At 43.3% G+C, this 57,671-nt stretch carries 51 protein-coding genes and 1 pseudogene (2 of these 52 running past the window's edge); 22 read left to right on the top strand and 30 right to left on the bottom strand.

Annotation, left to right across the window (positions count from 1 at the left end; all coding sequences use genetic code 11):
• Both AXF12_RS07295 and AXF12_RS07290 read right to left on the bottom strand, forming a co-directional pair.
• A protein-coding gene (locus AXF12_RS07295) for a hypothetical protein (protein WP_066429753.1) crosses the window boundary here: on the bottom strand, positions 1-254 show its beginning. It extends 385 nt beyond the left edge of the window; the window shows 254 of its 639 coding nt (coding positions 1-254); its start codon is at positions 252-254; its stop codon lies off the left edge, out of view.
• 398 nt (positions 255-652) lie between these two features.
• The gene (locus AXF12_RS07290) at positions 653-1,183 is read right to left on the bottom strand and encodes a Crp/Fnr family transcriptional regulator (RefSeq protein WP_066429750.1); all 531 of its coding nucleotides are present in this window, start codon (positions 1,181-1,183) and stop codon (positions 653-655) included.
• A gap of 479 nt (positions 1,184-1,662) precedes the next feature.
• Between AXF12_RS07290 and AXF12_RS07285 the strand changes: the two genes are divergently transcribed.
• The 8 genes from AXF12_RS07285 (at position 1,663) to ettA (ending at position 10,028) form a co-directional block, all read left to right on the top strand.
• On the top strand, positions 1,663-3,012 hold the full coding sequence (locus AXF12_RS07285) for a tetratricopeptide repeat protein (RefSeq protein WP_066429747.1): 1,350 nt from the start codon (positions 1,663-1,665) through the stop codon (positions 3,010-3,012).
• Complete coding sequence (locus AXF12_RS07280) at positions 3,013-4,464, top strand: lipopolysaccharide biosynthesis protein (protein WP_066429744.1); 1,452 nt, start codon at positions 3,013-3,015, stop codon at positions 4,462-4,464.
• 40 nt (positions 4,465-4,504) lie between these two features.
• The gene (locus AXF12_RS07275; protein ID WP_066429740.1) at positions 4,505-4,846 is read left to right on the top strand and encodes a hypothetical protein; all 342 of its coding nucleotides are present in this window, start codon (positions 4,505-4,507) and stop codon (positions 4,844-4,846) included.
• Positions 4,847-5,162: 316 nt separating this feature from the next.
• Complete coding sequence (locus tag AXF12_RS07270; protein ID WP_066429737.1) at positions 5,163-5,843, top strand: SDR family NAD(P)-dependent oxidoreductase; 681 nt, start codon at positions 5,163-5,165, stop codon at positions 5,841-5,843.
• 271 nt (positions 5,844-6,114) lie between these two features.
• Entirely contained in the window at positions 6,115-7,200 is a 1,086-nt protein-coding gene (gene corA / locus AXF12_RS07265) for a magnesium/cobalt transporter CorA (RefSeq protein ID WP_066429736.1), read from the top strand.
• A gap of 74 nt (positions 7,201-7,274) precedes the next feature.
• Positions 7,275-7,691, top strand: coding sequence for a PaaI family thioesterase (locus AXF12_RS07260; protein WP_066429734.1), 417 nt, complete (start codon positions 7,275-7,277; stop codon positions 7,689-7,691).
• 4 nt (positions 7,692-7,695) lie between these two features.
• Positions 7,696-8,316: an L-threonylcarbamoyladenylate synthase gene (locus AXF12_RS07255; RefSeq protein ID WP_066429731.1), complete on the top strand. Its 621-nt coding sequence runs from the start codon at positions 7,696-7,698 to the stop codon at positions 8,314-8,316.
• Positions 8,317-8,336: 20 nt separating this feature from the next.
• Positions 8,337-10,028, top strand: coding sequence for an energy-dependent translational throttle protein EttA (gene ettA, locus AXF12_RS07250; protein WP_066429726.1), 1,692 nt, complete (start codon positions 8,337-8,339; stop codon positions 10,026-10,028).
• A 185-nt stretch (positions 10,029-10,213) separates the two neighbouring features.
• Here the strand turns inward: ettA and mnmA are convergent, their stop codons facing one another.
• Positions 10,214-11,407, bottom strand: coding sequence for a tRNA 2-thiouridine(34) synthase MnmA (gene mnmA / locus AXF12_RS07245; protein ID WP_066429723.1), 1,194 nt, complete (start codon positions 11,405-11,407; stop codon positions 10,214-10,216).
• 559 nt (positions 11,408-11,966) lie between these two features.
• Between mnmA and AXF12_RS07240 the strand changes: the two genes are divergently transcribed.
• From AXF12_RS07240 to cysK, 5 genes are all read left to right on the top strand, one after another.
• Entirely contained in the window at positions 11,967-12,326 is a 360-nt protein-coding gene (locus AXF12_RS07240) for a YraN family protein (protein WP_066429720.1), read from the top strand.
• Positions 12,327-12,347: 21 nt separating this feature from the next.
• Positions 12,348-13,010, top strand: coding sequence for an aspartate kinase (locus AXF12_RS07235; RefSeq protein WP_066429717.1), 663 nt, complete (start codon positions 12,348-12,350; stop codon positions 13,008-13,010).
• 13 nt (positions 13,011-13,023) lie between these two features.
• Complete coding sequence (gltX, locus tag AXF12_RS07230) at positions 13,024-14,529, top strand: glutamate--tRNA ligase (protein WP_066429715.1); 1,506 nt, start codon at positions 13,024-13,026, stop codon at positions 14,527-14,529.
• A 231-nt stretch (positions 14,530-14,760) separates the two neighbouring features.
• Positions 14,761-15,603 carry a serine O-acetyltransferase gene (locus tag AXF12_RS07225; protein WP_066429713.1) on the top strand — a complete coding sequence of 281 codons (843 nt, stop codon included), beginning with the start codon at positions 14,761-14,763 and terminating at the stop codon, positions 15,601-15,603.
• A 76-nt stretch (positions 15,604-15,679) separates the two neighbouring features.
• Entirely contained in the window at positions 15,680-16,591 is a 912-nt protein-coding gene (gene cysK, locus AXF12_RS07220) for a cysteine synthase A (RefSeq protein WP_066429711.1), read from the top strand.
• A gap of 86 nt (positions 16,592-16,677) precedes the next feature.
• Here cysK and AXF12_RS07215 read toward each other — a convergent pair whose 3' ends face one another.
• The 5 genes from AXF12_RS07215 to AXF12_RS07195 form a co-directional block, all read right to left on the bottom strand.
• On the bottom strand, positions 16,678-19,356 hold the full coding sequence (locus AXF12_RS07215; RefSeq protein ID WP_066429707.1) for a hypothetical protein: 2,679 nt from the start codon (positions 19,354-19,356) through the stop codon (positions 16,678-16,680).
• A 151-nt stretch (positions 19,357-19,507) separates the two neighbouring features.
• Complete coding sequence (gene rplI / locus AXF12_RS07210; RefSeq protein WP_066429705.1) at positions 19,508-20,035, bottom strand: 50S ribosomal protein L9; 528 nt, start codon at positions 20,033-20,035, stop codon at positions 19,508-19,510.
• 17 nt (positions 20,036-20,052) lie between these two features.
• Entirely contained in the window at positions 20,053-20,331 is a 279-nt protein-coding gene (rpsR, locus tag AXF12_RS07205) for a 30S ribosomal protein S18 (protein ID WP_066429703.1), read from the bottom strand.
• A gap of 4 nt (positions 20,332-20,335) precedes the next feature.
• Complete coding sequence (gene rpsF / locus AXF12_RS07200; RefSeq protein WP_066429699.1) at positions 20,336-20,677, bottom strand: 30S ribosomal protein S6; 342 nt, start codon at positions 20,675-20,677, stop codon at positions 20,336-20,338.
• 256 nt (positions 20,678-20,933) lie between these two features.
• Positions 20,934-21,896, bottom strand: coding sequence for a KpsF/GutQ family sugar-phosphate isomerase (locus AXF12_RS07195; RefSeq protein ID WP_066429697.1), 963 nt, complete (start codon positions 21,894-21,896; stop codon positions 20,934-20,936).
• A gap of 673 nt (positions 21,897-22,569) precedes the next feature.
• Here AXF12_RS07195 and AXF12_RS07190 point away from each other — a divergent pair.
• On the top strand, positions 22,570-24,708 hold the full coding sequence (locus AXF12_RS07190) for a S46 family peptidase (RefSeq protein ID WP_066429693.1): 2,139 nt from the start codon (positions 22,570-22,572) through the stop codon (positions 24,706-24,708).
• Positions 24,709-24,796: 88 nt separating this feature from the next.
• On the opposite strand, the gene gldG is transcribed toward AXF12_RS07190, so the two are convergent.
• Together gldG and gldF are read right to left on the bottom strand one after the other, a co-directional pair.
• Complete coding sequence (gene gldG, locus AXF12_RS07185; RefSeq protein ID WP_066429691.1) at positions 24,797-26,503, bottom strand: gliding motility-associated ABC transporter substrate-binding protein GldG; 1,707 nt, start codon at positions 26,501-26,503, stop codon at positions 24,797-24,799.
• Positions 26,500-27,219 (bottom strand): gliding motility-associated ABC transporter permease subunit GldF, encoded by a 720-nt coding sequence (gene gldF, locus AXF12_RS07180; protein ID WP_066429688.1) that lies wholly within the window; start codon positions 27,217-27,219, stop codon positions 26,500-26,502. Before gldF ends, gldG begins: the two co-directional genes overlap by 4 nt.
• Positions 27,220-27,433: 214 nt before the next feature.
• Here gldF and lipA point away from each other — a divergent pair, with 214 nt between their 5' ends.
• Complete coding sequence (lipA, locus tag AXF12_RS07175) at positions 27,434-28,321, top strand: lipoyl synthase (protein ID WP_066429685.1); 888 nt, start codon at positions 27,434-27,436, stop codon at positions 28,319-28,321.
• Between the two features lie 111 nt (positions 28,322-28,432).
• Here lipA and AXF12_RS07170 read toward each other — a convergent pair whose 3' ends face one another.
• The 4 genes from AXF12_RS07170 to fbaA all read right to left on the bottom strand — a co-directional run bounded on the left by AXF12_RS07170 (position 28,433) and on the right by fbaA (position 32,405).
• Positions 28,433-29,242, bottom strand: a complete 810-nt coding sequence (locus tag AXF12_RS07170; protein WP_066429682.1) for a M48 family metallopeptidase — start codon at positions 29,240-29,242, stop codon at positions 28,433-28,435.
• A gap of 79 nt (positions 29,243-29,321) precedes the next feature.
• Positions 29,322-30,407 carry a CapA family protein gene (locus AXF12_RS07165; protein WP_066431869.1) on the bottom strand — a complete coding sequence of 362 codons (1,086 nt, stop codon included), beginning with the start codon at positions 30,405-30,407 and terminating at the stop codon, positions 29,322-29,324.
• A 102-nt stretch (positions 30,408-30,509) separates the two neighbouring features.
• Positions 30,510-31,241 (bottom strand): Bax inhibitor-1/YccA family protein, encoded by a 732-nt coding sequence (locus AXF12_RS07160; RefSeq protein ID WP_066429674.1) that lies wholly within the window; start codon positions 31,239-31,241, stop codon positions 30,510-30,512.
• A 96-nt stretch (positions 31,242-31,337) separates the two neighbouring features.
• Positions 31,338-32,405 carry a class II fructose-bisphosphate aldolase gene (gene fbaA, locus AXF12_RS07155; protein ID WP_066429672.1) on the bottom strand — a complete coding sequence of 356 codons (1,068 nt, stop codon included), beginning with the start codon at positions 32,403-32,405 and terminating at the stop codon, positions 31,338-31,340.
• Positions 32,406-32,998: 593 nt separating this feature from the next.
• On the opposite strand from fbaA, the gene AXF12_RS07150 reads away from it, so the two are divergent.
• Positions 32,999-33,328: a DUF805 domain-containing protein gene (locus tag AXF12_RS07150; RefSeq protein ID WP_197697154.1), complete on the top strand. Its 330-nt coding sequence runs from the start codon at positions 32,999-33,001 to the stop codon at positions 33,326-33,328.
• Between the two features lie 204 nt (positions 33,329-33,532).
• Here the strand turns inward: AXF12_RS07150 and AXF12_RS07145 are convergent, their stop codons facing one another.
• From AXF12_RS07145 to AXF12_RS07120, 6 genes and pseudogenes are all read right to left on the bottom strand, one after another.
• The gene (locus tag AXF12_RS07145) at positions 33,533-34,402 is read right to left on the bottom strand and encodes an NAD(P)H-binding protein (RefSeq protein ID WP_066429669.1); all 870 of its coding nucleotides are present in this window, start codon (positions 34,400-34,402) and stop codon (positions 33,533-33,535) included.
• A 73-nt stretch (positions 34,403-34,475) separates the two neighbouring features.
• A complete protein-coding gene (locus tag AXF12_RS07140; RefSeq protein ID WP_066429660.1) occupies positions 34,476-35,750 on the bottom strand; it encodes a Glu/Leu/Phe/Val family dehydrogenase in 1,275 nt (424 codons plus the stop codon).
• A 323-nt stretch (positions 35,751-36,073) separates the two neighbouring features.
• Positions 36,074-37,072 (bottom strand): vWA domain-containing protein, encoded by a 999-nt coding sequence (locus tag AXF12_RS07135; protein ID WP_066429659.1) that lies wholly within the window; start codon positions 37,070-37,072, stop codon positions 36,074-36,076.
• Between the two features lie 12 nt (positions 37,073-37,084).
• On the bottom strand, positions 37,085-38,704 hold the full coding sequence (locus AXF12_RS07130; RefSeq protein ID WP_394336605.1) for a BatD family protein: 1,620 nt from the start codon (positions 38,702-38,704) through the stop codon (positions 37,085-37,087).
• Positions 38,705-38,745: 41 nt separating this feature from the next.
• A pseudogene (locus AXF12_RS07125) lies at positions 38,746-39,608 on the bottom strand (DUF58 domain-containing protein).
• 72 nt (positions 39,609-39,680) lie between these two features.
• Positions 39,681-40,679 (bottom strand): AAA family ATPase, encoded by a 999-nt coding sequence (locus tag AXF12_RS07120; RefSeq protein ID WP_066431866.1) that lies wholly within the window; start codon positions 40,677-40,679, stop codon positions 39,681-39,683.
• 716 nt (positions 40,680-41,395) lie between these two features.
• Here AXF12_RS07120 and AXF12_RS07115 point away from each other — a divergent pair.
• The 6 genes from AXF12_RS07115 (at position 41,396) to AXF12_RS07090 (ending at position 48,490) form a co-directional block, all read left to right on the top strand.
• Positions 41,396-42,643 (top strand): dihydroorotase, encoded by a 1,248-nt coding sequence (locus tag AXF12_RS07115; RefSeq protein WP_066429651.1) that lies wholly within the window; start codon positions 41,396-41,398, stop codon positions 42,641-42,643.
• Between the two features lie 94 nt (positions 42,644-42,737).
• Positions 42,738-43,406, top strand: a complete 669-nt coding sequence (locus tag AXF12_RS07110) for an alpha/beta hydrolase (RefSeq protein WP_082753012.1) — start codon at positions 42,738-42,740, stop codon at positions 43,404-43,406.
• A complete protein-coding gene (locus tag AXF12_RS07105) occupies positions 43,403-44,281 on the top strand; it encodes an ion transporter (protein ID WP_066429648.1) in 879 nt (292 codons plus the stop codon). Before AXF12_RS07110 ends, AXF12_RS07105 begins: the two co-directional genes overlap by 4 nt.
• Positions 44,268-45,182 carry a tRNA (adenosine(37)-N6)-dimethylallyltransferase MiaA gene (gene miaA / locus AXF12_RS07100; RefSeq protein WP_066429645.1) on the top strand — a complete coding sequence of 305 codons (915 nt, stop codon included), beginning with the start codon at positions 44,268-44,270 and terminating at the stop codon, positions 45,180-45,182. Before AXF12_RS07105 ends, miaA begins: the two co-directional genes overlap by 14 nt.
• Positions 45,183-45,250: 68 nt before the next feature.
• Positions 45,251-47,689, top strand: coding sequence for a bifunctional aspartate kinase/homoserine dehydrogenase I (thrA, locus tag AXF12_RS07095; RefSeq protein WP_066429642.1), 2,439 nt, complete (start codon positions 45,251-45,253; stop codon positions 47,687-47,689).
• A 15-nt stretch (positions 47,690-47,704) separates the two neighbouring features.
• Complete coding sequence (locus tag AXF12_RS07090; protein ID WP_066431855.1) at positions 47,705-48,490, top strand: endonuclease I family protein; 786 nt, start codon at positions 47,705-47,707, stop codon at positions 48,488-48,490.
• Positions 48,491-48,558: 68 nt separating this feature from the next.
• Here AXF12_RS07090 and AXF12_RS07085 read toward each other — a convergent pair whose 3' ends face one another.
• From AXF12_RS07085 to AXF12_RS07040, 10 genes are all read right to left on the bottom strand, one after another.
• Positions 48,559-49,170: a DUF5683 domain-containing protein gene (locus AXF12_RS07085; protein WP_066429639.1), complete on the bottom strand. Its 612-nt coding sequence runs from the start codon at positions 49,168-49,170 to the stop codon at positions 48,559-48,561.
• Positions 49,163-50,095 carry a ParB/RepB/Spo0J family partition protein gene (locus tag AXF12_RS07080; RefSeq protein WP_066429637.1) on the bottom strand — a complete coding sequence of 311 codons (933 nt, stop codon included), beginning with the start codon at positions 50,093-50,095 and terminating at the stop codon, positions 49,163-49,165. The genes AXF12_RS07085 and AXF12_RS07080 overlap by 8 nt, the downstream gene beginning before the upstream one ends.
• A gap of 4 nt (positions 50,096-50,099) precedes the next feature.
• A complete protein-coding gene (locus AXF12_RS07075; RefSeq protein WP_066429634.1) occupies positions 50,100-50,867 on the bottom strand; it encodes a ParA family protein in 768 nt (255 codons plus the stop codon).
• Between the two features lie 13 nt (positions 50,868-50,880).
• A complete protein-coding gene (locus tag AXF12_RS07070; protein ID WP_066429626.1) occupies positions 50,881-51,186 on the bottom strand; it encodes a YbaB/EbfC family nucleoid-associated protein in 306 nt (101 codons plus the stop codon).
• A 47-nt stretch (positions 51,187-51,233) separates the two neighbouring features.
• Positions 51,234-52,928, bottom strand: coding sequence for a putative transporter (locus tag AXF12_RS07065; protein WP_066429624.1), 1,695 nt, complete (start codon positions 52,926-52,928; stop codon positions 51,234-51,236).
• A 70-nt stretch (positions 52,929-52,998) separates the two neighbouring features.
• Positions 52,999-54,627, bottom strand: coding sequence for an L-glutamate gamma-semialdehyde dehydrogenase (pruA, locus tag AXF12_RS07060; protein WP_066429620.1), 1,629 nt, complete (start codon positions 54,625-54,627; stop codon positions 52,999-53,001).
• A gap of 413 nt (positions 54,628-55,040) precedes the next feature.
• Positions 55,041-55,949 (bottom strand): hypothetical protein, encoded by a 909-nt coding sequence (locus AXF12_RS07055; protein ID WP_066429618.1) that lies wholly within the window; start codon positions 55,947-55,949, stop codon positions 55,041-55,043.
• Between the two features lie 24 nt (positions 55,950-55,973).
• Positions 55,974-56,723 (bottom strand): hypothetical protein, encoded by a 750-nt coding sequence (locus AXF12_RS07050; RefSeq protein ID WP_066429616.1) that lies wholly within the window; start codon positions 56,721-56,723, stop codon positions 55,974-55,976.
• A gap of 1 nt (position 56,724) precedes the next feature.
• A complete protein-coding gene (locus tag AXF12_RS07045) occupies positions 56,725-57,189 on the bottom strand; it encodes a DUF4625 domain-containing protein (RefSeq protein WP_066429613.1) in 465 nt (154 codons plus the stop codon).
• Positions 57,190-57,241: 52 nt separating this feature from the next.
• Positions 57,242-57,671 carry the final stretch of a TonB-dependent receptor gene (locus AXF12_RS07040; protein ID WP_066429611.1) on the bottom strand. The gene runs 1,895 nt beyond the window's last position, so only the last 430 of its 2,325 coding nucleotides appear in the window; the start codon falls outside the window, past its right edge; its stop codon occupies positions 57,242-57,244.

The raw sequence follows: 57,671 nt of genomic DNA, 5'->3' as shown, positions 1-57,671 counted from the left end.
GTTATGGATTTAGGGGCTGTTGTTGTGCTATATATTTCTTTTGCCCCATTTTCGTACTCTATAGCTTGGAGTTCTGCCTTTTGAGCGATGTAAGTAGGTCCTTTGAGGTTGTCATCCTTTTTGTATTTTACCTCATTAGTAGAGATTTCTAAGACCTTTGCGGTGATGGTTTCGCCTTTTTTAGTGATAATTTTGTCCTGTGCTAAAGTGATAAGTGGACACACTGCTGCGAATAATAATACGAGTTTTTTCATTATGGTATTTGTTTAAATTACGTACTTAGGGTGCGTTACGTAGCTAACGTATAGCCATAAAAAAAGGGCTTTTGCTTACTTATTAAAGTGAGGGTCTCCAATCCCTAATGTAGCTATAAGTACAAGCAAAAGCCCACGCTCGCGGCGTGAGCATTTACTAACTGACTGCTACATTTTTTGAAATTTGGAGATTTCACTTTAAGGGTCTGTTAGCTTAAACGCGTTATGTTCGATATGTTATATTTGTTTTATCTCGATAATTCTTTATTTGAGTTATTAAACAATCCGATTAGTTCATTTCACGGCGGCAAAGGTACAATTTTTTAGTGAATAATGAATAGTGCACAGTGAATAATTTTTGTTATTACACTAACTAACCGCTAACTATGCACTATACACTATAAACTATGCACTATCCTGTTTCGTATTCTACTGAGTGCTTGTGGGGTGATGCCAATATACGAAGCGATGTATTTCAGCGGCACACACTGCAACAGGCGGGGTTCTTTCTCAAGGAGGTAGCGGTAGTTCTCCTCTGGCGATTGGGTGAGCAATTGGGCTTCTTTTTGCATCTTTTCGATAAGAAGCTTTTCAAGGATTTCCACTTTTACTTTTAGGTAATCGGGGTGAGTGAGTAGCTGCTCTAATTCCTCGCGACTTATCTTATAGGCGGTGATTTCCTCTAAGGCTTGCATATTGACTAATGAGGGCGTCTGTTGCACATAAGAGGCGTAGGAGAGACAGAACTCCCCCGCAAAAGTAAAATCCACTGTGGTTTCCTTATCACTCTCGGGGTTGTAATAGAAGTAGCGCACAATGCCCTCCTCGATGTAATAGAGGTTGTGCTCGACGTCGCCTGCGCGGGTAATGTAATCGCCCTTAGCGAAGTGTACGGAAGTAAAATGCTCTTCAAATAGTGTATAGTGCATAATGTATAGTGTATAGTGAGGTTGCAAAGGTAGTGAATGATGAGTAATGCACAATACATAATGCGTAATTTTTTTGTGGTTTTATTTGGTGGGAAGGAATATTCTTTGTACTTTTGCATTCAGGCCTTAGTCTTAAGGCTTCAGGTGTGCGAGCTAACTGCTTGCTTCTTATTACTAAAAATCTTCTTTTATAACCTATTGAAAAATAGGGTTTTATTCTATTACAATCCGCTTATCTTCTTACTATCCTCTTACTATCTTCTTACTATCCTTTTACCATCTCGGCTTTATCTCGGCTTTATCTTGGCTTTATTTCTTGATATGAACAGCAGATAAGCAGCAAGATCAGGGGTAGTCCACAGGGCAGAGTTCACAGCTCACAATGCAGATCTCTCATTTCTCTTTTCTCACTTCTAATTACTCTCTACTCATTGCTCATTAAAAATTAATTTGTACTTTTGCGCTTTAAATGTTTTGTGATGTTTGAAGAAGAAGACGAAAACTATTCTATTGCTAAGTTCGAGGCGATGCTCAGGGAGAAGCATATCTCCTTTTTTGATGTTGATGAGTTTGAGGATATCGTAGGCTATTACTTGGAAAACGGCAAGATGAGCAAGGCTAAGCGGGCTTTGGAGATTGCACTTTCGCAGCACCCCGATGCCTCGTCGTTGAAACTCTTGCAGGCGGAGCTCTTCCTCCTTGAAGATAAACTCGAAGAGGCAACAGACCTCCTCGACGAATTGGAGTCCATTGAGCCGATGAACGCTGAGGTGTACGTGCAGCGCGCTAATCTGTACTCCAAACTCAACAATCACCCTAAGGCGATCGAGCTGCTTACCTACGCGACTAAGTTTTCACCCGAGCGCGGCTATATCTATGCCCTCATCGGTATGGAGCACCTTTACCGCGATGATTATCAGCGGGCTAAGGAGTTCTTTATCCTTGCCATAAAGGAAGATGCTGAGGACTATGCCTCGCTACAACAACTGCTCTACTGCTACGATATGCTGAACAATACGCAAGGGGCAATGGAGTTCCTCAATAAGTATCTCGACAAGAACCCTTATTGCGAAGTGGCGTGGTATTATTTGGGGCGTATTTACCTCTCGCAAGAGGAGCACAAGAAGGCTTTGCGCTGCTTTGACTTTGCCATCATCAGCGATGATACTTTCACGGGGGCGTACTTTGAGAAGGCGCGTGTGCTGGAGATAATGGGCGACTTCGTAAAGGCAATTGACAATTACAAGATTACCCTCACGCTGGACGACCCTTCGGCGGTGGTGTACCTGCATATCGGACGTTGTTATGAGAAGATGCGCGATGATAAGCGGGCTGAGGAATACTACTTCAAAGCCACTCACGAGGATCCGCAGTTGAGCAAGGCGTGGATTACGCTGGCGGACTTTTACTACCTGCGCGGCAAGCACGACCAAGCACTGAAGTACATCCTCAAAGTACTCAGTTTTGAAGAAGGCGAGCCTTACTTTTGGGTACGCTATGCAGAGCTCAACCGACTGCATTTCGGCAACTTAGAGCAGGCGGAGTACGGCTATCGACGGGCGGTGCAAAGCGGCGATTACTCCTACAACACCCTCACGGCGTGGGTGGACTTGATGCTCACTAATGAGCATTACGATGAGGCTTTGCCCATACTCTCGGATATTCAGCAGATATACCCCCACGAGACCAGCAATTTCTATCGCGTGGCAATGGCTTACGAGGGGATGCAAGAGCACGAGAATGCGCTTACCTTCTACGAAATCGCCGTAGCAGAAGCCCCTGAATGGCAGTCGTTTTTCGAGAATAAATTCAACTTTAAGTTACCATAGATGGGTATCGTACTTCGGCAATCGGTAAAGAACCTCGTATTCACCTACTTAGGCTTTGCTTTTGGGGCGGTGAATACGCTGTTTTTGTTTACCTACTTCCTCAGCAAAGAGCAGTATGGCTTGGTGAGCTACGTCAGTTCGGTAGCTACTATCTTAGCCCCTCTGCTGAGCTTTGGGGTAGGCAACACGCTGATACGCTATTACAGTGCTTACCCCGAGGCGCGCGAGCAGGGCAAACTCAGCTTGATGCTGTGGCTTTTGCCACTATTGGCGATTGTACCTTGTGCCTTGATAGGCATTGTGGGGTATGAGCATATCGCAGGCTGGCTCTCGGCTACCAACCCCATTGTGGGCGATTACTTGCTGCTGATATTCCTCACCTCAGTGGTGATGGCTTATTTTGAAGTGGCTTATGCGTGGGCAAAGGTGCAACTTCGCACGGTGTATGGCAATTTCCTAAAAGAAGTGTTTCACCGCGTGGGCATCAGCGCATTGTTGGTATGTATTTACTTAGAAATCATCACTTTTGAGCAATTGATGTGGGGCGTGTTCTGGGTGTACTTCGTGCGTATGCTTTTAATGATGATTGCCGCTTTTCGGTTGCAGTCGCCGCGCTTTGTATGGGGGCTACCCGCAGGGCATAAGGAGGTGCTGCTCTACAGCCTGTTTATCATCCTCTCGGGGTCAATAGCCTCACTGCTAATGGACATCGATAAGTTTATGCTCAATCAGTATGTGAACATTGGGGAGATTGCCGTCTATAACGTGGCGATCTTTACTGCTACGGTCATTGCGATACCTTACAGGAGTATGTACCAGATTGTCAGTCCGCTGACGGCGCAGTTTATGAACCGAGGCGAGGAGGCATCCTTGCACGATCTTTACCGCCGCAGCACTACGGTTGCCTACCTGTTGAGTATGCTCATCTTTGTGCTGATTATCGCCAATGCCAAGCAGTTTTATGCACTCTTGCCCGATAAGGATTACAGCAGTGGTATTGCCGTGCTGGTGCTCGTATCGCTCGTAAAACTCTCGGACAGCTTTTTTGGGTTTAACAATGCCGTGTTGCTCAACTCACCCTACTATCGTACGGTGCTTTATTTGAGCGTTTTCTTGGTGATTTCGGCGGTTTTACTCAATATGTGGCTCATACCCCTCTATGGCATCAATGGGGCAGGATTTGCGACCCTATGTGCCTTTATTGCCTATAACCTGCTGAAGGCTTACTTTGTGTACTACAAATACCAACTGACGCCTCTCTATCCCGCCACTATAAAGACCACACTTTTGGGCGTGGGTTGTGTAGCTGCCTTTACCTTTTGGGACTTTAGCTTCTCGCCCTTGGTGAATATCGCCTTGAAGTCAGTGGCAATAGCGGCGGTGTATGTGGGGGTAGGTTTTAGGATTAAATTAGTAGTGAGAAGTGAGGACGGACGCCGTCTGCGGAGTTGAGCAGTGAGCAGTATTTTTATAACAACATTCAAAATAATATATGGCAAAAGGACTAAGCAAGATGGAGAGTTTGGCTCACTCAGTGGGAGCAGGAGTTTATATGACTTTTGGGGCTTTTATAGAGGATTTTAATACGCTAACCAAAGCATTAGAAACGGCTTTACGTATAGAGCTTACTGATGATGACGATTATATGTACGAAGATTATGAGCTATCTGTGATAAAAGACTATAGCAACGCGCCTTATCATATTAAATACTTTTGTATTAGCGATGCTTCTATTGAGGAGTATCATCTCAGTGAGACGGAAGTTTTGTACCCTAATTATTTGATTACTTGCAATATAGTGGAAAAAGAGGAGACGGGTGATACATTAAACTAACTAAGGAGATAGTTGGTAAAGAGGCAGAAAAAGTGCGGGTGTTGCTCAGGGATATTCCGTATATACAAGTACTAAGAACTATAACAGATGTGTGGAATGAGTAAAATTCATTTAACAGAGGCAGCAGATACGTGGAATATGGTTAATGAATAAAGAACTAATAAAAGAAGTTTTTATAGTAATATTTTTTTTGTGTTTTTGATTCTCTGTGTTCGAGATGTGTTCAAGATGTGTTCGAGATGACTTCGAAATGGCTATAAAAGAAGTATTTTCTGTATAAGCAGCGATAAGTAGTATTTATATAAAAATTAGTGGAATGAGTAATATTATCATCACAGGCACCAGCAGAGGCATAGGCTTTGAGATGGCGAAGCAATGTGCCGACTTGGGGCACAAGGTGTTGGCGCTTTCGCGCAATGTAGCGCCAATTGAGGCATTGGGGTACCCAAATATTACTGCCTTGCCTTTTGACATTACCTCTGAGGAGGCTATGGGGCGCGTAAGAGACTATATCGCAACAGCGTGGGGTAGGGTAGAGGTGCTGATTCACAATGCGGGGCGACTTATCAATAAGCCTTTTGAGGCACTGACGCTCTCGGATTTTTCAGAAGTGTATGCTGTAAATCTCTTTGGTGTGGTGCGGCTTACGCAGGTGATGTTGCCTTTTATGCAGGCGGGGGCACATATCATTAGTATCAGCAGTATGGGCGGGGTGCAGGGCAGTGTGAAGTTTGCTGGGCTGGCAGCTTATAGCTCGTCCAAAGGGGCACTTATCACCCTTATGGAGGTATTGGCAGAGGAACTTAAAGAGCGTGGTATTGTCTGCAACACTTTAGCCCTTGGTGCGGTGCAGACCGAGATGCTCAGTGAGGCTTTTCCTGATTACAAAGCTACCGTAACCCCTGAGGAGATGGCGCGTTACATCACCGAATTTGCCCTTAGTGGGGCAAAGCTCTTCAACGGAAAAACCCTGCAAGTGGCTAATAGTACACCGTGATTATTTCACTCTTATTTAACTTTTAATTCACTGAAATAAAAGTTATTATAACAATTATATAAACTATCAGTTGAAGTTGTTAGTATAGAAAGAGTGGTTATAGTACTGTTTTAGCACCTTAATGTATTCAAATACAAATGGTTAATGCTTATAATAGCTTCTAATGAAACACACTACGTATATGTTGTAAATAACATTTTATAGTAAAACTAATACTTTAAAAATATTGTTTAAATTATTGTTTACCATATAGTTAAGATGAAATATAAAAATGAGTAAAAATACAGTTATATCTAACAAGAAAAAGAGACGTACCAATAGGGCTAAAAAGGTAGGTTTACCACCAGGGAGTTTGGTCTACTTTGGTAACAAGGAGATCAACACTTCCATTGATGTGATACAAGTAGAGGAGCAGCATTACCTCCATAAGAAAGTAAGCTCGGCACGTGAGGCACTCTCCTATATCAGTCCTGACAAGCGCACTTGGATCAATTGCAATGGGCTCAATGCTATTGAAGAGATGAAGGTGTTTGCGGAGTATACCCATCTGAATAATCTGCTGTTAGAGGACGTGCTCGATACGGAGCACCGTCCTAAGGTTGAGCTGCTTGATGAGCATATCTTAGTGATCATCAAAATGCTTTATCACAACCAAGAGGAGCAACTTGTATCAGAGCACGTGGCAATGCTATTGGGCAAAGGCTATCTGATTACTTTCCAAGAGAGTGAAGGCGGCGATGTGTTCGACCCTGTTCGTAGGAGGTTGGAGAACCCTAAAGAGCGTAACCTGAGTAATCATAATTTCATTATGGTAGGGCTGTTGGATGCTATCATCGACAATTACTTTATGATTTTGGATAAGATGAGCGATAAAATAGAGGTGATAGAAGATGAGATTATCAATAATCCCCGTGAGGATATGATCTCTGAGATACAGCTACTTAAAAAGCGGGCTATCTTCCTGCAGAAGATGATAGTGCCTTCACGTGAGGTGGTCAGTAAGTTAGAGAAAAGTAAGCACTCTCTGTTGCTCAATGAAGCCAAGCCTTACCTGAGAGACCTCTATGACCATACCATACAGATTGTGGAGACGCTCGGCACCTATCGCGATATCCTCTGGGGGCTCACCGATACGTATATGGGGGCAATGAGCAACAAAATGAACAACATTATGCGTCTGCTAACACTCATTTCTACTATCTTTATCCCGCTGACTTTCATCGTAGGGGTTTATGGTATGAACTTTGAATTTATGCCAGAGCTACATTACAAGTGGGCATACCCTGCCGTGTGGGCAGTGATGGTGCTCATCTCGCTATGGATGTTGGGGTATTTTAGGCGAAAGAAATGGTTATAGTTGGAAAAATTAGTTATTACTCATTGCTTATTACTCATTAATTCGTACTTTTGCCGCATTTAACCGTATATACAATGGAAGCAAATAAAGAAGCTTTATTAAAAAAATGGAATGAACTCTCAGAGGACAACTTAATGCGGTTCTGGGAAATTGAATTGATATCCATTGATGAAACAAGCGTAACTTTCAGAATGCCAGTGACTGAAAAAGTTACCCAAGTAGATGGGGTGCTACACGGAGGAGCTACCTTAGCCTTGGCTGAAACGGCAGGCAGCGTGGGAGCATTCCTACTTTACCGCAATGAGGGTGAGTCAATAAGAGGAATAGAGCTCAGTGGTAATCACCTGCGGGCAGCTAAGTTAGGGGATACTGTTTTTGCTAAGGCAAAGTGTATCAATGCTGGTAAAACACTCCAACTGTGGGAAATCCCTATCACTAACCAAGAGGGTAAGCTTATTTCTTTTTGTAAATTTACAACGATTAAAATTTAGTACTATGGCTCAGTTTATAAAAATCTACGAGGAAAATCCAAATGAAAAAGAACTCAACAAGGTAGTTGAGGTACTGCAGAACGGTGGACTTATCATTTATCCAACTGACACTGTATATGGCTTAGGCTGTGATATTTCGAACACAAAAGCACTTGAGAAGATTGCACGTATTAAAGGAGTAAAGTTAGAGAAAGCTAACTTCTCGTTTGTATGTTCTGACCTGAAGAACCTGTCAGATTATGTAAAACAGATTGACTCAACTACATTCAAGTTGCTAAAGCGTGTATTGCCAGGTCCTTATACTTTTGTTATGCAGGGAAACAATAATCTTCCTAAGGATTTTAAGAAGAAGAAAACAGTTGGTATCCGTGTGCCTGACAACCTTATAGCACGCCGTATTGTGGAGCTGTTGGGCAATCCCATCGTCTCTACATCCATTTATGACGAAGACGATGTGATTGAGTACACCACCGACCCAGAACTAATTTTTGAAAAATGGCAAAACAGAGTTGATATGGTTATTGATGGAGGCTACGGTGATAATGTGGCTTCCACGGTGATTGACCTCTCAGGTGATGAGCCAAAGGTCCTTCGTGAAGGTAAGGGCAGCACAGATATTTTTTAGAATAATATTTATAAAGAATTATGGCAGACGATAAGAAAGTTATTTTTTCAATGAGTAAGGTCAGTAAGACCTACTCACAAACGGGCAAGCAGGTGCTCAAGGATATTTACTTGAGTTTCTTCTATGGGGCTAAAATAGGCATACTCGGGCTTAACGGCTCAGGCAAATCCTCCCTTTTGAAGATTATTGCAGGAGTAGACAAAAACTACCAAGGTGATGTGGTCTTTGCCCCCAATTACACCGTGGGCTACTTAGAGCAGGAGCCACATCTCGACGAGAATAAAACCGTAATAGAAGTGGTGCGTGAGGGAGTAGCCGATACGATGGCAATCCTTGAGGAGTTCAATGCTATCAACGATCAATTTGGTTTAGAAGAGGTGTATTCCGACCCTGACAAGATACAGAAACTGATGGATCGTCAGGCGGAGTTGCAAGATAAGATTGATGCCCTCGGTGCGTGGGAAATCGACAATAAACTCGAAGTGGCTATGGATGCGCTACGTACCCCTGAGGCTGATACACCCATAAAAGTACTCTCAGGAGGTGAACGTAGACGCGTGGCACTCTGCCGATTGCTCTTACAGCAACCCGATGTATTGCTCCTTGATGAGCCTACTAACCACTTAGACGCTGAATCGGTATTGTGGCTTGAGCAGCACCTACAGCAGTATGCAGGGACAGTAATCGCTGTAACGCACGACCGCTATTTCCTTGATAACGTGGCAGGTTGGATACTTGAACTCGATAGGGGAGAGGGTATTCCGTGGAAAGGGAACTACTCCTCGTGGCTGGAACAGAAGGCACAGCGATTGGCACAGGAACAAAAGAGTGAAAACAAGCGACAAAAAGTGCTTGAACGCGAGCTGGAATGGGTACGTCAGGGAGCTAAAGGTCGCCAAGCAAAGCAGAAAGCACGTTTACAAAACTACGACCGCCTGATGAATCAGGATGCTAAGCAACTTGAGGAAAAACTCGAAATATACATACCTAACGGACCGCGACTGGGCACGAATGTCATTGAGGCAAAAGGGGTATCCAAAGCCTTTGGTGATAAGATTCTCTATGAGGATTTGAACTTTGTATTGCCACAAGCGGGCATTGTGGGTGTGATTGGTCCTAATGGAGCGGGTAAATCCACCATCTTTCGTATGATTATGGGCGAAGAGCAACCCGATAGCGGCACTTTTACCATTGGAGACACCGTCAAGATCGCCTATGTAGACCAATCGCATAAGAATATCGACCCTGAAAAGACGATTTGGGAGAACTTCTCTGAGGGGCAAGATCTCATTATGATGGGTGGACGTCAGGTGAACTCAAGGGCATATTTGAGTAAGTTTAACTTTGGTGGCAGCGAGCAAAACAAGAAGGTGGCGACTCTCTCAGGAGGTGAACGCAACCGCTTGCATCTAGCGATGACCCTCAAGGAAGAAGGCAACGTGCTACTGCTGGATGAGCCTACCAACGACTTGGACGTAAACACCTTACGTGCCTTAGAGGAAGGCTTAGAGAACTTTGCAGGTTGTGCTGTAGTCATCTCTCACGACCGTTGGTTCCTCGACCGTATATGTACCCATATCTTAGCATTTGAAGGCGATTCACAGGTGTATTTCTTTGAAGGTAGCTTCTCAGAATATGAAGAAAACAAGAAAAAACGCCTCGGCAAAGAAGTAACACCAACACGCATTAAGTATAAGAAGTTAATACGCTAAATAAAAATTAGAAATTATAAATCAGAAAAGCGGTTATTCAATGATGAATAACCGCTTTTTATTTATGTAGTTTTCAGAAATTGTGCTGTCGAAAATCATAAATACACAAGTCTCTGAAGCTCAGTATATTATGTATTCATAATTTACATTATGTAAAATAGAGGAAAGAATATTGAGTAAATAGCCTATGCAATCACCCCGCTACCTAATAGTTCCTCGCCTTCATACCAGACGGCAAATTGCCCTTCAGTGATGGCACTTTGAGGTTCTTTAAAATGAATATACAATCCATCAGGGACAGCGTATAATTTAGCTTCCTGCAATGGCTGACGGTAGCGAATGCGTACCATAGCATCTTTATTCTCATAAGGCTGCAATCGCAAATCTTCGCGAACCCAATGCACATCTTCCTTCTTAATAAATAAGGCACTCCTGAACAGACCGCTGTGCGTGTGTCCTTGCCCTGCATAGATAACGTTCTCATTTACATCGGTTTCCAGCACAAACAACGGCTCGGGTGTGCCACCGACATTTAAGCCTTTACGTTGCCCCTTGGTGAAGAAATGCGCCCCCTGATGTGTGCCGACTCTCTTTCCATCAGAAGGTTGATACACATAGCGTTGCGATAAGTATTTGAGCTCATCTTCATAGCACTCAAAAAGACGCTGCTCAGCGCGTTCTGCATAGCCGTGCCAAGTAGCAGGTATTTCTATAATAGCCCCTTCTTTGGGTAGTAATTTCTGTTGAAGGAAATCGGGTAAGCGTACTTTTCCTACAAAGCAAAGCCCTTGAGAATCACGCTTTTCAGCAGTAACTAACCCTTGGGCTTTAGCAATGGTACGCACTTCGGGCTTGAGCATCTCCCCTATCGGAAATAATGCTTTACTGAGCTGATCCTGTGAGAGTTGACAAAGAAAATACGACTGATCCTTATTAGGGTCTACCCCCATCAGCAAGCGGTATACAGGCTTTCCTCCTATCTCAATTACCTCTTTGCGGCAGTAATGCCCTGTGGCAACGTAATCAGCACCAAGGCTCAGTGCCAACTGCATAAAGACATCAAACTTTATCTCGCGATTGCAGAGCACATCAGGGTTAGGCGTGCGCCCACACTCGTACTCGGCAAACATATAATCGACAATACGCTGCTTATAAGGTTCACTCATATCCACGGTTTGGAAAGGAATGCCGAGCTTTTCAGCTACCAAAAGGGCATCGTTGCTATCCTCAAGCCAAGGGCATTCATCCGAAATGGTAACCGAATCGTCGTGCCAATTCTTCATAAACAGACCTATAACCTCATACCCCTGTTCCTTAAGTAGATACGCAGCCACACTGCTATCCACTCCCCCACTTAAGCCCACTACTACTCTTTTCATCTGTATTTTAACTTTTGAGGGTGCAAAGGTACAACTTTTAAATGATTAATGGTCAATGATCAACAATGAATTTAGCATAAATACCTCAAAAATAGTTTTGCGTATTATGAATTATTTCATAACTTTGCCGCATCTTTTTAACAATACCACAACATAACTCCACAGCTTAATTTTCTTACCTCTGATTACTGACCTCTGACCCCTCCTCGTAAGAGGAACCTAAGAGCAAGGTAAGAGGAACGTAAGAGCAACTACGGTTGCAATACGGATGGAGTACGGTTGCAATACGGACTTTCTACCTACCCAAAAAGGGGGTATTTTGGTATTATTAGCCATTACATATTATTCAATTATAAATCCATTTTAATAAAAATATGACAAAAACTACTTAGAGCAGAGTTCCGCCTAAGATAGCTCCTCAATTTACCTTCCTTTTTTGCTGAGAAAATAACACTTGCAAAACTGTACAAAAGCTGTATAAAGTTTTTTTTCAATAATTTATATTGATATCTCAAATATTATTCGTACCTTTGCACTTGGAATATCATATACTATCGCGATGGCAGCGCATAATGATTTTGGCAAAGAGGGCGAAGAGGATGCAGTGCAGTTCCTCGTTGACAACGGGCATAGCATCTTGGAACGCAACTACAGATTTGGGCACGCGGAGATCGACATCATCTCCACAAAGGCTAATGTGCTGCATATCACAGAGGTAAAAGCACGCAATTCAACTGCTTATGGTGCGCCAGAGTCGTTTGTGAACAAGCAGAAGATGGGGCTGCTCATCAAGGCGGCAAACCACTATGTGAGTGTGAAAAACTTGGATATGGAGGTGCAATTTGATATTATTTCGATTGTGAAAAACAGTGTGGAATACGATATTACGTATATTGAAGATGCGTTTTATCCGTTCTAAACGTATAAAATAAGTGTAAAGATGAAAACAGTATCCGCAGCCGTTGAGCAATACATTAAGTCGAAACCGTTTCTACAAACGGCACTTTCGCAAGGGATCATCAACCTGACCTCTTTGGCGCGTATTATCCGCAAAGAGATACAGGGTGAGACATCGCATCGTGAGGTGCGCAATGGAGCGATAGTGATGGCACTCAAACGCCTCTCTACCGATATGGAGTTCCGCTCTACACACCGTATTGTAAAGGTACTCAAGAATATAGGCAACATCATCATCCGTCCTAACCTGACGGACTACACCTTCTTGGTATCGGAGACACTGATGAACTGTCAGGCGGAACTGTTGAAGAACCTACAACACAAAAGCGATGTGTTCTGTGCTACTACACGCGGTGTAAACGAGTCTACCATCATTGTCAGCAATAGCGTTGAGAGCTTGGTAGAGAAGATTTTCAGTAAGGAAAAATGCTTGCACAAGTTTACCGACTTAGGCTCTATCAGCGTGAAGTTGCCAGAAGAAAACGTCTCTACCTCAGGGCTTTATTACTTTATCTTCCAACGATTGGCGTGGGAAGGGGTGAGTATGAACGAGGTGATTTCCACTGCAAATGAGTTCACCATCGTAGTGCCTGAGGAGCAGGTAGATGTGGCTTTTAAAGTGATTAAGGATTTAAAATTATTATAGAAGATTTTTGAAGATGGTAAGAGTAAGATTTGCACCCAGCCCGACGGGAGCGTTGCACATAGGCGGGGTGCGCACAGCACTATTCAATTATTTATTTGCAAAGAAACACGGCGGCGAGTTCCTGCTCCGCATTGAGGATACCGACCAGAACCGCTATGTGGAAGGTGCTGAGGATTACATTATTAAGTCGCTTGAGTGGTGCGGATTGACCTACGATGAAGGCGTAGGCAAAGGCGGCAAACACGCGCCTTATCGCCAGAGTGAGCGCAAGGCTCTCTATCGCGAGTATGCTGAGGCACTCTTGGCAAATGGATGGGCGTATTACGCCTTCGATAGTGCCGAGGCTTTGGAGGCACAGCGTAAGGCATTTGAGGCAAAGGGAGATACCTTTATATATAATTGGGCAACGCGTGGTAGTTTGGAGAACTCGCTCTCGCTGCCTAAGGAAGAGGTTGAAAAGCGATTGCAGCGCGGCGATGCCTACGTGGTACGCTTTAAGATGCCTGAGGGCGAAACCCTGCAAATGCACGATATGATTCGTGGGGATGTCACTATTGATACAAGTACGCTCGACGATAAAGTGCTCTTCAAGAGCGATGGAATGCCTACCTATCACTTGGCAAATATCGTCGACGACCACCTAATGGAGATCACACACGTGATCCGCGGTGAGGAATGGCTGCCTTCGATGGCACTACACCTATTATTATATAGAGCCTTTGGCTGGCAGGCACCTGAGTTTGCACACCTACCACTGATACTCAAGCCTGTGGGCAACGGGAAGCTCAGCAAGCGCGATGGGATAAAGTACGGCTTCCCTGTCTTCCCAATGGAATGGGAAGAGGAAGGCACACTGCTCAAAGGCTTTAGAGGCGAAGGCTACTTCCCTGAGGCACTCATTAACTTCTTGACACTACTAGGCTGGAACCCTGGTGGCGATAAGGAGATTTTCTCCATAGAGGAGCTTATTGAGCTGTTCGATTTGGAGAAAGTACACAAGGCAGGAGCGCGCTTTGATCCTGAGAAGATCAAGTGGTTCAACCATCAATATTTACAGATGAAGAGCGACACTGCACTTGCGGAACTGTTCCAACCTATACTAAAAGAGAAGGGTCTCTCCTACCCTACTGCTGCCTTAGCGCGCGTGGTAGGGCTGATTAAGGAGCGGGCTACCTTTGTGGCAGACTTTTGGGAGCTCGGCAGTTACTTCTTCGTACGCCCCACTGAGTACGATGCAAAGGCACTTAAGAAGCAATGGAAGGACAATACCTCCGAAATCATCGACGAGGTGAGCGATATTCTCCGCAATGCAGAGAGTTTCAGTTCATTAGCTTTGGAAGAACGCATCAAGCAATATATTGAAGAGAAAGGTTACGGCTTCGGACAGGTGATGCCACCTCTACGGTTAGCCCTTGTAGGCGAGATGAAGGGTCCTCATATCTTTGATATTATGGAAATTATCGGTAAAGAGGAAACACTTGATCGGTTGAAAAACATACAGTTAGCTACCAAAGGGTAAAATTTTATAAAAATATTTTGCAAAAAAGTTTGGTAGTTAGAAAATAATTTGTACCTTTGCCCCGATAAATAAGACAAACAGATGTATTCAATTTGTAACATAATGTGTATGTGGTGCACGCCAAAAGCGAGCAGTGCTGCTTGTGTTATATATTGAAGTCGGAGCTAAAAAGACCATATATCATAACAAACTCACTGCTTTTAAGGTAGTGAGTTTTATTTTTATACCTATATGAATAAAGTAAATTGTGCAGAGAGCCTGCTAAGTGAGCTATATGAGCAGAGCAGTGCCATAACCCACCACACTAGTAAGCAGCGTATTGAGCATTTTATTGAAGGGATATTTAGGTTTCTCTTCCTTATAGAAGAACGCACCTGTATCTCAAAGGCGACTATTGAAGCACGGTATGAGGAACTGAAGTATGATTTTGTACATATCGTCAATAACTTCTTAGAGAATGAGGAGCAAAAGGCACAAGTAGCTGATTACTATGATTGTATATTACCAGAGATATACAACAAATTGAAGGAAGATGCGGTATTTTTCACACAAAGCGACCCCGCAGCGACCTCAGTGCGTGAGGTGCAGATCACTTACCCAGGCTTCTTTGCCATTATGGTCTACCGTATGGCACACGAGCTATGGGTGCGAGGGGTGCGGTTGCTGCCGCGTATTCTCACTGAGTACGCCCATAGCAAAACAGGGATAGACATACACCCAGCGGCAGAGATTGGCGTTCCCTTTATGATTGACCACGGCACAGGGATCGTCATCGGCGAAACGACGGTGATAGGCAACTATGTGAAAGTATATCAAGGAGTAACGTTAGGAGCATTATCAGTATCGCTGGATAAGGCAAACACCAAGCGACACCCTACTATCGGCGATAATACCGTGATATACTCAGGGGCAACAGTGCTTGGCGGCGATACTGTGGTAGGGCACGATTGCATCATTGGTGGAAATGTATGGCTTACAAGTAGCATTGAGCCGTATACGAAGGTCTTCCATAAGAGCCTCATCACCGTAAAAGGAGTAGAAATAAAGGAAGAGCCGATTAATTATATCATATAGAGATCAGAGACGAGAGAACAGGAAGGAGTAAGAGTGAGAATAGTAAAAAAGTAACTTAATTAAAAACTATATAAAAATGGCGTACAAAAATGTTTTAGAAGTCATCGGGAACACTCCCGAGGTGAAGATCAACAGATTGTTTGGTGAAAATGCGAATGTTTACATCAAGTTGGAACGTTTAAACCCAGGGGGGAGCATCAAAGACCGTATCGCATTGGCGATGATCGAAGATGCTGAGGCGCGGGGTCTACTCAAAAAAGACACCGTAATCGTAGAGCCTACCTCAGGGAACACAGGCGTAGGGCTATCGCTGGTAGCTGCTGTAAAGGGCTATAAGCTCATAGTGGTAATGCCAGAGTCGATGAGCGTGGAGCGCCGTAAGCTCGTAACAGCTTATGGAGCTGAAATAGTGCTCACCCCTAAAGAACAAGGCACAGGTGGAGCAATTGCTAAAGCCAAAGAGATTGCAGAAGGCATTCCTAACTCGTGGATACCTCAGCAGTTTGAGAACCCTGCAAACCCAGCTGTACACGAGCGTACTACAGCACAGGAAATACTCAAGTCATTCCCTGAAGGTTTTGACTACTTTGTAACAGGAGTGGGCACTGGTGGGCATATCTCGGGAATCTCAAAGGTACTCAAGCAGCACTTCCCTAAGCTTAAGACAGTAGCTGTAGAGCCCGACCAATCGGCAGTGCTCAGCGGTGGAAAACCTGGTCCACACGCTTTGCAGGGCTTAGGTACAGGTTTTGTCCCTAAGACTTACAACCCTGAGGTAGTAGATGAGGTAATTCCTATCTCAAAAGAAGAGGCTTATGAGTTTGCCCGCAATTTAGCTAAGAAAGAAGGTATCTTGGCAGGTATCTCTACAGGGGCAGCCTTGGCAGCCGTTAGCAAGGTGCTACAACGTGACCCTAAGGCTCGTATCCTCACAGTAAACTACGATACTGGCGAGCGTTACTGGTCAGTTGAAGGACTTTACGAATAATAAATATGTATCATAACTTTTATAAATGGGAAAGGGCTTAGAACTGTGGTTCTAAGCCCTTTCTGTATTTATCAAACTATTTTATTTTAACGGATGTTCTTAGGGTCTACACCTGAGTCAATCAAAGCCTTGCGTATTTCAGCAAAGGTTTTGAGGTTCTTACCTTTCACGGCATCAAAGTTATTACCTTTCTTCAGATAGTTGATAAGCCCTGACTGTCCGCCGAAATAGAATGGCTTCACATCAGCAATAGAGCCACCTCGCTTGAGTGCTGTGAAGAACTTCTGATACTCAGCAATACGCGCATCAATCTCCTTCTTTTCTTGGTTGAACTCTTTCTTAACTACTGCCCAATCTGAGCCTCCTATTCTACCTGCATTGAGTTTCACCCTATCAACTACATCCTCAGAGCAAGCCAATGAGTTAAAAACCTTCATATCAGTGATAAAGGAAGTAGTGGCTGCTCTATTAGAAGCCGTGTTTTTAGGGGTCTCCTCTACCCTATCCACACGTGAAGGAGCAGCGGGTTTAGGTTCTGTTCTGCGAGGTTCATCTACTACCACACGTTCTCTTCTGATAGGCCCCTCATTTTCTACAACAGTTTGGTTATCACGGCTTCTACTGTCTGCAATAATACGCTCCAAATCCTTCTGATAGGTTTTGAACTCCGTAGCACTACCTTTCAAATAAGGTTTTAAAAGGCTGTCCACTTGTTCGCTATTAAAGGCTGAATAGTCAAAATCTTTTAAGAAGTTTTCCCATACAGCTTTCTCAAACTCAGGGCGAAGTTTATCCGTAAGATAATGCTTTCTTTGTGCTTCTGCCCAAAATAGATTCCCATTAGGATCAGAGTGGGTCTCCTTCCAATGTCCTACCTCAGCAAGGAATGCCCGAGCTGGTGACATAGTCTCTATTTTGAGTGTATCCTTCGTCTTTTGGTCAATCATCTGAGAGAGTTTGCCCAACTGAGCTTTATCAATGGCTATTGTATCTTGCCCTTCTTCATCATAATTGACAATGAGCTTCACTTCATCAAAAGGCAGGTTGTTCTTCAATCGGATATACGAATTATCAATGTCGTAAGTGCGTTCATCAATATTTGTGAGGAAACGCATATCCTTGATTGGGCTTTCTGAGGCAATTTCAATATAAGCCTTCACAGGGTCCTTAAGCATAGGGAATATGAACCAGTAGCCAATGCCCACCAATAGTAATATGATGCAAGCCACTGAGGCAATCTTAAACCACAACTGCTTTATGATAGGTGTTTTCTCGTCTTCATATTCCTCGTCTTCATCATCAAATGAAGCTAAATCTTGCTGTGCTAAGGTTATTTCATTAGGGGCTGTATAAGTTTCATAAGTACTCTCTTGAGGGGTTGTATCTCTTGAAACTACATCAAAATTAACTATACCACTCTCTGAAACACTCACTACCTTGTTTAAATCTGTACTTTCAAATTCAAAATGATACTGATGTTCAGGTAAAATAATCTCTATAGGTGCATCACTACGTAATTTTTTACTGAATGATATCCCATTAATTCTCAAAGAAACAGTAATTAGTTGATTTGAGGCAATTGTAAAGTTATATCTCTGAAAAGGAACGGAAATAAACTCCTTATCTTCAACAGAAATATGACTCTTGAAAACAATATTATTATAGCTCAAATCAAATATCCTATGGACTTCATCCCCTTTTAGAAGGAAATAATACCCCCTACTATCCGAATAAAGTTTAGGTTTAAAATAATTACTTTCTAAAGCTAAAAGAGGAATATACCTTTCGTATTCCAACTGAGGTGTCCTTATATATAGTTTTAACTCCTTCTCTACAAAAGGAATAGTATCAAAGGTGTAGTTATTATACGTCTTCCTAAAAATACCTCTTTCAAGCCCTTTCTTAAGTGTGTCACGGAAAGAAAATACCTCGTAATACTTTGATTTTTCAAGCAATAACTCTATTTCATCATTCTCATCAAAGTACTCATTGGTATAAGTTGCACTGATATCCTGCCCATTCTTCATAAAGGCAAGGATCTTGATCCCCAACTGTGTAACTATAAAGTGTGATCTTTCAGTAGCCTGAGTATTACTTGCTGGCGTATCATTCTGACGCTGTATTTCCTGATACTGCAACATTGGGAAATCAATGCGATGTGCAATAGGATTTTCAATAAAGTCAGTGCGCAAGAACATTATTTGCTGTCCCGCTAAAAACCCGTGTTGATAAGGTGTATTGAAGTATTTATCTACCTCATACACATCTTCATAACCTAAGAACTTAGGCATTGTAACAGGCTGTGATTGTGGGCTTTTTACACTGTAATCCTCTGTAATTTGCTTTTCATAGCCACGTAAGATATGGTAATACGGACTGATATCATCTCTCTCACTTTGCATTGGAGCATTTGTATCAGCATTGATGCGCTCTGCAAAATACATATCCATCATCAAATTAAGCACTTGCCTAACTCCTCTCCATTGTAGCACGTGGGGTATATACAATGAAATAGCAATATATACTCCCGTCTGACCATTGATGTCGCGTGAAGAACGATATTGTGTATATATCTTGTAATTCTGTGTAAATTCTAATGTATAAAAATCCACACTCGGAATATGAATTCGAATAAAAGAACTAATGTCTTTTAGTCGCTCTCGTATTTCTTGTGACTGAAAATCAACCCCGTGAGCAGCAAGCACTTTACAACCTTGCTTATAACCCCAGATCGATAAACCAATTGTATCTATTTTTGACTCCATAATATTTACGGGTGTGTTAAAATTTTACGCAAAGGTAGAGTAATTTTGTGACACCACCAAATTTTTTTGCAAAAAAATACCTACAAAATTAAAAAAACTTTGTAGGTACAAAAATTATAATTGATATGAACTATTTAAACTTCTCGCTAAATTATTCATTTACAGTAGCTTCTGCAACCACTTCCTCCGCTTTCACTTCAGGAACTGCCACAGCTGGTTTTTCTACCACTACCGCTTCTGCAACCACCTCAAATGGGAAATCAACCACTACTTCACGGTGCAAACGGATTGCCGCATTATACTTACCTGTACGCTTAATAGTGTTCCCTGGGATGTTGATGAACTTCTTATCAATCTCGTGACCTGCCTTTGAAAGCTCACTTGCCAAGTCGCCGTGATTGATAGACCCGAACAACTTATCGCCAGCACCTACCTTTGCCACAATCTTCACTGCCAATGAAAGCAATGACTTCGCTGTTTTCTTAGCCTCATCGATGATATGCTGTTCTTTGTAAGCGCGTTGCTTTAAAGTTTCAGCCAATACCTTCTTTGCAGATGGAGTAGCCAATACAGCAAACCCTTGTGGAATCAAGTAATTGCGACCGTAGCCGTTCTTTACTGTAACGACATCGTCTTTAAAACCTAAGTTCTGTACGTCTTGTTTTAATATAATTTCCATAGTCTCTACTCCTTTAATTACTTTAATAAATCAGCTACGTAAGGCATCAATGCCAAGTGGCGTGCACGCTTTACAGCAGTAGCCACTTTGCGTTGGAATTTTAGCGAAGTACCAGTCAGGCGACGTGGTAACAACTTGCCTTGTTCATTCACAAACTTCAACAAAAAGTCAGCATCCTTGTAGTCGATATACTTAATGCCTGATCTTTTAAAACGACAATACTTCTTTTGCTTTGATGTGTCGATGTTCAGTGGAGTAAGATACTTAATGTCTCCTTTTTTCTGTTCTACTGCCATTTTCTTACGCTTTTTTAGTGTTCAACTTTGCTCTTCTCTTTTCAGCCCAAGCGATTGCGTGTTTGTCCAACTTTACAGTAAGGAAACGCATCACGCGCTCATCGCGGCGAAATTCCAATTCATAAGCCTCGATAATCTCACCTGGTGCTTTGAATTCAAAGAGGTGATAAAATCCGCTTTTCTTGTTCTGAATAGGGTAAGCCAACTTCTTTAGCCCCCAATTCTCTTTTGCTACAAATTCTGCACCCCTCGAAGTAAGAAAACTCTCGAACTTTTCTACTGCTTCCTTTATCTGGGTCTCAGATAAAACGGGATTCAAAATGAAAACAGTTTCGTATTGATTCATAATTCAATAAATAAAAAATTAATTTCAGGGCGCAAAAGTACTACTATTTTTCCACCCGACAAAATATTTCATCACTTTTTTACTAAAAAAGTTCTTGTAAAATATATAACCCACTGTATATAAGCAAAATAATGATTACAGTTTCAGCTTTTAGGCAATAGCTTTTAGCGTTTAGGACTAACGTACCCTTAGCATACATTACAGTAATGTTAAAGGCGCGTTAGCAATTTACTCTCTACTCATTGCTCATTAATCATTATAAAAGTCCTTCCTGCACTAAGTTATGTAGGTGCACAATGCCAACATAAGTGCCTCCCTCGGTCACCAACAGCTGGGTGATCTTATTGCGCTGCATCAGCTCTAAGGCGTCGATGGCAAGGGCATCAAGGTCGATGGTCTTAGGGTTGGGCGACATAATATCGGCTGCCGTCAAGCCACTGATGCTATCGGTGCGACTGAGCATACGGCGAATATCGCCATCGGTTACCACCCCTACAATCTTACCTTCGGCAATCACCGCCGTAGCCCCGAGCATCTTCTCCGAAATCTCCACAATCACTTGCTTCACATCTGTTGCAGGGCTCACCGCAGGCTTTTGGTTATGGGTTACTATGTCCGACACCTTTAAGTACAGCCGTTTGCCCAGTGCCCCCCCAGGGTGATACTTGGCAAAATCTTCCTTGCCGAAGTGCTTCATTTCCAAGAGACATACCGCCAGCGCATCGCCCAGCACGAGTTGTGCCGTAGTGCTGGTAGTCGGGGCGAGATTGTTCGGACAGGCCTCCTTTTCTACGTGAGCGTAGAGCACCCAATCTGCCTGTTGTGCCAACACCGAATTGCGATTCGAGGTGATGGCAATCAGCTTGTTAGCTCCACGCTTGAGCAGTGGCACCAACACCTTTATCTCAGGTGTATTACCGCTTTTGGAGATACAAATCACCACATCGTCGGCTTGGATAATACCCAAATCGCCGTGGATAGCATCGGCAGCGTGCATAAATATCGAAGGCGTGCCTGTGGAGTTCATCGTAGCCACGATTTTGTTGGCAATGATGGCACTTTTGCCTATGCCCGTAATCACCACGCGTCCTTTGCTAGCGAGGATATGCTCCACCGCCTGCACAAAGTCGTTCGTGAGATAATCAGCCAGCCCCAACACTGCTTTACCCTCTTCAGCGATGGTCTGCTGTGCAATTGTAATAATATCTTTATGGTTCATTTCTAAACGTATTTTTATTGGTGATAAACTTCAAATCGTGCAAAATTACGATATTCCTATGAATAAACAAGTGCAAAAGGACAACAAATATATAAAAAACATAGCTTTTATTTCTTAAAAATTCATTATCAATAAGATAAATATTATAAGTAGATACACCGACAAGACTACGAAGTATACGGCAACCGAACGGAGACGTAACGAAGCCAAAATGTCCTAATCTCACATTAAGGCTACATCTGTACACAAGGATCCATCGACCAATCGCAGATGCGCCCCGAATGGATCTCGAGTGGATCTCGAATATTTGGCGAGCGTACTCACTGTGGCAACCGAAGGAACTCTATAGGAAGAGTATAGGAACGGTATAGGAAGAGTGAAGGAACGCTGAAGGAAGGTATTACTATAGTATTAGGTTGGTATTAGGTTAGTATTAGGTTTAGCGAAAAACTATCGAATAATCAACGAATTAAAAAGCTACCAAAAAAGCACTTTTAGAGGTCAGTGATTAGGGGTCAGTAGCCAGCTATTAGGAAGCAACCTACGGATGACAACTAAGAGCTAACATACTTGTGTCTACCAAGAAAAAACTAAAAAAATTACGCATCACTTATTGCCTATTCATCATTATTTACTACCTTTGCCGTCAAATTAATTTATCATACCAATTTTTATGAAGAGAATAAGTATAACATTACTGGCGCTGTTACTGCTATTTCCAGTAGCAAGAGCCGATGAAGGAATGTGGTTCTTGATGTTTATCAAGCGACTCAATGGGCGCGATATGCAAAAATTAGGGCTCCAGCTTACCCCAGAAGAGATTTATTCCATTAACCACAACAGTTTGAAGGACGCCATCGTGCAATTCAACGGAGGTTGCACAGCGAGCATCATCTCCAAAGATGGTTTAGTGCTCACCAATCACCACTGTGGCTATGAGAACATTGCTGAGCTATCGACCCCTGCAAGCAATCACCTCAAGAATGGCTTCTGGGCAAAGAACCACAGTGAGGAATTGCACCCAAAGGAATCGTACGTGCGCTTCTTTGTGCGTATGGACGACGTAACGAAGCGTATGCTCGCGGTGGTGGACAAATCTATGAGCGAGAGTGAGCGAGAGGCAGCACTGAATCGCGAAATCGCTAAAATACAGAAGGAGAACGACGGCGGCGGCAAATACACCGTATCAGTGCGTTCTTTCTTCCAAGGAAATGAGTTTTACTATTTTGTATACCAAGATTTTAAAGATGTGCGCCTTGTGGGTACACCCCCCGAAAGTGTGGGTAAATTCGGCGGTGATACCGATAACTGGGAATGGCCACGCCATACTGCCGACTTCTCCCTCTTCCGCGTATACACAAATAAGAATGGTGAAGCTGCTGAGTACGCTCCTGATAATATCCCGATGCAAGCCAAAACCTATTTAAAGGTAAGCCTCAATGGGGTGAAGGACAAAGATTTTGCAATGATTATGGGCTATCCTGGGACGACCAACCGTTGGGAGGCATCGTATTGGGTAGATCAGAAGGTAAAATATGCTTATCCTGCCTGGGTAGAAGGTTCAAAAACCGCTATGGATGCTATGAAACAGTTTATGGATAAGGATGATGCCATCCGCCTTAAATATGCCTCGCAATACTCGCAGATCGCCAACTATTGGAAGAACCGCCAAGGGATGATCGATGCCCTTACTAAGTACAAAACAGCTGATACCAAGCGCGCCGCTGAAGCTAAGTTCGCTAAGTGGGCTAATAAAAAGAAAAACAAAGCTGAGTATGGCGACGTACTCAATACGATGGCAAACTACTTTGAAAAGACCAACATAAAGGCTGCTGACGATAACTATCTGATTTCAATCATCCGCGCCTCAGCATTGGCAATCATCCCGTACCGTACTGTGATGCTGCTACGTGCTGCTGAAAAGGCAGGCGCAAGCCCAGAGATGGTGCGCGAGCGACTTGCTGAGATACTCGCCCCGTATGACGATATAAATATAGAGGTTGAAAAAGCCATTCTGGCAAACACACTGAAGCTCTATGCTACCAAAGGCACCCATATTGCAGATGAGGTGGCGCGCATCAAGGCGGATTACAATGGCGACTTCAATCGCTATGTGGATGAGGCAGTAGCCGGCAGCGCCTTCAAGAGCAAAGATAACGCTGCCTTAGTCACTACCAGCACTTCTATTGCTGAGTTGGAGAAAGACCCACTGTTTGTGCTCTCATCCTCTCTGCTGGATAAATACCGCGACCAATCGCCTGAGTTAGTAGCTTTGAATGATAGCTACAAAGGGGCATTCCGCCGATTCGTAGAGGGTATGAGAGTATCAAAGATTAGTGCGATACGCTACCCTGATGCTAATTCAACCCTCCGACTGACTTACGGAACGGTCGATCCACTTGCGACAGACAGCCGAAATGCTGATGTGAGCAAAAATTACTACACTACTTTCAAAACAATGGTTGCCAAATACAAAAAGGACGACCCAGAATTCGATATGCCACAGCGTATGCTCGACCTCTATTCGAGTAATAATTTCGGCAGGTATATAGATAAAGATGGCTCAATGCACCTGAACTTCCTTACCAATAATGACATCACAGGAGGTAACTCAGGCTCGCCCGTGATGAACGGCAAAGGAGAGCTCATAGGGCTGGCTTTCGATGGCAATATAGAGGCAATGGCAGGCGATGTAATCTTCGACAAAAAGTTACAACGCACCATCAACGTCGATATCCGCTATGTGCTTTGGGTAATTGACATTTACGCAGGAGCAAAAAATATCATCGATGAGATGACTATCGCCCAATAAAACAGGGTAAAATTAAATAGATTTATAAACGAAAGTCCCAAGAGCATAAAAACTCTTGGGACTTTATTATCTGTAATAATCAAAAAGATCAACACTTCTTTCGATACTTCTTTCTGTATCCTAATAAGAGGGCTATGGCAGTGACAATAAGTATGACAAGAGGGATAACAAATACTTTTACTTGCCAAGCCTTCTTACTCTCAACTACCTTTTCCTTATCCAAGAAAGCCAATTGCACTTTCTTATTGCGCAACTGCAAGAAGGCGGTATCATCTAAGAGATAGTTTACAGCGTTCTGTAAAAATGCTTTATTATCGTAGTACTTACTCGTCCACTTATCAAAACCGAGCTCTAAAGGTTGACCGCCACTAATGTCATTCTTAATAATATCACCATCAGAAACTACAATCATCTTTGTAGGAAGGCTCTTATCTGCCTTTTCTTTTAGGTCAATAGGGCGAACCCTATCTTTATAAACCGATGTAAATTCGCCTTCTAAGAGCACTCCCATTGGTATATTGCCTTTCTTATAAGCGTTTTTATCCATCTGATCAGGATTGATACGTAAGCTAATTTCACGCGGGGTGCCATCTGCCTTTGCTAAGTTTGAACTCGATAGTAATACAGTTTTCTTTATATCGTTCTTCAGGGTATCTATCCCATTGGCAAACTGCAAACGTACCGCATCTAAATGATTTGTAATAAGGTGATTATTCTTTGAAAGCACTAAAGGGTTGTACACCCACGGGATAGGCATATAGCGCGACTGCGAACCTTCGCCAGTAGCAATGACAATTTCTGAGAAATACAAGTCGTTTACCAGCGTGTAATTAATCCTAAACCCATAGCTAAAAAACATATCTGTAAGGTTGAGATTTACAGGCATTGCTACGGCTGCACCGCCAGCCTTATAGAGGTCGTCAAGCGTGATATTTACATTATCAATGAGCCATAACACGCGTCCACCACCCATCACATATTGGTCGAGTACTTGCTTTTCAGGGTCAGTAAAAGGTTCAGTGGGTTTGGGCACTACTAATAAGTTATATTCCTGAAGATCTCTAAGTGTCTTCTCAGCATTGGTCTTTACCGAATCAAGTGTGAAAGGCGCAATGTAGTAATACTCACGTGCCATCTTGATAAAGTCAGCCATATAAATATCTTCGAGAGTGCCATTACTCTTTAAGATCGCTATTTTCTTTTGCTTGTGTAGCGTGAGCTTATAAAGAGCATCAGTGAAGTTATATTCCAGTCGCTGTACGGAATTCTGCACTTGTTCTTGGTCATTAGCCCCTAATTTATTAACAAAAAGAGGTACCTTTACCCTACGCTCTTGTTGCTTGCCTCCCATATTCTCGATAGTAGAAATCACTGCCCACGGAAAGATATGCACTTTTGAAGTATTACCAGCTTCTGTTTGTGATATTTCAAGAGGATTAAGCCCATTGAGTACCATCTGCTGAATCAATGCCTGCGGGTCAGACTCATTCTCCAAAGGATTGACAAACTGCACGGTTATATTGCTGTTCATCGCCGCATATTCCTCCAATAGTTGTAGCGTTTCAGTCTGTAACTTCTTAAATTCAGTAGGGATATCGCCCTTTAAAAGCACTTCGATGAGCACAGGCTCTTTAATATGTAGCAGCACACGACGTGTAGTCTCTGAAAGCGTATAGCGCTTATCTTTGGTCATATCCACACGTGTATGAGCCTTACTGGCAATAAAATTAAGAATCAGCAGCCCTATCAATGCCAAAGCTACTTTAAAATATATAGATTTTAATACTCGTTTCATTGCTTATACGTTTTGAGAGATAAAGTAGTGATATACAAAAAGAAAATAATCACCGAGAGAAAGTAAATGACGTCACGGCTATCGATAACCCCTCTACTGATAGCATCAAAATGTGATTGAAACCCATAACCTACGATACTGTCAGGTGCTATCAAAGCCACTACTTGGTCAAGACCAAAAAAGAGAAAGAAACATAAAAAAGTAGCCAATACAAACGAAATGATCTGGTTGCTACTCACAGCCGATGCCCATAAGCCCACAGCTGCAAAAGTAGCAATAAGCAAAAATAATGCGATATACGAGCCTATCGTACCTGCTACATCTAAGTTACCCACTGGTTTGCCAAGCACCCAGACTATATACACATAAAGAACGGAAGGCAATAGTACAATCAGCAAAAATAAGAGTATCCCTGCGTACTTACCTAATACCATCTGCCAAATTGTCAAAGGCTTAGTGAATAATAAAGTAAGCATACCACTACGTCGTTCCTCTGAAATACTGCGCATCGTCAAAGCAGGTACTAAAAACACAAATATCCACGAGGATAACCTGAAAAACGGAAGTAAATCAGCAAAGCCTGCATTAAAGATATTGTAATCAGACTTCAATACCCATAAAAATAAGCCACAGAGCACCACAAATAGCCCTATGACCGTAATCCCTATTGGGGATGTAAAAAAATAACGAATCTCTTTTTTAAATAGTGCAAACATCAAATGTCTATTTTAGAATTGCAAAAGTAAATTAAAAAAATTAAATACCAACAAAATATCCTATTTTATCTTTGTTATGACTATTGGGGAAAACTGTTTACTATTTGGTTTATAGACTTTTACATTTGATACAGAAAACTTTTTACTCAGAAGAATTTGTCAGTATTTAAAAAAGTAGTACTTTTGGAAAAAATTTGTATTAAGGATTAGAATAATGAGTGTAGAAACGCTTACAATAGAAGAAACACAAACCAATACTTTAACACCTAAGCCAAAGTGGATACGTGTAAAACTGCCCACTGGGAAAAAGTACACTGAACTAAGAAACGTAGTAGACCGATATAACCTTCATACCATCTGTACCTCAGGAAGTTGCCCTAATATGGGTGAATGCTGGGGAGAAGGTACAGCTACCTTTATGATTCTTGGGAATATCTGTACACGCTCTTGTGGATTCTGTGGGGTGAAAACAGGACGCCCTGAAACACTCGACTGGGAAGAGCCTGAAAAAGTAGCGCGCTCCATCAAACTGATGAATATTAAGCACGCCGTAATCACCTCAGTAGACCGCGACGACCTTAAGGATATGGGTAGCATTATGTGGGCTGAGACCGTTGGGGCTGTGCGTCGTATGAACCCCAATACTACTATGGAAACACTTATCCCTGACTTCCAAGGAGTAGAGCGCAACCTAAACCGTATTCTTACAGCAGCTCCTGAGATTATATCACATAATATGGAAACCGTACGCCGCCTCACTCGTGAAGTGCGTATACAGGCAAAATACGACCGTAGCTTAGGTGTGCTGCGTTATTTAAAAGATAATGGTGCCAACCGTACTAAATCGGGGATTATGCTCGGCTTAGGTGAAAAAGAAGAAGAGGTGATTGAAACCTTATACGACCTAAAAGATGCCAAAGTAGATATCGTTACCATAGGGCAATATTTACAACCTTCAAAAAGGCATCTACCTGTGAAAGAGTTTATCACTCCTGAGCAATTCGCCAAATACAAGGAAATAGGCTTAGAACTTGGGTTCCGCCACGTAGAGAGTGGAGCCTTAGTAAGGTCGTCCTACAGAGCACATAAACACCTTTTATAATGCATAATGTATATTCACAATGATAAGTAGTGTATTATAAATAACAAAGAGGCTTCCTAAAAAAATTAGGAAGCCTCTTTTTATTATGCTTTATACATTATAAATTGTACATTATTTAATCGGGCTTGTAGGGAGTTTTACTTCTCCTGGGTCTTTCCACAAACCGTCCTTGATAGCTCGTTTTTTAGCAGTTTCAGCACGCTTATTGCTATCAGGGTGTGAACTCATCATCTTTTGAAAGCGACTTTGTTCTGCACCTTCTGAAAGGAGTGCTAACTTCTTAAAAGCGGTGTATACTCCCACTACATTATAGCCGTGTTTCTTCATAAAGTCGTATGAGTAATCATCAGCTTGCGACTCTTGCTTCTTGCTGTGTTTTGCATCTAAGAAAGCATTTGCCATTTCACCAATCTGAGTTTTACTCAAGGCGTGCACTGTGTTTGAAGATGCTGAAGCTGCATCCATAAGAGCCGCTTGTGTATAAGCTGCCTTAATAGCATCTTTGGTATCCTCATTCTTAACGTGACCAATTTCGTGACCTATCACAGCCAATAGCTCGTCATCAGTCATAATATCCATCAGTGAGGAAAACACACGTACACTACCATCCGCACAAGCAAAAGCATTGATATCAATCACCTCATAGACCTTGTAGTTAAGGTTCAAACCGTCTTCATTCTTGTGCTTACCAAAGATACGATTCAGACGCTTCGTGTAAGGGCTGTTTTTATCCGCCACTTTGTTATGAGCATCCATCCAATCTACTGATTCTTTCGATAGCTTCTTGGCATCCTCATTAGTGAATGTAAGTGCTTGAGCACCCTTAGCAGCAGCTCCTACTGCCTTACCCAAATTGATTTTTTGTGCTTGTACTGTTGCCATAGCACATACCGCCATTGCGGTCAAGATAATTCTTTTCATTGTATAATTATTTGAAAAATTGCGTGCAAATATACATCTTTTTACCAATACAAAACAATTATAACCACTAAAATATTTTCTAAGGCTTCTCCCCTACTAACACATTGCTCTTAAAAAGATGTCGTGAATTGCCTATAAAAGTCTTCATCTCAGCCTGTGCTTCCTGATTGAGCTCTTTGTAGTTAGCCTCTTCATATTCCTTACAAGGCAGTATCTCATAGTGGTATTTGCCATTGGCTTTTTGTGTACGATTTACCCACGTGAGATAGTACCCTTTATCCACTATGCGAGTACTGTAACCATCTTTTAGCAGCGTGAGTTCTACCATTGCACCCCCATCAGTATTGGGCTTGCGTTGGTTGGAAACAAAATTCCCCAGCGAGTAAGTTACCAGCCGCTCCTTATGCAAACTTGTCTGCGGATAGTAATACATAGGTTGCAACACGTGCGGGTGCCCTCCGATGATGATATCTACTCCATTATCAAATAAAAACTGAGCTACTTCTTCTTGTCGCTTATTCTGATGCTGTTGATACTCTATACCCCAGTGGATCATCACGATGAGCTTATCGAGATTATAGCGCTTTGCCTCTGCAATGTCAGCCTTCATTTGCTCAAAGTTTATCTTATTGACTATCGTAGGTTCAGGTACAGGCAGCCCATTAGTGCCATAGGTGTAGTTCAGCAAGCCCACTGTGATACCGTTTTTATTGAGCACAAGCAGATTGTGTTGCTCACGCTCACTCTTATTGCGGAAAGTACCTGTATGGGGAATACGCAGCGAATCCAGTACGTCAAGGGTACGGATGATACCCTGTTTACCTCTATCGCAAGTATGATTATTGGCTGTAACTAATACACCAATGCCACTACGCTTCGCATCTGAGGCTAAAGCATCAGGTGAGGAAAACTGTGGGTAACCGTTATAAGGCTTGCCAGCAAGCGTAACCTCAAGATTGGCAATAGCAAAGTCCACAGCAGCAAACCTGTGCTTTATCTTAGCAAATACGGGTGTATAATCGTACTTTTTAGTAGTTGTGTCATAAGCCCCTTCTATCTGAGGAACGTGCCCCATTATGTCACCCATAAAGAGCAGTGACAAACGATTACCAGCCTCTTGTGCCCCAAGTGCAAAAGGCAATAACAACAATATAACTCGTATCATCTTCATTTCTTATTAAAAGTGATGCAAAGGTAGTAATTCTTCAGAATATAGCACAAAAAAAGCTGGAAAAAACTCCCAGCTTCTTATGATATTAAAAAATACTTAGTCTCTTCTCGATAAGAATATGCGCAATATATACCAGAACAGCAACATCACTGAGGCAAAGAGTTGCAATGCTGCCCCTACATATTGATTAGTGCCATACTCATTCTTGATATTATAAGTTTCATAAAGGATAGCTCCTGAGGCTAAGGCAATCATACCTGCGGAGAACCACAAGCCTAAATCAAAACCAAAGAGTGCCCCTGCCACAATCAGCCCTAAGGATACAAAGCCCCCTACTACAAGCACTGTACGCAAGAAGGAGAAATTCACTCGGGTGAAGAATACTACAGCAGTAAGCCCTGCAAACATCGCCAAGGTGATAATCCCCGCCTGCGATATCATCGAACCTCCATCGGCGTAGAGCAAAGCAATCCTAATCATAGGCCAAAAGATAAGCGCCTCGAGCACTACGTATACGCCCAAACCTAAATATTGTGTGTTTCTATCCAAGGAATGTGCCCATTTGTTAGCCAATACCGAGCCCAACCAAAAGGCGCCAATCACAAATAGCCATATATAGCGCCCACCCAATTTCAGCAGTAAGCTGTCGGGGATAATCCTCAGCAGCAATGCCTCTACTGCGATAAATGCCAATAATGCCAAGGCTACGTGAGTATATGTTTTGCGGTAAAACTCCGCGCGCTCAGTCTCAGTTACATCGGCTACCAGCTTAGGAACTGAAGCCCCTCCGTACTGAAACTCTGAACTGTAATTATTGTCTGTATTCATATAAATGAAGTTAAATAGTTAATATAAAAAATAGATTTCAGAGGGTAGATAAACATCTACGCTCCGAAATCTATCTGTTGTAAATGTTATTCCTTATTATAATGTGTTTACATTGTTAAGGTCTTCAAAGGCTTTCTTAAGACGTGCAATGAACGTCTTTTCACCTTCTCTGAGCCATACACGTGGGTCGTAATACTTCTTGTTAGGCGCATCAGCTCCTTCTGGGTTACCCACTTGCCCCTTCAAGTAGTCTGCTTTCGCTTTCATATAATCGCGAACCCCTTCAGTGAAAGCATATTGTAAGTCAGTATCGATGTTCATCTTCACTACACCATACGATACAGCTTCTTTGATCTCGGCTAAAGTAGAACCTGAACCTCCGTGGAACACCAAGTCCAAACTGTTGTGAGGCAAATTGTACTTCTTAGAAACATAGTCTTGTGAGTTACGTAAGATCTTAGGGGTCAACTTCACATTTCCTGGCTTGTACACACCGTGAACGTTACCGAAAGATGCCGCAATAGTGAATTGTGGGCTCACTTTTGAAAGTTCTTCATAAGCGTAAGCCACGTCCTCTGGTTGCGTAAAAAGTCTGCTGTCTTCCACACCTGAGTTATCCACACCGTCTTCTTCACCGCCAGTCATACCGAGCTCGATTTCAAGGGTCATCCCCATCTTACTCATACGTTCCAAATAGCGTTTGCTGATCTCAATGTTTTCCTTGATAGGTTCCACTGATAAGTCGATCATATGCGAACTAAAAATTGGCTTACCTGTTTCCTTAAAATGCTTTTCTGAAGCATCGAGCATACCGTCGAGCCAAGGCAATAGCTTCTTAGCGCAGTGGTCAGTATGCAGGATGATAGTCGCCCCATAAGCCTCAGCCAATTGGTGCACGTGTTTTGCTCCAGCGATAGCACCGAGCACTGCTGCACGTTGATTCTCATTCGAAAGCCCTTTACCTGCCATAAACTGTGCCCCACCGTTAGAGAATTGAATAATCATAGGTGAATTAACAGCTACAGCAGTTTCCAAAGCTGCATTAATAGAGTTTGAACTAATTACGTTGGCTGCTGGCAAAGCAAAGCCTTTTTCTTTGGCGTATTTAAATACTTCCTGTACTTCTTTTCCAAGAATAACGCCTTTTTTAATGTTATGTGCCATTTTCTTTTAATAAATTAAAATTATACTTCTTTCTTAAAGCAGATACTACCACAGGCAATCATCCACTTTGACGCCGCAAAGGTACGGCCTTTTTCGCAAACCACCAAATAAATTCTTAAAAATATTCGTTTGTGTATCGAAAAAAATACGCTCTATGCACCCCAGCTGATTACAGTTTTCTGAAAAAGAAAAATATTCTTTTGTACAGGCTCAGTATAGGAACAGTACAGGAAGAGTATAGGATGAGTATAGGAAGAAAGTAGTTTGTTAAAACATATAATTTCTTAAAAATATATTTTTATTGGTATAATAAACTACTTAATATCGTGTTAACAGAATATTTGCACGAATAAGAAATATGGTTTTTATAGTTTTTAGAAAGAGAATTACAACAGCTTAAAAAACTGCTTCTTAGTTTAAAAAATAATTTAGTGTATAAAATTTTAACATAAAAATTTGTGCAGATTGAAATATGGGTGTAATTTTGCGACATACTATCTTTTCCTTAGAAGAAGTAAAATAAAAATCAATTATAACTAATATTTTTTAACTATGTTAAAGCACCTTTTTCATTTGAAGGTCGTATTCGCAGGTTGGAGTACGGCTTAACAATTATTATTGCCACAGCAGCGAACTTTATCGCTCAGGTCATCTCACTAATTTTAGCGGGACAAAAATATTACTTTATTCCCTATCTTTTCTTTTTGCCTTTCTATGTTTGGTTTGTATGGGCGCAGGGGGCTAAACGTTGTCACGATGTAGGTAATAGCGGTTGGTATCAACTCATTCCCTTTTACCCTATATACCTCATTTTTGGAGAAGGGGATTATGGCAGTAACCAATATGGTAAAGACCCTAAAAATATCAATGCTCCTTCTGAGTATGATATGACTACACCTCAAGAACGGATCTGGAAACCTTAAATGTTTTTTTCTTTGCCACAACAACCTCACCATAAGACTTACTTATGGGTTACACCTTGCAAGGTTAGTCTGTCTCAAAAGTATTCGAGACAGACAAAACAACTAAGTCTAAGTTCTTAAATATTTACTAGTCCTTTGTAAAATTCAAAAACCACCATTGTAAGGACGCTTACAATGGTGGTTTTCTTTTATTGTTTGTTTAAGTTATCGTGCTTGTGCAGTATAAAAATCGAGCAATTTATGCGTCCCCGTGGTTTGCCCCATACAATCGTGGGTCATACTCCAGCTTACAAAGCGCAGCGTATCTGCTTTTCGCTCGTTAAATAGTTGCATTATTCCGATTAGTGGTTTGAGTACCATAGGGCTTACCCTACTTATCTTTGCAGGCTTACCCAATGCTTCAAAAACACAAGTTGCCACTTCCCGCCACGTAAACACCTCAGGTCCGCCTACATTCCACTCACCTACTTTGCCCTCCAAAAGCCTATCTACACAGAAGGCTGCCAAATCCGCCCCGTGAATGGGATTGATACGCACCTCTGGGGCAAAGAGATACACCCGTCCTTGTTGTGCCATCTTAAAGACCTCAGTCATATCTGAGAAATAGGCAGGCGGGTTCACCACCTCACTGATAATCGCAGAGGCTTTTAGGTCTTTTACAAAGGCAGCCTTTGCCTTAGTAAGCTGGGCAGGACACTTATCACCTCCGATGACGTTCACAAAGCAGAAGCTCTTCACATCGTACTCCACAGCCGATCGCAATACATTTAGGTTTGCCCCGTAATCCACTGCCCAAGGGTCTGCCTTCTGCTTGGTTACGCCAAGGGCTGAAATCACTCTATCGACCCCCTTTGCCAGCTCAGTAGTAAATGTAAGGTCAGTTACTGCCCCTTCTGCCCATTCATCTACCAAACCTTCAAGCGAAGGTGCTCCCCAAGCCCCTTCTTCCTCAGCGCGAACTCTACTGCGTACTACGGCTCGCACCCGTACGCCTCGTCTATGTAGTTCTGCTACTATGTATCTTCCCAAATAGCCCGTAGCTCCTACTACAAGTACCGTTTCTTGTTCATTCATACGTCAAATTAATTTTAAAGCCAAAAAAGAGACCACCCGTGGGCAGTCTCTTTTATCTTATTGTTTTTGTATTCTAAGGGAATACGCCTCTTTCTTTGTATACGCGCTCTATCTTCTTGAGTGCTACGATATACGCCGCTGTACGCAGGTCGCAGTCGTATTCTTTTGAGGCTTCAACTACCAAATCGAATGAGTGCTCAATCTTCCTTTGTAGTCTTTCGAGTACCTCATCAATATGCCATACCTCAGCACGCTTGTTCTGTAGCCATTCGTAGTACGAACCTATCACCCCACCACTGTTACACAAGATGTCAGGAATTACGGCTATGCCTTTCTTCAAAAGCACTTCCTCTGCCTCTGAGTCTGTGGGGCCATTAGCGCCTTCTGCCACTAATTGCGCCTTGATGTCTTTCACATTGTTTACAGTGATTTGGTTACCCAAAGCTGCTGGCACTAATAGATAGCACTCTGTCTTCCAGAAGTCGGCATTATTGATAGCCTTTGCTTTAGGATAGCCTCCTACCCCACCCTTGTTGGTCTTTGCATACGCTAAAAGCTCTTCAGGGCAGATACCATCAGGATTGCTAATAGAGCCTGTGTGGTCTTGTACAGCAATGAGTTTAGCCCCAAGCTCACTGAGAAAATGCGCTGTCCAATAGCCTACGTTACCGAAGCCTTGCACAATATAGGTCTTGCCTTTCAGGTCTACATTATGAGCTTTTACCCACTTCTTAATAGCAGTTACCACTCCAAAACCTGTTGCACGGTCGCGCCCTTCCAATCCGCCGCAGCCTACAGGCTTACCTGTTACTACGTGGAAGTTATTAGCGCGCTGTGAGGGTGCTTTGGTAGAGGCATACGTATCGGCAATCCACGCCATAATCTGTGCATTGGTATTCACATCTGGTGCAGGAATATCGTAATCAGGACCAATATTATCGCCCAATGCGTAGGTAAAGCGACGTGTGATACGCTCCAACTCTGCTTGTGAGAATTGGCTTGGGTCAATCTGTATACCACCCTTACCGCCACCGTACGGAATGCCTGCGATAGCTGACTTCCACGTCATCCACGTAGCCAAAGCACGTGCGGCATTGATGTCCACCGTTGGGTGATAGCGCAATCCCCCTTTATAAGGACCCAGTGCGTTGTTGTGTTGCACGCGATAGCCTGTGAATACCTCAATGCGACCATCGTCCATCTTCACAGGGAAGTGCACTACTACTTCGTTCTGAGTAGTTGCTAAAATCTTGCGTACGCCTGCATCTAAGTTCATCTTGTCTGCTGCTTTGTTGAACTCGTGCATCACGTTTTCGTACATACTTGTTTTCTTTTCTGTATTACTCATATCTGTTACGTTTGTTATTCATTTAGGCGGTAAAAGTATAGCTATTTTTTTAAACCGCCAAACATTTTAACACTTATTTTCATAAATATTTTAAAACTCACCTTTTAGCCCACTAAATTTCAATAGTTTATATCTTTATAGTTTACGAAGGAAAACGAAAACAAATTTGTATTACTCATAATAATTTATTACTTCGTTGTGGGTTCGTTCTTGTTTCGGTGGTAGTAAGCATTTTATCCATCAGTAGCCTTCAAAGAATAAAAAATAGCGGCTTTGCACTTACGTACAAAACCGCTATCCCATTAAATATAGTTTGGCAACTTTTATATTTCATTCCTAAAAACGGTGTGCTTTAGCAAGAATTCAAGTAGTAATAACAAGCCTGCTATAAGCGCCAACGGACGGAATTTTTCGTCTACTTCTGTATATTTAAATTCCTCTATCTTACTTGTTTCAAGTTTATTAATCTCATCGTAGATCTCTTTGAGCTTTTTATTGTTAGTAGCACGGAAGTATTTCCCCTTAGTGATCTTAGCGATATTCTTCATCAGTGCTTCATCTATCTCTACTTGTTGCATTCGGTACATTATGGAGCCATCAGCGTTCAGAGCAAAGGGTGAAAGTGCCATACCATTAGTACCTATCCCTACCGTGTAAACCTTAATACCATATTCGGCAGCCATCTCAGCAGCTGTTTCAGGGTCGACGAAGCCTGTGTTATTTACCCCATCAGTAAGGAGGATTATCACACGGCTCTTGGCTTTGCTCTCTTTCAAACGATTGACCGCCGTAGCCAGCCCCATCCCAATAGCAGTACCATCCTCGATAGCACCAGAATTAATGTCCTTCAGAGCGTTAAGGATTATCGCCTTATCGCTTGTTACTGGCGTTTGAGTATAACTTTCACCTGCATAAATTACCAAACCGATGCGGTCGTTAGGGCGCTCCTGTACGAACTGTGAAGCTACTTTCTTCAGTGCCTCAAAGCGGTTGGGTTTCAAGTCCTGCGAGAGCATACTGGTAGACACATCTATTGCCAGCACAATGTCAATCCCTTCAGTAGTCTTTACCTTAGCTGATTCTGAATGCACTTGTGGGCGGGCTAAGGCTACAATCAGCAAAGCTATAGCTAACACTCTGCTTACAAAAAGTAAGTGGTATAAATAGCCCTTTCCTTTATACTTCTTAAAAGTCAGTGTTGATGAAATACTTAGGTTTGCCTTCGATTTCTTGTAAGAGAATATATACCACACACACAGCAGTGGTATGAGCAACAACAACCAAAAGAATGCTGGATTTGCAAATGTTATATCTTTAAACATACGCTCTTTACTTTACTCTGTTTTAAACACTATCGACCCTATTACTCGTTGCACAATAGGCTGTGCTGCTGGTTTATCAATATACGTGATGAGCAACTGCTGTAAAGCCCCGTTTTCAGCAAAACTAAGCGACTCATAACCTGCCTCAAAAGGCTGCTTTGTCTTCTCATCAAGCACCTGCATTTTACCGTACACTCTGATGCCTTTTGCACCACTCGGTAGGGTTACTTCCTCTTGAAGTGTTGTGATGTTCTTAGCCCCTGCTTTGTCTAATTGTGAAAGCAACAACTCATTTACCTGTTGCGGATTAAGGTTCAGAGGCTTATCATCACCTTGCGCTTTAAAGGTGATTACATCAGTCATTATGTACAACTCAGAATTGATACTACCAAAGTCAAAGCAATACTCTTTATCTACATCAGCGCCCAATAGGTTGCCATTGCCTATCTGCCTACGTGTAAGCACCTCTGGAGTGCTGAGCTGTGTGACAGGATAGCCGTAATCGCTCGTTACCCATTTGCGTGCATTGAGTTCCAAAAGCTGAGTGCCAATAAGCTGATTAGCATAGTAATAACCCACTACCGCAGCACCCACTCCAAGCAATAGCATCACCGAGCACACAATGATAACCACTTTCTTAGCGCGCTTTCTATATTTGCGCTTCTGCTCAGCCAAAAGTTCTAAGAACGACTGTTGCTGTACTGTAGCTCCTGAAGGTGACACCACTGGTATCGCCTCCTTAGTCTTTATCACTACGTTTTCGATAGTCTCACGGTCGTACTCAGCATTATTGTCTGAGGGCTTACTCTTGGCAAACTTCACTAAGTCGGCGGTTTGCAATACGCGCTTTAAGTTCTGTATAGTTTCAGGGGCAAGGTATAGCTTTCCTTTTTCTTGTAGCAAAGTTATCTTTGCCAGAAGTTCATCAGTAGTGCTTTCTTTGGCTAAGATATGCACCTCATCCTCTAAGTATTCCTTAACAATATCCGTTAGACGCGAATAGTACTCCTTGTGCTGCGACTCCATCAAGTAGCGCGACTGTTGTAGCTCTCGCAAATCCTGTATAGCACGCTCAAAAGGCGGCAGTTGCTTCTTCTTAAAGACGTCCGAGAGCTTCTTTTTGCGAAAGACGAAGATATAAAGCAGTCCTCCTACAATAGCACCAATAGCAGCCCCACCGAGCACCCACAGCCACCATAGCGAGCGTGCAGGTCGCCCTACCTCTGCAATAGGCTTAATGTCATACAGCGGTCTTTGTAGGGTATCAATAGCGATATTCCTCACAGCTACCCTTATGGAATCAGTTATAAAATCCTTACTATTGACAACTACTCGCTGAGGAGGAATCGTATACTGCCCTTCATCGAACTGAGTGAGGTAATAGGTCTTCACCAAGCGGTAAGTACCCTTATCCTTCAATGTATCAGTTGGCTCAGTGCGCACCATCTCAAGCGGAGAGAACGTCTGCCCATCAGGAAAAACAACCCTGTCCTCAGGAGTGCCTTTTACTGATATCTTGTATTGCACCTGTTCGCCTATCTTAATATCTTTCGGATTAGCCTCTACCTTTACCTCTTGGGCACTAAGAGTTGAGGCCAAGCCTACAAAAGCGTATAATAATGCTCTCTTAATCATCTTTCTTTTCTCTAAAATAAACAGCCTCTAAGATCTACTTACCTTCGCTTGAAATAGCCCAAGAGCTTCTGTGTATAACTCTCGTCTGAGCGGCAACTCACTACCCCCGCACCCGACTTCTGCAACAGGTTTTCAAAGTACGCTACCCCCTCCCTATACTGCCGCTCGTAGTCCGCTCGTACAGCACTCGACGAAGTATTCACCTGTATAAGCTCACCCGATTCGGCATCCTTTACCATTATGTAGCCGAGCTTAGGCAAGTGCATCTCCTTAGCATCATAAATGCGGATACCCGTAACGTCGTGCTTCTTAGCAGCAATCTGCAAAGGCTTCTCGTAGCCTTTATCCATAAAGTCCGATAGCAGAAACACGATAGCCTTCTTCTTCATCACCCTACTGAGAAACTCCAAAGCCCCGAGAGGCTGGTCTGCCTACTCTTAGGCTCAAACTCAATCAGCTCACGGATAATACGCAACACGTGCGACTTCCCTTTCTTAGGAGGAATGAATAGCTCTATCTCGTCCGAAAAGAGTATCAAGCCTGTCTTATCGTTGTTCTGAAGAGCGGAGAACGCCAGTGTAGCCGCTATCTCAGTAATAATCTCACTCTTAAACTCCTGTACCGTACCGAAAAGCTCACTGCCACTCACGTCCACCATAAGCATCAAGGTAAGCTCGCGTTCCTCCTCAAATACCTTCACATAAGGCTCGTTATAGCGCGCCGTAACATTCCAGTCAATCGTGCGGATATCGTCCCCAAACTGGTAAGGACGCACCTCACTGAAGGTCATTCCGCGCCCCTTAAACGTAGAATGATACTCCCCACCAAAGATATGGTCAGAGAGCTTCCGCGTCTTTATCTCTACCTTGCGAACCTTCTTTAATAATTCTTTTGTATCCATATTAGCGATTAGTCATTAGCCATTAGTGGTTCATAAATCATTATGCACTACACACAGTGCACGATTCACTTCCTATGGCACCTCAATCGTATTGACAATCTTACTAATCATCTCCTCAGAAGTGATATTCTCCGCTTCAGCCTCATAAGTAATGCCGATACGGTGGCGCAATACGTCATATACCACAGCCCTTACGTCCTCAGGGATTACATACCCTCTGCGCTTGATAAAGGCATAACACTTAGCTGCCATAGCCAAGTTGATACTACCACGAGGCGAAGCCCCAAAACTAATGAGCGGCTTCAAGTCGGCTAAGCCATACTTATCGGGGTAACGCGTAGCAAACACAATATCCAAGATATACTTCTCAATCTTCTCATCCATATACACTTCGCGCACAGCCGCCTGCGCCCTAAGGATTTGCTCCAAGCTAACAGTCTGGTTCACCGCAGCATAGCTATTGCTGAGGTTATCGCGCATAATACGCTGCTCCTCATCAAGCTTAGGATAGTCAATCACCGTCTTGAGCATAAAGCGGTCTACTTGTGCTTCGGGAAGCGGGTAAGTACCTTCCTGTTCCACAGGGTTTTGCGTAGCCATTACCATAAAAGGCGCATCGAGCTTAAAGGTCGAGTCGCCAATGGTCACTTGGCGCTCCTGCATTGCCTCAAGCAGTGCCGACTGCACCTTGGCGGGCGCACGGTTGATCTCATCCGCTAAGACGAAGTTCGCAAAGATAGGTCCCTTTTTAATTGAGAACTCATTGTTCTTAATGTTATAAGTCATCGTACCGATCACGTCCGCAGGCAATAAATCAGGGGTAAACTGTATACGACTGAATGAGCCGTGTACTGACTTCGATAGCGTATTGATCGATAACGTCTTAGCCAACCCTGGCACCCCTTCCAAGAGAATGTGCCCTTTGCCGAGCAAACCAATCAGCAAGGCGCTGACCATATGCTTCTGACCTACGATTACCTTGTTCATCTCAGAGGTGAGAACGTCGATAAACGCACTCTCACGCTCAATCTTTTCGTTAATCTGACTGATATCCACAGATGTATGTTCCATATTACTCAATTATTATATTTGACGTTTAGCACTCCTACAAATATCGTGCCGCGCAAAGTAACGAAATATATTTTATTTGACAAAATATTTTCAAAGGAAAATGCACAAAAACCATAAATCACCTCTTAGAACACTCATATTCAACGCTATTGATAGACTACTGATCTCCCAAAAAAGACACAAAAAAAGTTCTAAAAAAACTTCACACTCCCTAAGAATGCCCCTCCTAACCTACTCCACTCCCGCTTGATCGCCCTACAAGCCGACTACTGTACCCCTCCGATCGCCCAACGGATCTCGAACGGTTTCCAAACGGTTCTCGAACATTTGACGCGAGCACCCACAACGACAACCAAGTGAATACCGAACGAACAGTACAGGAACAGTATAGGAAGCGTATAGGAACGCCGAAGGATGGTCGCAGGATAGCCATTGAATAGTATTACCATAGTATTACGTTAGTATTAGGTTAGTATTAGGTTTAGCGAAAAACTATCGAATAATCAACGGATTATAAAAACATAAAAATAGGGGTTAAAAAGCAGTGATCAGAGGGTAGAAATCAGCGGGAAAGAGAGCTGTTATAAGCCAAAAACTGAAAACCGATATAAGCTAAAAAAGTTTTAAGAAAAATTTATGAAAAAAAACATTGCTTTATCAAAAATACTTCGTACCTTTGCCCTCTGGAACACAAGTAAGTAACAGTACCAACATTTATGAATATACTATTAAAGTCGGCAAAGGTAATTGACCCCGAGAGTGCCTTCCACCTGCAAACAAAGGATATCCTTATCAATGAGGGTGTTATCACTGAGATCGCAGAACATATCGCCCCAAGAGAAGAAAAGGTAATCGAAAATACCTACGTGTCACAAGGCTGGACGGATAGCAGCGTATGCTTTGGGGAACCAGGTTATGAAGAGCGCGAAACCATCGCTCACGGCTTGTACACCGCTGAGCGCAGTGGCTTTACCCACGTGATGATCAATCCACTGACCCATCCCGTGGTAGATAACAGTCAAGGAGTAGCCTTCATTAAGGAAAAAGCACGTGGTTTTGCTGCCACAGCGCACCCCATAGGTGCCCTTACCACGGGTAGCAAAGGTGAAGACCTCGCCGAGCTCTACGATATGCAAATGGCAGGTGCAGTGGCTTTTGGCGATTACAAAAAGGCAATCACCAACGCCAATCTGGTAAAGCTGGCATTGCAGTACACACAGCCATTTGAGGGGGTGGTGATATCCTTCCCCAATACACCTAAGATAATGGGTAAAGGTGTTGTCAATGAGCACATTGCAGGCACCCGTTTGGGGCTGAAAGGCATACCAGCACTCGCCGAAGAACTATGTGTAGCACGCGATTTGGCTATCTTGGAATACGCAGGCGGAAAGCTACATATCCCGACGGTCTCCACAGCAAAATCCGTTGCCCTCATCCGCGAGGCAAAGTCTAAGGGCTTAGATGTAACCTGTAGTGTAGCTATTCACCACCTGCACTTTACGGATGAAGTTCTCGAAGGGTTCGACACAAACTTCAAGATACTGCCACCGCTGCGCGAAGCTGATAACGTCATCGCTTTACGCGAAGCCTTAGCCGAAGGGGGAATTGACTTCGTTACCTCCGACCACAACCCTCTGGATGTAGAACTCAAGTTCAAGGAGTTTGATCTGGCTGCCTTTGGAGCAATAGGCTTGGAGAACACTTGGGGAGTGCTCAGCCAGTACGTAAACCCTGAGAGGGCAGTTGAGCTACTCACCGCTGCACGCAAGCGTTTCGGTATTGGTAGCACGCCCATAGCCCAAGGCACCACTGCCGACCTGACACTCTTCACTCCTGAAGGCGAAAGCCTCTTCACCCAAGAGGATATCTTATCCAGTGCTAAGAACAGTCCTTTTGTGGGTAACACAATGCACGGAAAGGTGTTGGGAGTAATTGCCAACGGTAAAGCAACACTTTGCATATAGCTCAATAAAACAATGATACACAATGAAAAAGATACTCCTACTCACTCTTCTAATAATCAGTATAAGTAGTAGTAATTGCAAATCTAACAACAATATGGACACAAATAAAAAACTTCCTTTGGAATACATCATCCGTCAGCCACAGGTGCGCTTAAAGAAGTCGCCTGTGATCTTTATGCTGCACGGCTATGGCAGCAATGAGCAAGACCTCTTCTCATTTGCTGAGGAACTGCCCGACCAATACACAGTGATTTCACTCAGGGCGCCTTACAATCTGCCAGGCTTTGGCTATGCGTGGTATATGATTGATTTCGACGCTGATAAAGAATACTGGGGCAATATGAAGCAAGCAGTAGAGTCGCGCGATTTGATTGTGGACTTCATCGATAAGGCTTGCGAAATGTACAATCTGGATAGCCGCAACATTACCCTACTCGGCTTTAGCCAAGGCAGTATCCTGAGTATGGCAATTGCTATCTCCTACCCTCGCAAAGTAAAGAATGTGATTGCACTGAGCGGTTACCTCGACAAGAATATCCTTAAAGAAGGCTACGAAAAGGAGAACTTCTCAGCACTGCGTTTCTACGTATCGCACGGGGCAAGCGATCAGGTAGTGCCTATCGAATGGGCACGACAGACCCCGCCTATGTTGAAGAAATTAGGCATCAAGCACGTCTATGAGGAATTTCCCGTAGGGCACGGCGTATGTCCAGAGAACTTCTACTCGTTCAGAGACTGGCTCAAACGCAATGCTATCCTATGAGAAAAGGTGTCAAATCAAAATATGAATTCTTAAAGCAGCACGCATACCTTATCATCTACGGTACTAATACCCCAATGGGTAGGCTCTTTGATATTACACTGCTAATACTCATATCTATCAGTGTAATAATGGTAATGCTTGAAACGGTGGAGAATGTGGATTATCACCTACACAGTATCTTAGTATTTTTAGAGTGGGTTATTACTATCTTCTTCACCTTAGAGTACATCCTACGCATTATTTCCAATAAGAAGCCCTATCAATACATCTTTAGCTTATATGGCGTTATTGACCTAATCGCCTTACTACCGATGTATCTCTCATTCGTCATCCCTGGTACGAAAGCCCTTTCAGTGGTAAGAGCTTTACGCCTGTTACGTATCTTCCGTATCTTAGATCTGGCAAGCTTTATGCATCAAGGTGAGGAACTCAAAGCAGCATTGCGTCGTAGTCGTAATAAAATTATCATATTTATATACTTCGTGCTGGTAATATGTATTCTTTTAGGCTCATTGATGTACTTAATTGAGCGACACCAGAATGGCTTTAGTAGTATTCCGCGCAGTATCTACTGGTGCATCGTGACCCTCACTACAGTAGGGTATGGTGATATTGCCCCAGAAACAGCAATAGGACAAATCATCGCAGCAGTGGTAATGATTAGGTATGGCATTATTGCTGTACCTACAGGTATTGTTACTGCTGAATATTCAAGGGGAAGGAAAGATTGCAAAACAAACTCCAATCATAAGGAAAACAATAAAGCAACATTAGTGTGCAAACATTGTGGCGAGCACAACCACTCAAATGATGCTAAATTCTGCCATCAATGTGGAGAACCTCTAAGCTACCAGAGAATTAATGAGACCTCTTAAGAAAACCCTCATAAACATTTCAGGACCTACTGCCATCGGAAAGACCCGTATGGCAATAGCTTTGGCAAAGCATTTCAACACGGAAATACTCTCGTGCGACTCGCGTCAGTTCTTCAAAGAAATGTACATTGGGACTGCTGTGCCTGAGGCAGATGAACTCGCTGAGATAAAGCATCACTTCATACAGCATAAGTCTATCTTCACACCATATTCCGTAGGCGACTTTGAACGTGAGGCTACCGCACTGCTGAGCGAGCTCTTCAAGCAGCACGATGTGGTAGTGATGGTAGGTGGCAGTGGCTTATACGCCGATGCACTGATCCACGGTTTGGATAGTTTCCCAGCTGTGCCCGAAGAAGTGCGCAATGAGCTAAAAGCCACTTATCAAGCGCAAGGCATCACTTACCTGCAAGAGCTTCTCAGCAGGCTCGACCCCGAACATTACACTCGCGTGGATAAGAATAACCCCCAGCGAATGATACGTGCCTTAGAAGTGTGTTTGGCAAGTGGTCTACCCTACTCTTCCTTCTTAAAGCAGCACAACACACAGCGCGATTTTACCACAGTTGAGATAGCCCTGACAGCTGAACGCGAAGTGGTATACCAGCGCATCAATAGCCGTGTAGAGCAAATGCTCGAGCGCGGGCTAATCATCGAGGCTCAAGACCTCTATCCACATCGCGACCTCAACGCCTTGCAAACAGTAGGTTACCGCGAGCTGTTTAGCTTCCTCAGCGGAGTGTACACCCTTGATGTTGCCATTGAAGAAATAAAGAAAAACACCCGTCGATTTGCCAAACGACAGTACACGTGGCTCGCTAAAAACAAAAATATCCACTGGTTTGACTACCAGACGTCTGCTGAGCAAATCGCAGAAAAAATAACAAGTTTTACACGGTGATAGCCTCTATATCAAAAAAAGTTTGTATATTTGTACTCACATAGAGGCAAACAAATTGTATTTAAAGAATGATAGTTATAAAATTTGGAGGTTCAAGCGTAGGAACCGTTGAGAATATTCACAAGGTAAAAGAGATTGTAAAAGCCAAGACAGAACCCTTTATAATGGTGGTATCTGCCTTTGCAGGGGTAACGAATGCCCTGCAACACTTAGCCACAGCAGCCCTTGAAGGGCATCATTCGGAATCCCTTGAGGAGCTTAAAGCGCGACATATCGCAATGGCAAAGAGCTTACTGCCTATTGACAAACAAACTACAACGCTGGTCTACATACAGCAAACCTTCTTAAAGCTCACATCACTCTGTGAGAGCGTATATGCCTTGGGAGAACTTTCAGAACGTACCAAAGCGCGCTTCTTAGCACAAGGAGAACTGCTTTCATCACACATCTTATTTGAATATTTGAAGCAAGAAGGCGTGAAGCTGAGCTATCTTCCTTCTGATAAATACATCATTGCCACTGGTGATTACTGCAATGCCAAAGTAGACCTACAAGCTACCCAAGCGCAATGTGCTTCTATCAACACCTTGCAGTGCTATATCGCAGGAGGTTTTATTGCTACCAATACCTCCACAGAGCTAATGGTACTGGGCAGAGGTGGTTCGGACTATACAGCTGCTATCTATGGCTATTGTACAAATGCTACTCAAATAGAGCTTTGGAGTGATGTAAATGGTATGCAGAACGCCAATCCACAATTGGTAAAAAGCACCAAAGTTATTACCCAAATGAGCTATGAAGAGGCTTTTGAAATGGCATACTTCGGTGCCAAGGTGATTTATCCTCCTGCTATTCGTCCTGCAATGGAAAAGCAGATCCCTGTATACCTGCTCAATACCCTCCATCCAACGGATAAGGGGACGCGCATCAGTACAGTTACTTCCACCACCCATAGCGATAAAGTGTTAGGAGTCTCTACGCTTTCAGACATCAGTATGCTGACCGTCTCAGGAATAGGTTTAGCAGGTACCAAAGGAAGTGCAAGACGCGTATTCCAATCGCTTGAAAGTGCAGGAGTAAACATCATTCTCATCACTCAAAGTTGCTCAGAACAAAGCATCTGTTTCGCAGTAAAAACCAGTGATGCACAGAGTGCCGAGCAAGCGCTACAAAGGCAGTTCGAACGTGAAATAGCCACAGGGCAGATTGACCCTATCAGCCTAACCCACCAACACGTGATATTAGCTCTTATCGGCGATAATATGAAGCACCAAACAGGGCTTAGCGGAAAGGTATTCAGTGCTTTGGGTAATAATGGCATCAATGTGCAAGCTATTGCACAAGGGGCTTCTGAGCGCAATATCTCCGTAGTGATTGACGCTAAGGACGAGCATAAAGCTGTAAATGTGGTGCACGAACGCTTCTTCCAAGAGGCTACTAAGAAGGTACACCTCTTCGTGATAGGCATAGGCAATGTAGGCAAGCAGTTCTTGGATATCGTATACCAGCAGCAAGCTTATTGCAGACAATACCAAAAGATAGAGTTACGCGTATCTGCTGTAGCTAATAGCAAAAAATACTTGCTCAACGAGGAAGGACTCACCTATGAGGAAGCACTCTCTCTACCTGAAAAAGGAACTCCTTACACCGATACCTCTGCACTGGCAGAATTGATTATTAGCGTCAACCGCCGTAATAGCATCGTAGTGGATAACACGGCTTCAGAGGCTATTAGCAACCTCTACGAGCGTTTCTTTAATCACACCATCTCAGTGGCGACCTGCAATAAGATAACAGGGAGCTCTCCTTTGGCAAATTACAACAAGCTAATGCAACTTGTCAAAGATAAAAACTGCGATTTTCAGTATGAGACCTCTGTAGGTGCGGCATTGCCTATTATCAAAACTATACAGAACTTGCGTCTCAGCGGGGATACAATTCACCGTATTGATGCAGTGGTATCAGGCAGCCTAAATTTTATATTCAATCACTACAATGCTACTACCCCTTTTGCTGAAATTGTAAAACAGGCACAAACAGAAGGCTATACAGAGCCTGACCCTCGTATTGACCTCAGTGGACTGGATGTGATCCGCAAAATACTTATCTTAGCACGCGAGGCAGGTGAGCAGAAAGAAATAGAAGAAGTAGCTTTTGAGAGTTTCTTACCTGCCCAAGCAATGCAAACTACCTCTGTTGAGGCTTTCTACAAAGCACTATCCGACAATGAAACCTTTTTCCAAGAAATGTATAACAAGGCAAAAGAAAAGAACGCTAAGCTGAAAGTTGTCGCACAGCTACTTGAGGGTACTCTAAAAGTATCCCTCCAAGAAGTAGCTTCTAGCAGTCCTTTCTATCATTTAGATGGAAAGGACAATATTATAGCCCTCTACACGGATATGTACCCAACAGAGCCTTTGGTAATCAAAGGAGCAGGCGCAGGTGCAAAAGTAACTGCTAGCGGAGTATTCTCCGACGTGATGTACATTGCCAATAAACGCAAATAATAAAACAAAATAATGATGATAAAAAAGATTTTATTAGTAGGACTCATTGCACTCCTTTCTTGCAATAAAGCAGCCTCAGAGCAACCACGCTCTGATGAAGGAGAGAAGAAAAAACCACAGCAACAGGAACAAAAGATTGTCGTCCCAAAAGAATTGCAGGCGTATTACGGCAGCATTGATTTCAATAAAACAGGGAAAGCCTTATACGACGATTTAGCGACTTTAACCATCGAAAAACACACACATATCCTTGGCTATGGCGATCGTCATAAATACCTATACAAAGCTGATCGCAGCGAGAAAAACCCTGATAACGTGGTATTGCTGTACACAGGTGAAGAACGCTATTGGAAAGAATACGAGGGCAATAAAGGTTACTACCCTACTACCTTCAACACTGAGCACACTTATCCTCGTTCAAAGATTAACAAAGAAAAAAACTCAGCTGCCATAGGCGACTTGCATCACTTACGCGTATGTGATAAAAGCGTAAACTCAAGCCGAGGTAATCGTCCTTATACAGAAGGGAAAGGTAAGGCTGAAAAAATAGGTACTGCTTGGTACCCAGGTGATGAATGGAAAGGAGATGTAGCACGTATGATTTTATACTTAAACTTACGCTATAACCTACCTCTGAATGAAGATATTTCTACAGGGGGTATTGACCTTCTCCTTCAATGGAACGATGAAGACCCTGTGTCGTACATTGAAAAGAATAGAAACAATGTAATTGAAGGAGCACAAGGCAACCGCAATCCCTTCATTGACTTTCCACAACTGGCAAGAAGAATATATAAATAAGTCACTGACAACAAAAAAGCTATCAAGAGCAATCATTAACTCTTAGATAGCCTTTTTTATATAAAAACCTAATTCCTTGATTTATACGTAATGCTAAGCCCGTACTGCGGTTGTGTGAGGAAATCCGCCTGTATGTAAGGTTGCACGCTCAGGCGTTCATCGACGTTAAATTGCTTTAAATGTGCCTCTACATTAGCATCGATGATATTCAAGGCGTATAGCCCAATGCCGATCAGTATAGAAAGTTCCTTATTGCGGCGATAGAACTGAATGCCTCGGCGCAGTCCGTCAGTGCTTAGGCGGGGTTGCCCATCTGCACGATTGCCGTAGAACTCATCGTCGGTGCGCCCCTGTTGCCTGCTTTTATAAGCTGTGAGATACCTGTTATATTCCTTTGAATTGATGATATAGAAATAAATAGGTGTGCCCACGGCTGCATACACTAAGGGGAGCTTCCAATAGCTCTTGTTGTATATCTGTCCTAAGCCTGGCAACACAGCCGAGTAGAAGGCTGCCTTAGCAGGCGAAAGGGGGTCAGTGTTCCAAGTAATATTCTTAACATTGTTTTTCATAGCCTCGACCTGCACCGAGTCAGAGGACATTTCCACAATTTGCACCCTCTCTTGGGCTTGTGAAATGCCTGCACACAATAGTCCTATGAAAACAATATATTTATTCATTGGTATGTAATAAGTTATGAATACGTTTGAAATCCTCCTCAGAGGTGAACGGGATGGTGAGGGTACCCTTTCCACCCTTACCCATTTTCACCGCTACCTTTGTGCCGAAGTAATGGCTGAGTTGTCCTGCCTGCTCTTTGATGTATTCAGGCACCTCCACCTTGCTACTGCTCAGGCTCTTCGGTATCTTGATATGTATTGAATCATTGCCTTCTTCAGCTGCTTTCCTTACGAGCAGCTCGGTATCGCGTACCGATAAGTTTTCCGAGATGATGCGTTGGTATATTTGCACCTGTTTTTCAGCCTCTTCAATACCCAACAATGCACGCCCGTGCCCCGCGGAGATAAAGCTATCGCGCATACCTGTCTGAATCAGCGGAGGGAGTTTGAGCAATCGCAGTGCATTGGTGATGGTGGCACGCTGTTTGCCTACGCGGCGGCTCAATTGGTCTTGCGTAAGGTTAAGTTCCTCAATGAGGCGTTGGTATGAAAGGGCGGTTTCGATAGGGTCTAAATCCTGCCGTTGGATATTCTCAACCAATGCCATCGTCAGCGACTCATTGTCGTCAGCTAAGCGTATATAGGCGGGTATCGTATCCAGCCCCGCAATTTTAGCTGCCCTAAAGCGGCGTTCGCCTGAGATAAGCTGATATTTGTGTTGCCCTTGAAGTTTCCGCACTGTGATGGGCTGTATTACACCGAGTTCTTCAATGGAAGAAGCCAGCCCTTGCAACTCCTCTTCGTTGAAGGAAGTGCGCGGCTGATAAGGATTGGTCTCTATTAAATTGAGGTCTAATTCAATGATATTACCTACAATTTTATCGGCATCCTTATCGTTGATAGAGTTGATTTCAGTAGCTGCACTCTCTCCGAAGATTGCCGAAATACCACGACCCAATGCTGGTTTCTTTACAGTCTTTGCCATTTGATTAATTTTTGTTCTTATCGATTATCTCTTGCGCCAAGTTGATGTGGTTGGTAGCCCCTTTGCTGGTAGCATCATAGTTGATGATGGTCTCTCCATAGCTTGGAGCTTCACTCAGGCGCACATTGCGCTGTATGATGGTCTTGAACACCATATCGCTAAAGTGCTTCTGCACTTCTTCCACCACTTGGTTTGATAGGCGCAAACGGGCATCGTACATCGTCAGCAGCAGCCCTTCAATGTCCAGATTAGGGTTGAAAGCCTTCTGCACGCTCTTGATGGTGTTGAGCAACTTGCCCAAGCCTTCCAAAGCGAAGTATTCGCACTGTATTGGCACAATTACTGAATTGGCAGCCGTGAGTGCATTGAGTGTGATCAGCCCCAGCGATGGTGCGCAGTCTATCAAGATGTAGTCGTACATATCTTTGATAGGCTCTAATGACTTGCGGAGCATAAACTCGCGTTCTTGTTTGTCCACAAGCTCAATTTCCACCGCCACTAAGTTGATATGTGCTGCGATGAGGTCAAGATTAGGCGAATCGGTATGCACGATCATATCCTTTGCCTCCATAGTGTGCTCGAGCAGTTCGTAAGTGCCGTGCTCGATGGAGTCCACATCAATGCCTAAGCCCGAAGTGGCGTTTGCCTGTGGGTCAGCATCGATGAGCAGCACCTTTTTTTCCAATACCCCAAGTGCGGCAGCTAAGTTTACTGAGGTAGTAGTCTTTCCTACGCCTCCCTTTTGATTTGCAATAGCAATTATTTTACCCATACATTATTATTTTTTAAAGATTGAACGGAAGCCCCTGCCTTGCTACGGCTGCCAGCTCAGCTTCATTTACGGCGGTAGCACGTGCAATAGCTTTATTGAGCGTAAGCACTAAGTAGTCCTCAAGCTCTTCCTTATCAGCGAGCAGCCGCTCATCAATGGCAATGCTCTTAATCTCACGGTTGGCAGTGATGGTTACTTTTACGCTACCATCAGAGGCTGCCTCGTCAATGAGCACGCTATCCATACGCTGCTTTGCTTCCTCTATTTTCTCTTGGGCTTCTTTGAGTTTCCCCATCATACCCATCATATCTCCAAACATACAATTCTACTTTTTCAGGGTGCAAAGGTACGCATATTTTTTAAAACTCAAAGAAAAAATACAATCAATATTTGTGCAACCATAATTCTCAGGAACGTAGTTAGCGGATACACACTTGCATACGTCAGGGCAGGAATTTCGGAGTTAGTCATCTCGTTAGCAAATGCAAGTGCTGGCGGATCGGTACAAGCCCCTGCCAAGAGTCCGCAGGTTTCCAAATAGTCGAGTTTACTGCTGAATCGCGCTATAATGGAGGTAACAATCAGCGGAATGAGCGTGATAAGTGCCCCTAAGCCCATCCAATACAAGCCACTGCCACTGAGGATCGTATGGATAAAAGTCGCCCCTGCATCCAAGCCTACGCTGGCTAAGAATAGTACAATGCCTATCTCGCGTATCATCAGGTTCGCACTCTGCGAGACGTAATGGGTTACGGAGAATTTACCGCCATACCTGCTAATGAGGATCGCCACAATCAGTGGCCCGCCTGCCAAGCCCAACTTCACAGGGAAAGCAATCCCAGGGATGTGGAACGGAATGCTACCTACCAGCACCCCAAGCACTATACCCATAAAGAGCTCAGCGATATGAGGCGTATTGAGTCGCTTCTTTGAGTTGCCGAACTCCTTGCTCACGAGCTTGATGTGCTCTTCATCGCCAATAACGGTGAGTGTATCACCAAATTGCAGTTTCGTATCAGCTGAGGGCAGAAACTCAATTCCTGCGCGGTACACACGGGTGATGGTTACCCCAAATCGCCTACGCACATCCAGCTCTGCCAGCGTCTTGGTGAAGATAGGTCGCTGAGTAACGTTGATGCGATGTGAGGCGTACTTCACTTCCTTCTCATCAGGGAAGTACTCGTCAATGGATACACTCTCACCCATCAGTGTGAGAAACTTCTCATTCTCCTTTTTATTGGCGACAATCAGCACTACATCATCGCGGTGGATAATGGTTGCACTATCAGCAAGGATAACCTCGCCCATACGGTTGATGCGCGAGATGGTAAAGTCAAAATTGAGGGTATCCTTTATCACACTGAGCTTCTTGCCGAAGAGTGCGGGGTTGCTCACCTTGATAGTAAAGCGGTTGATCACCACCTGCTCTTTTGAATGCCGCCATACGTGCAAACGCTTCTCAGCATCTACATTCACCTTCAGGAAGCCTTTCAGAGCGAGCATCACGATGATGATGCCAAAAACCCCAAAGGGATAAGCCACCGCATAAGCCGTTGAAAGCTGCTTAGCGTTTTCTGCCGCATTCTCTATCCCTTGGGCGGTCTGTACACTCTCCAAAGTCGCTTGGGCAGCCCCAAGCCCTGGGGTATTGGTTACCGCGCCCGACATTATGCCCACCAATGTACCCATATCAACGCCTGTGATATAGAAAATAGCTACCACCGTAGCCACACACGTGAGCACCGATATGAGTGCCAGCATATTGAGCTTGATACCCTCTTTCTGAAAGGACGCAAAGAACCCTGGACCCACTTGTAGTCCAATGGTATAGACGAAGAGTATCAAGCCGAACTCTTTCATAAAGTGTTGGATTTCCTTGTTCACGGTAAACCCAAAGTGCGCCATTGCAATCCCTGTAAAGAGCACACAAGCGATCCCAAAGGAGATGCCCCATACCTTGACCTTACCCAGCGCTACTCCCAGCGCAATGACGATTCCATAAATAATAACAGTATAAGCAACGCTCTCGTGGTTGCTCATCAAATTAAAAAACCAATCCACTTTTTTTAATATTTAATTTAGGGGTTAGTGGTGCATTAACTACTAATTGCTAATCACTAATCACTAATCACTATTCGCTAAGAAAAGCATATCTATAATCCACAGGGGGTACAAACGTTTCCTTTATAAGGCGTGGCGACACCCAGCGCAAGAGGTTCTGTGCCGAGCCTGCTTTGTCGTTGGTGCCCGAAGCTCGTGCGCCCCCGAAAGGCTGTTGCCCTACTACCGCCCCTGTCGGCTTGTCGTTTACGTAGAAGTTGCCCGCAGCGTTTTCCAGTACACGTAATGCCTCACTCAGCGCATATCTATCTTGCGAGAACACCCCGCCTGTGAGCGCGTACACTGAGGTCTCATCTACCAAGCGGAGGGTCTCGCTCCACTTGTCGTCCTCGTATACGTACACCGTTACCACAGGACCAAATAGCTCCGTCTCCATAGTGGTGTACTTAGGGTTGGTAGTTACAATCACCGTAGGCTCTACAAAATAGCCCTTCGACTTGTCGTAACCACCGCCGACAAACACCTCTGCATCGGCGTCCTTCTTAGCCTGATCGATATACTTAGCCAGCTTGTCAAACGAGGCTTCGTGGATCACCGCTGTGATGAAGTTGCTCAAATCCTCAGGCGAACCCATTTTAAAGGATAATACATCTTTCTTTACTAAGTCTAATATCTCTTGTGCTTTGCTCTTAGGCAGATACACCCGCGATGCCGCACTGCACTTCTGTCCTTGGTACTCAAACGCCCCACGGGTGATAGCCGTAGCCACCTCCTGCGCGTGTGCCGAAGGGTGTGCGATGATAAAGTCCTTACCGCCCGTCTCGCCTACAATACGCGGATACGTTCTGTACGTATGGATATTATTGCCTATCTTCTTCCATATATCTTGGAACACGTGCGTAGAGCCCGTGAAGTGTATCCCTGCAAAATGCGGACTTGCCAAAAGGGTATCGGTGATCATCGCGGCATCGCCATTGACGAAGTTGATCACTCCATCGGGCAAGCCTGCTTCCTTGAACACCTGCATCAGCATATTAGCAGCAAACACCTGTGAGGCACTTGGTTTCCAAATAACTACATTGCCCATCAGGGCAGCACTTGCAGGCAGATTGCCCGAAATAGCCGTAAAGTTAAAAGGAGTAACCGCATACACAAAGCCTTCCAAAGGGCGGTACTCCACACGATTCCACACCCCCTCAGAGGAGGCGGGTTGCTCTGCGTAAATATCAGCCATAAACGCCACATTAAAGCGCAAAAAGTCGATGAGCTCACACGCCGAATCAATCTCAGCTTGGTGCACCGTCTTGGACTGTGCTATCATCGTAGCGGCGTTCATCCGTGCACGATACGGACCTGCGATGAGGTCAGCCGCCTTCAGAAAGATAGAAGCGCGCTCCTCCCAAGGAAGCGCTGCCCATCGCTTACGGGCTTCAAGAGCTACGGCAATCGCCTGCTCCACATGCTTTTTCTCAGCATTGTGATATACGCCGAGCTTATGTTGATGGTCGTGAGGCGGGTGCATCTCGCTCGTCTTGCCTGTTTTTATCTCCTCAGCCCCAATGTAGAGCGGCACCTCAACAGGGGCATTCCATAACTGTTTATAAGCGGCGAGCACTGCTGCGCGCTCAGCCGACCCTGGTGCATAGCCTTTTACAGGCTCATTTACTGCCTTAGGCACTTTAAAAAATCCTTTTACCATTTTGTATAGTATTTGAGGTTAAAAATTTCGGCTAAGTTACGGCAAATATTCGAAACCACCAAAGAATAAAGCATAAAAAAAATCATAAAAAACCCTAACAACTGATTACCAATATCATATAAAAACACTATCTCTATACAAACACCTAAGAAGCCGCACAGTTATCCCCTACTCACTAAACTCTCTCCTTAAAAAGAAAATTTTCCTAACGACACAAGTACGGAAGAGGTACGGTATCAGTACGGTACCAGTACGGATGGAGATAAGCATTTTTTAGACAAGACTAAATCTTATAACCTATCGATATCGCAGAAAAATAACCTAACAATTCATATAACAGTAGTTTTTACACAAAATAAAATCGGCTGCCTTATACCCAGACAGCCGATCTTACTATGAATGTACAAAATACTTTATATGAATAGCGTACTGCTTTCCCCTATATCCGATTTCAAGATTGTATCTTGCTCCTTCTCTATCACTTCCTTTGGCACTCCAAACTCCTTAGCACCATCTTCCACAGCACTATCCTCATTTGTTACATCGGTATAAATATGCACAGGAATAGTGATGTGAATCAATTGCTTGTCCTTAGCGTCTGTATTATATACCAAATCAGAGGGTTTAGTTTTAAAATATGAAAGAACAATATTCAGGTTGAAATGCACATAAGGTTTCTTTATGCTGAAATAGCCTTTTAGCCCAATATGCTCAGCTCTAAGTTTACTTGTGAGAACATTATCGGAGATACTCTTCTTGAAATACTTATCCTCAGGGTCAGTATCGCGATATGTGTAGCCAAACACTTCCGCTTGAGTAACTGTTATGGTAGCCCCTTTTACATCCGTAAAACCATTCCCAGTAAAGAAAAACTGATAGTGGTTAGGGGCATCACCTGTTGAAAGAAATGAGTTTACACGCTTGCCATCCTTATCGTAGAAGATAATCTCCAAACCTGAAAGTGATTCGCCTTTACTTGATGAGTCGCCAATCCAAGGCAAGGCTTTAGGGTTATTCGCATCAGCTACTAACTTGCCATCTTTATTCTCAAAAATAAACTTATGTACTGAATTGAGATACTTCACCCCTGGGTACTCAGGATTTCCGTGGAAATAACCGTGTGAGTGCCCTTTGGTGAAGCGCAACTCTACCTTGCTCCACTGGAACTTACTCCAATCAAGTACTTGTTCATTATCTCCTGGTTTTTGAGGAGGATCTATGGGCTTGGGCTCTATTGGATTTTTAACATCATCATCCTTATGACAAGATACTGCAAAAAGACTTATCAATACTATACTGAATATTTTTACTATATTTTTCATTTCTGTGTAATTTTAAAGTGTTTATTATTTAGTTAATTTAATAGGGAGTTCCATATTGGTATCCAACACAAAGGCATTAGTATACTCCACTACATTATACTTACGGACTTCTCCCGACTTAGGATCGAGCTTATTAGCCACTAAAAAGTGTGCCAACTTAATGCGCAACGTAAAGCTCTCTGTGCTATCATCCGCCTCTTTGATAGTAAACACTCCCTTTAACCCAATAGGGTCATTAGCTGTAGGATTGTTCGTATCCCAAGTGCGTTTGCGCAGCGTTACTCCTGCTTCTCCTAAGTCTTTATCCTCAGGGTCAGTATCTTGATACTCGTATTGCACCAAGTTATCCATTAAGGCCACCATTTCTTTCCTTTCTGCCCTATTCTTAGGATAAGTACCTTTATAAAGCTCAAAGAAATGTTGATGGATAGGTGCCATCTTCGCACTTACAAACTCTGAATTCAACCGCTTTGATTTATTGGAATACACAATGGCAAATAAGTACTGTCTTCCCTTCTTAAAGGTAATAGGACTTGTAAAATTGTACTTTATGCCATCTGAGGTATTCACAGCCTCAATGGTTTGAGTCGTTTTAGAAGCTACATCCGTAACATTGAAAACCACTTTATCTGGCAGGTCGTGTCCCCTATCCTGAGTTTCATCAGTAGGCGTTTTTGGCTTGGTGATTCCTCCATCTTTGCTACAGCCTATAATGGCGCCCGAGATAAAAAGAGTCACCATTGCAATACTTAAAATATTATATATCTTTCTCATTTTACTTTGTGACTTTAATAATTTCACTAATAACACCCGTTCTATCCTGTTTATCTGTAACAGTAAGTGTGAACTGATAATCTCCCTCCTTAGCATCTGCTGGCACTCTGTAATGATTGTGTATATTACCATTATTATTGCCTACTGCCTTAGGAAAATCTTGGTTCACTGAAAAAGAAGAAGTACCCTCACCTTTATACTGTATGGTAAGCACAACCGACTTAATACCTGCTTCAGCCCTAATATCAGTTTCTATGTGCAACTGCTTTCCTATCTGCACTGTCTTACTATTATTCTCTCCTACTTCCGTATTTGAAAAAGTAGGTGCAACAGTAGTCTTATTCTCCTCCTTTTTATTATTAGGATCTTCTCCACTACTGCTCGTATCCTTTGAACAAGCCGCTAACGCTACGCCTGCCAATACTGCCAAACTAATGGCTCTAAAATAATTGTATATCTTTCTCATTTCTTTAAATGTTTATTAATTTAACTTTAAAATTGTTAGTGCGGCTCGCACCTCAAAAATTATATACCACTCTTAGCAGCACATTCCGCCCTAAGTCGTGGGCATAATACCTAAATCTATTGGTATATTCCTTATACTCTGTATTGAAGAGATTTTCAGCCGAGAGGTACAGCGATAGCGATTGTGTCTCGCTGATGGGTACCGTAGCCCCCAGTGATGCCTCAAAGAGATGATACGCCTCAGGGGTAGTACTCACCAATTCCTGTGAAGGCTCAAAGCGCGTCTGTTTGGCAACAAAAGTATGCCCCAATGATGCCTTTAAGTGCTTCATTCCCCAAGCCTCCTCTACCTCATAGCGCAAGCTGTGAGTAAACTTCGGCGCAGGGATATACGGAAAATACCGACCTGTACGCTGTTCGCTAGCAAACACTACCGATGCCCGCAGATCGTACCACAACTTGTCCTTATCAGCTATATCTGAC

Origin of the sequence: Capnocytophaga haemolytica, from assembly GCF_001553545.1 — a bacterium.
GTDB lineage: Bacteria > Bacteroidota > Bacteroidia > Flavobacteriales > Flavobacteriaceae > Capnocytophaga > Capnocytophaga haemolytica.
This window is presented reverse-complemented; position numbering and strand designations above follow the sequence as displayed.

Coding starts and splice junctions, on each gene's coding strand:
- AXF12_RS07120 (WP_066431866.1), bottom strand. CDS start 40,679: ATGGAACATACATCTGTGGATATCAGTCAGATTAACGAAAAGATTGAG.
- AXF12_RS07270 (WP_066429737.1), top strand. CDS start 5,163: ATGAGTAATATTATCATCACAGGCACCAGCAGAGGCATAGGCTTTGAG.
- AXF12_RS07055 (WP_066429618.1), bottom strand. CDS start 55,949: ATGAAAAATATAGTAAAAATATTCAGTATAGTATTGATAAGTCTTTTT.
- rpsR (WP_066429703.1), bottom strand. CDS start 20,331: ATGGCAGTAGAACAGAAAAAAGGAGACATTAAGTATCTTACTCCACTG.
- AXF12_RS07235 (WP_066429717.1), top strand. CDS start 12,348: ATGAAAACAGTATCCGCAGCCGTTGAGCAATACATTAAGTCGAAACCG.
- lipA (WP_066429685.1), top strand. CDS start 27,434: ATGAGTGTAGAAACGCTTACAATAGAAGAAACACAAACCAATACTTTA.
- AXF12_RS07225 (WP_066429713.1), top strand. CDS start 14,761: ATGAATAAAGTAAATTGTGCAGAGAGCCTGCTAAGTGAGCTATATGAG.
- AXF12_RS07105 (WP_066429648.1), top strand. CDS start 43,403: ATGAGAAAAGGTGTCAAATCAAAATATGAATTCTTAAAGCAGCACGCA.
- fbaA (WP_066429672.1), bottom strand. CDS start 32,405: ATGGCACATAACATTAAAAAAGGCGTTATTCTTGGAAAAGAAGTACAG.
- AXF12_RS07160 (WP_066429674.1), bottom strand. CDS start 31,241: ATGAATACAGACAATAATTACAGTTCAGAGTTTCAGTACGGAGGGGCT.
- AXF12_RS07190 (WP_066429693.1), top strand. CDS start 22,570: ATGAAGAGAATAAGTATAACATTACTGGCGCTGTTACTGCTATTTCCA.
- AXF12_RS07275 (WP_066429740.1), top strand. CDS start 4,505: ATGGCAAAAGGACTAAGCAAGATGGAGAGTTTGGCTCACTCAGTGGGA.
- cysK (WP_066429711.1), top strand. CDS start 15,680: ATGGCGTACAAAAATGTTTTAGAAGTCATCGGGAACACTCCCGAGGTG.
- gldG (WP_066429691.1), bottom strand. CDS start 26,503: ATGAAACGAGTATTAAAATCTATATATTTTAAAGTAGCTTTGGCATTG.
- AXF12_RS07285 (WP_066429747.1), top strand. CDS start 1,663: ATGTTTGAAGAAGAAGACGAAAACTATTCTATTGCTAAGTTCGAGGCG.
- AXF12_RS07045 (WP_066429613.1), bottom strand. CDS start 57,189: ATGAGAAAGATATACAATTATTTTAGAGCCATTAGTTTGGCAGTATTG.
- AXF12_RS07115 (WP_066429651.1), top strand. CDS start 41,396: ATGAATATACTATTAAAGTCGGCAAAGGTAATTGACCCCGAGAGTGCC.
- AXF12_RS07110 (WP_082753012.1), top strand. CDS start 42,738: ATGGACACAAATAAAAAACTTCCTTTGGAATACATCATCCGTCAGCCA.
- AXF12_RS07165 (WP_066431869.1), bottom strand. CDS start 30,407: ATGATACGAGTTATATTGTTGTTATTGCCTTTTGCACTTGGGGCACAA.
- pruA (WP_066429620.1), bottom strand. CDS start 54,627: ATGGTAAAAGGATTTTTTAAAGTGCCTAAGGCAGTAAATGAGCCTGTA.
- AXF12_RS07170 (WP_066429682.1), bottom strand. CDS start 29,242: ATGAAAAGAATTATCTTGACCGCAATGGCGGTATGTGCTATGGCAACA.
- ettA (WP_066429726.1), top strand. CDS start 8,337: ATGGCAGACGATAAGAAAGTTATTTTTTCAATGAGTAAGGTCAGTAAG.
- AXF12_RS07280 (WP_066429744.1), top strand. CDS start 3,013: ATGGGTATCGTACTTCGGCAATCGGTAAAGAACCTCGTATTCACCTAC.
- AXF12_RS07255 (WP_066429731.1), top strand. CDS start 7,696: ATGGCTCAGTTTATAAAAATCTACGAGGAAAATCCAAATGAAAAAGAA.
- thrA (WP_066429642.1), top strand. CDS start 45,251: ATGATAGTTATAAAATTTGGAGGTTCAAGCGTAGGAACCGTTGAGAAT.
- AXF12_RS07290 (WP_066429750.1), bottom strand. CDS start 1,183: ATGCACTATACACTATTTGAAGAGCATTTTACTTCCGTACACTTCGCT.
- rpsF (WP_066429699.1), bottom strand. CDS start 20,677: ATGAATCAATACGAAACTGTTTTCATTTTGAATCCCGTTTTATCTGAG.
- AXF12_RS07140 (WP_066429660.1), bottom strand. CDS start 35,750: ATGAGTAATACAGAAAAGAAAACAAGTATGTACGAAAACGTGATGCAC.
- AXF12_RS07145 (WP_066429669.1), bottom strand. CDS start 34,402: ATGAATGAACAAGAAACGGTACTTGTAGTAGGAGCTACGGGCTATTTG.
- AXF12_RS07085 (WP_066429639.1), bottom strand. CDS start 49,170: ATGAATAAATATATTGTTTTCATAGGACTATTGTGTGCAGGCATTTCA.
- AXF12_RS07135 (WP_066429659.1), bottom strand. CDS start 37,072: ATGTTTAAAGATATAACATTTGCAAATCCAGCATTCTTTTGGTTGTTG.
- miaA (WP_066429645.1), top strand. CDS start 44,268: ATGAGACCTCTTAAGAAAACCCTCATAAACATTTCAGGACCTACTGCC.
- gltX (WP_066429715.1), top strand. CDS start 13,024: ATGGTAAGAGTAAGATTTGCACCCAGCCCGACGGGAGCGTTGCACATA.
- rplI (WP_066429705.1), bottom strand. CDS start 20,035: ATGGAAATTATATTAAAACAAGACGTACAGAACTTAGGTTTTAAAGAC.
- AXF12_RS07080 (WP_066429637.1), bottom strand. CDS start 50,095: ATGGCAAAGACTGTAAAGAAACCAGCATTGGGTCGTGGTATTTCGGCA.
- AXF12_RS07050 (WP_066429616.1), bottom strand. CDS start 56,723: ATGAGAAAGATATATAATATTTTAAGTATTGCAATGGTGACTCTTTTT.
- mnmA (WP_066429723.1), bottom strand. CDS start 11,407: ATGAAAAGAGTAGTAGTGGGCTTAAGTGGGGGAGTGGATAGCAGTGTG.
- AXF12_RS07195 (WP_066429697.1), bottom strand. CDS start 21,896: ATGAACCATAAAGATATTATTACAATTGCACAGCAGACCATCGCTGAA.
- AXF12_RS07260 (WP_066429734.1), top strand. CDS start 7,275: ATGGAAGCAAATAAAGAAGCTTTATTAAAAAAATGGAATGAACTCTCA.
- AXF12_RS07240 (WP_066429720.1), top strand. CDS start 11,967: ATGGCAGCGCATAATGATTTTGGCAAAGAGGGCGAAGAGGATGCAGTG.
- AXF12_RS07090 (WP_066431855.1), top strand. CDS start 47,705: ATGATAAAAAAGATTTTATTAGTAGGACTCATTGCACTCCTTTCTTGC.
- AXF12_RS07070 (WP_066429626.1), bottom strand. CDS start 51,186: ATGTTTGGAGATATGATGGGTATGATGGGGAAACTCAAAGAAGCCCAA.
- corA (WP_066429736.1), top strand. CDS start 6,115: ATGAGTAAAAATACAGTTATATCTAACAAGAAAAAGAGACGTACCAAT.
- AXF12_RS07075 (WP_066429634.1), bottom strand. CDS start 50,867: ATGGGTAAAATAATTGCTATTGCAAATCAAAAGGGAGGCGTAGGAAAG.
- gldF (WP_066429688.1), bottom strand. CDS start 27,219: ATGTTTGCACTATTTAAAAAAGAGATTCGTTATTTTTTTACATCCCCA.
- AXF12_RS07215 (WP_066429707.1), bottom strand. CDS start 19,356: ATGGAGTCAAAAATAGATACAATTGGTTTATCGATCTGGGGTTATAAG.